The 50,249-nt window shown below is 60.2% G+C and carries 45 protein-coding genes; 32 read left to right on the top strand and 13 right to left on the bottom strand.

The window, feature by feature from the left end; all coding sequences use genetic code 11:
• Positions 1-257: 257 nt before the first annotated feature.
• Positions 258-1,496 carry a phosphoglycerate dehydrogenase gene (gene serA / locus PY650_RS28335; protein WP_285883013.1) on the bottom strand — a complete coding sequence of 413 codons (1,239 nt, stop codon included), beginning with the start codon at positions 1,494-1,496 and terminating at the stop codon, positions 258-260.
• A 335-nt stretch (positions 1,497-1,831) separates the two neighbouring features.
• Positions 1,832-2,818 (bottom strand): LacI family DNA-binding transcriptional regulator, encoded by a 987-nt coding sequence (locus PY650_RS28330; RefSeq protein WP_285883012.1) that lies wholly within the window; start codon positions 2,816-2,818, stop codon positions 1,832-1,834.
• 196 nt (positions 2,819-3,014) lie between these two features.
• Here PY650_RS28330 and PY650_RS28325 point away from each other — a divergent pair, with 196 nt between their 5' ends.
• The 5 genes from PY650_RS28325 (at position 3,015) to PY650_RS28305 (ending at position 9,252) form a co-directional block, all read left to right on the top strand.
• Positions 3,015-4,262 carry an ABC transporter substrate-binding protein gene (locus PY650_RS28325; protein ID WP_285883011.1) on the top strand — a complete coding sequence of 416 codons (1,248 nt, stop codon included), beginning with the start codon at positions 3,015-3,017 and terminating at the stop codon, positions 4,260-4,262.
• A gap of 85 nt (positions 4,263-4,347) precedes the next feature.
• Positions 4,348-5,271: a carbohydrate ABC transporter permease gene (locus PY650_RS28320; protein WP_285883010.1), complete on the top strand. Its 924-nt coding sequence runs from the start codon at positions 4,348-4,350 to the stop codon at positions 5,269-5,271.
• Positions 5,271-6,152, top strand: a complete 882-nt coding sequence (locus tag PY650_RS28315) for a carbohydrate ABC transporter permease (RefSeq protein WP_285883009.1) — start codon at positions 5,271-5,273, stop codon at positions 6,150-6,152. Before PY650_RS28320 ends, PY650_RS28315 begins: the two co-directional genes overlap by 1 nt.
• Before the next feature lie 28 nt (positions 6,153-6,180).
• A complete protein-coding gene (locus PY650_RS28310; protein ID WP_285883008.1) occupies positions 6,181-8,124 on the top strand; it encodes a glycoside hydrolase family 127 protein in 1,944 nt (647 codons plus the stop codon).
• Positions 8,125-8,133: 9 nt separating this feature from the next.
• Complete coding sequence (locus PY650_RS28305) at positions 8,134-9,252, top strand: ABC transporter ATP-binding protein (RefSeq protein ID WP_285883007.1); 1,119 nt, start codon at positions 8,134-8,136, stop codon at positions 9,250-9,252.
• Between the two features lie 280 nt (positions 9,253-9,532).
• Here the strand turns inward: PY650_RS28305 and PY650_RS28300 are convergent, their stop codons facing one another.
• Positions 9,533-10,135 carry a TetR/AcrR family transcriptional regulator gene (locus PY650_RS28300; protein WP_285883006.1) on the bottom strand — a complete coding sequence of 201 codons (603 nt, stop codon included), beginning with the start codon at positions 10,133-10,135 and terminating at the stop codon, positions 9,533-9,535.
• Positions 10,136-10,244: 109 nt separating this feature from the next.
• Here PY650_RS28300 and PY650_RS28295 point away from each other — a divergent pair, with 109 nt between their 5' ends.
• The 4 genes from PY650_RS28295 to PY650_RS28280 all read left to right on the top strand — a co-directional run bounded on the left by PY650_RS28295 (position 10,245) and on the right by PY650_RS28280 (position 15,175).
• On the top strand, positions 10,245-10,934 hold the full coding sequence (locus tag PY650_RS28295) for a PspA/IM30 family protein (protein ID WP_285883005.1): 690 nt from the start codon (positions 10,245-10,247) through the stop codon (positions 10,932-10,934).
• A gap of 37 nt (positions 10,935-10,971) precedes the next feature.
• Positions 10,972-11,253 carry a YiaA/YiaB family inner membrane protein gene (locus tag PY650_RS28290; protein ID WP_285883003.1) on the top strand — a complete coding sequence of 94 codons (282 nt, stop codon included), beginning with the start codon at positions 10,972-10,974 and terminating at the stop codon, positions 11,251-11,253.
• Positions 11,254-11,343: 90 nt separating this feature from the next.
• Positions 11,344-14,739, top strand: a complete 3,396-nt coding sequence (locus PY650_RS28285; RefSeq protein WP_285883001.1) for an acyl-[ACP]--phospholipid O-acyltransferase — start codon at positions 11,344-11,346, stop codon at positions 14,737-14,739.
• Positions 14,740-14,857: 118 nt separating this feature from the next.
• Positions 14,858-15,175, top strand: a complete 318-nt coding sequence (locus PY650_RS28280; protein ID WP_285883000.1) for a hypothetical protein — start codon at positions 14,858-14,860, stop codon at positions 15,173-15,175.
• A 184-nt stretch (positions 15,176-15,359) separates the two neighbouring features.
• Here PY650_RS28280 and PY650_RS28275 read toward each other — a convergent pair whose 3' ends face one another.
• Genes PY650_RS28275 through PY650_RS28265 form a run of 3 tightly spaced genes read right to left on the bottom strand, consistent with a single transcriptional unit; the run spans position 15,360 to position 17,933 of the window.
• Positions 15,360-15,815, bottom strand: a complete 456-nt coding sequence (locus tag PY650_RS28275; RefSeq protein WP_285882999.1) for a histidine phosphatase family protein — start codon at positions 15,813-15,815, stop codon at positions 15,360-15,362.
• Between the two features lie 2 nt (positions 15,816-15,817).
• A complete protein-coding gene (locus PY650_RS28270; RefSeq protein WP_285882998.1) occupies positions 15,818-17,536 on the bottom strand; it encodes a phospholipase D-like domain-containing protein in 1,719 nt (572 codons plus the stop codon).
• A gap of 49 nt (positions 17,537-17,585) precedes the next feature.
• Positions 17,586-17,933: a hypothetical protein gene (locus tag PY650_RS28265; protein ID WP_285882997.1), complete on the bottom strand. Its 348-nt coding sequence runs from the start codon at positions 17,931-17,933 to the stop codon at positions 17,586-17,588.
• A 381-nt stretch (positions 17,934-18,314) separates the two neighbouring features.
• Here PY650_RS28265 and PY650_RS28260 point away from each other — a divergent pair, with 381 nt between their 5' ends.
• A complete protein-coding gene (locus tag PY650_RS28260; protein WP_285882996.1) occupies positions 18,315-19,187 on the top strand; it encodes an undecaprenyl-diphosphate phosphatase in 873 nt (290 codons plus the stop codon).
• Between the two features lie 195 nt (positions 19,188-19,382).
• Here the strand turns inward: PY650_RS28260 and PY650_RS28255 are convergent, their stop codons facing one another.
• From PY650_RS28255 to PY650_RS28235, 5 genes are all read right to left on the bottom strand, one after another.
• Positions 19,383-20,423: an isopenicillin N synthase family dioxygenase gene (locus PY650_RS28255; RefSeq protein ID WP_285882995.1), complete on the bottom strand. Its 1,041-nt coding sequence runs from the start codon at positions 20,421-20,423 to the stop codon at positions 19,383-19,385.
• A 240-nt stretch (positions 20,424-20,663) separates the two neighbouring features.
• Positions 20,664-21,656: a hypothetical protein gene (locus tag PY650_RS28250; protein ID WP_285882994.1), complete on the bottom strand. Its 993-nt coding sequence runs from the start codon at positions 21,654-21,656 to the stop codon at positions 20,664-20,666.
• A 224-nt stretch (positions 21,657-21,880) separates the two neighbouring features.
• On the bottom strand, positions 21,881-22,441 hold the full coding sequence (locus PY650_RS28245; RefSeq protein ID WP_285882993.1) for a GNAT family N-acetyltransferase: 561 nt from the start codon (positions 22,439-22,441) through the stop codon (positions 21,881-21,883).
• Positions 22,442-22,463: 22 nt separating this feature from the next.
• Positions 22,464-24,821 (bottom strand): Orn/Lys/Arg family decarboxylase, encoded by a 2,358-nt coding sequence (locus PY650_RS28240; RefSeq protein WP_285882992.1) that lies wholly within the window; start codon positions 24,819-24,821, stop codon positions 22,464-22,466.
• A 299-nt stretch (positions 24,822-25,120) separates the two neighbouring features.
• Complete coding sequence (locus tag PY650_RS28235) at positions 25,121-26,728, bottom strand: XylR N-terminal domain-containing protein (RefSeq protein ID WP_285882991.1); 1,608 nt, start codon at positions 26,726-26,728, stop codon at positions 25,121-25,123.
• Between the two features lie 320 nt (positions 26,729-27,048).
• Between PY650_RS28235 and PY650_RS28230 the strand changes: the two genes are divergently transcribed.
• From PY650_RS28230 to PY650_RS28185, 10 genes are all read left to right on the top strand, one after another.
• Positions 27,049-27,867: an SDR family NAD(P)-dependent oxidoreductase gene (locus PY650_RS28230; RefSeq protein WP_285882990.1), complete on the top strand. Its 819-nt coding sequence runs from the start codon at positions 27,049-27,051 to the stop codon at positions 27,865-27,867.
• A gap of 68 nt (positions 27,868-27,935) precedes the next feature.
• Positions 27,936-29,237, top strand: a complete 1,302-nt coding sequence (locus PY650_RS28225; protein ID WP_285882989.1) for an ABC transporter substrate-binding protein — start codon at positions 27,936-27,938, stop codon at positions 29,235-29,237.
• 136 nt (positions 29,238-29,373) lie between these two features.
• On the top strand, positions 29,374-30,102 hold the full coding sequence (locus tag PY650_RS28220) for an ABC transporter ATP-binding protein (RefSeq protein WP_285882988.1): 729 nt from the start codon (positions 29,374-29,376) through the stop codon (positions 30,100-30,102).
• Positions 30,099-30,827, top strand: a complete 729-nt coding sequence (locus tag PY650_RS28215; RefSeq protein ID WP_285882987.1) for an ABC transporter ATP-binding protein — start codon at positions 30,099-30,101, stop codon at positions 30,825-30,827. Before PY650_RS28220 ends, PY650_RS28215 begins: the two co-directional genes overlap by 4 nt.
• Positions 30,814-31,671, top strand: a complete 858-nt coding sequence (locus PY650_RS28210; RefSeq protein WP_285882986.1) for a branched-chain amino acid ABC transporter permease — start codon at positions 30,814-30,816, stop codon at positions 31,669-31,671. The genes PY650_RS28215 and PY650_RS28210 overlap by 14 nt, the downstream gene beginning before the upstream one ends.
• 4 nt (positions 31,672-31,675) lie before the next feature.
• The gene (locus PY650_RS28205) at positions 31,676-32,713 is read left to right on the top strand and encodes a branched-chain amino acid ABC transporter permease (protein ID WP_285882985.1); all 1,038 of its coding nucleotides are present in this window, start codon (positions 31,676-31,678) and stop codon (positions 32,711-32,713) included.
• Positions 32,710-33,723 carry a zinc-dependent alcohol dehydrogenase gene (locus PY650_RS28200; RefSeq protein ID WP_285882984.1) on the top strand — a complete coding sequence of 338 codons (1,014 nt, stop codon included), beginning with the start codon at positions 32,710-32,712 and terminating at the stop codon, positions 33,721-33,723. Before PY650_RS28205 ends, PY650_RS28200 begins: the two co-directional genes overlap by 4 nt.
• A 20-nt stretch (positions 33,724-33,743) precedes the next feature.
• Positions 33,744-34,523 (top strand): alpha/beta fold hydrolase, encoded by a 780-nt coding sequence (locus PY650_RS28195; protein ID WP_285882983.1) that lies wholly within the window; start codon positions 33,744-33,746, stop codon positions 34,521-34,523.
• 63 nt (positions 34,524-34,586) lie between these two features.
• Positions 34,587-35,813 carry an acyl-CoA dehydrogenase family protein gene (locus PY650_RS28190; RefSeq protein WP_285882982.1) on the top strand — a complete coding sequence of 409 codons (1,227 nt, stop codon included), beginning with the start codon at positions 34,587-34,589 and terminating at the stop codon, positions 35,811-35,813.
• On the top strand, positions 35,810-36,412 hold the full coding sequence (locus tag PY650_RS28185; RefSeq protein ID WP_285882981.1) for a flavin reductase family protein: 603 nt from the start codon (positions 35,810-35,812) through the stop codon (positions 36,410-36,412). The genes PY650_RS28190 and PY650_RS28185 overlap by 4 nt, the downstream gene beginning before the upstream one ends.
• 33 nt (positions 36,413-36,445) lie before the next feature.
• Here the strand turns inward: PY650_RS28185 and PY650_RS28180 are convergent, their stop codons facing one another.
• Entirely contained in the window at positions 36,446-37,396 is a 951-nt protein-coding gene (locus PY650_RS28180) for a LysR family transcriptional regulator (protein WP_285882980.1), read from the bottom strand.
• A gap of 78 nt (positions 37,397-37,474) precedes the next feature.
• On the opposite strand from PY650_RS28180, the gene PY650_RS28175 reads away from it, so the two are divergent.
• The 9 genes from PY650_RS28175 to PY650_RS28135 all read left to right on the top strand — a co-directional run bounded on the left by PY650_RS28175 (position 37,475) and on the right by PY650_RS28135 (position 46,878).
• Positions 37,475-38,359: a dioxygenase family protein gene (locus PY650_RS28175; protein WP_285882979.1), complete on the top strand. Its 885-nt coding sequence runs from the start codon at positions 37,475-37,477 to the stop codon at positions 38,357-38,359.
• Positions 38,356-39,417, top strand: a complete 1,062-nt coding sequence (locus PY650_RS28170) for a maleylacetate reductase (protein WP_285882978.1) — start codon at positions 38,356-38,358, stop codon at positions 39,415-39,417. The genes PY650_RS28175 and PY650_RS28170 overlap by 4 nt, the downstream gene beginning before the upstream one ends.
• A 34-nt stretch (positions 39,418-39,451) precedes the next feature.
• Positions 39,452-40,729 (top strand): ABC transporter substrate-binding protein, encoded by a 1,278-nt coding sequence (locus PY650_RS28165; RefSeq protein WP_285882977.1) that lies wholly within the window; start codon positions 39,452-39,454, stop codon positions 40,727-40,729.
• Between the two features lie 103 nt (positions 40,730-40,832).
• Positions 40,833-41,552: an ABC transporter ATP-binding protein gene (locus tag PY650_RS28160; RefSeq protein ID WP_285882976.1), complete on the top strand. Its 720-nt coding sequence runs from the start codon at positions 40,833-40,835 to the stop codon at positions 41,550-41,552.
• Entirely contained in the window at positions 41,552-42,262 is a 711-nt protein-coding gene (locus PY650_RS28155) for an ABC transporter ATP-binding protein (RefSeq protein WP_285882975.1), read from the top strand. The genes PY650_RS28160 and PY650_RS28155 overlap by 1 nt, the downstream gene beginning before the upstream one ends.
• Positions 42,259-43,122, top strand: coding sequence for a branched-chain amino acid ABC transporter permease (locus tag PY650_RS28150; protein ID WP_285882974.1), 864 nt, complete (start codon positions 42,259-42,261; stop codon positions 43,120-43,122). Before PY650_RS28155 ends, PY650_RS28150 begins: the two co-directional genes overlap by 4 nt.
• Position 43,123: 1 nt before the next feature.
• Positions 43,124-44,233 (top strand): branched-chain amino acid ABC transporter permease, encoded by a 1,110-nt coding sequence (locus PY650_RS28145; RefSeq protein ID WP_285882973.1) that lies wholly within the window; start codon positions 43,124-43,126, stop codon positions 44,231-44,233.
• Entirely contained in the window at positions 44,226-45,980 is a 1,755-nt protein-coding gene (locus tag PY650_RS28140; RefSeq protein ID WP_285882972.1) for an FAD-dependent oxidoreductase, read from the top strand. Before PY650_RS28145 ends, PY650_RS28140 begins: the two co-directional genes overlap by 8 nt.
• Before the next feature lie 10 nt (positions 45,981-45,990).
• Positions 45,991-46,878, top strand: a complete 888-nt coding sequence (locus tag PY650_RS28135) for an intradiol ring-cleavage dioxygenase (RefSeq protein WP_285882971.1) — start codon at positions 45,991-45,993, stop codon at positions 46,876-46,878.
• Between the two features lie 49 nt (positions 46,879-46,927).
• Here PY650_RS28135 and PY650_RS28130 read toward each other — a convergent pair whose 3' ends face one another.
• Positions 46,928-47,911 carry a LysR family transcriptional regulator gene (locus PY650_RS28130; RefSeq protein WP_285882969.1) on the bottom strand — a complete coding sequence of 328 codons (984 nt, stop codon included), beginning with the start codon at positions 47,909-47,911 and terminating at the stop codon, positions 46,928-46,930.
• A 184-nt stretch (positions 47,912-48,095) separates the two neighbouring features.
• Here PY650_RS28130 and PY650_RS28125 point away from each other — a divergent pair, with 184 nt between their 5' ends.
• Genes PY650_RS28125 through PY650_RS28115 form a run of 3 tightly spaced genes read left to right on the top strand, consistent with a single transcriptional unit; the run spans position 48,096 to position 50,109 of the window.
• Positions 48,096-49,052, top strand: coding sequence for a VOC family protein (locus tag PY650_RS28125; RefSeq protein WP_285882968.1), 957 nt, complete (start codon positions 48,096-48,098; stop codon positions 49,050-49,052).
• 9 nt (positions 49,053-49,061) lie between these two features.
• The gene (locus tag PY650_RS28120) at positions 49,062-49,709 is read left to right on the top strand and encodes an alpha/beta hydrolase (protein ID WP_285882967.1); all 648 of its coding nucleotides are present in this window, start codon (positions 49,062-49,064) and stop codon (positions 49,707-49,709) included.
• Between the two features lie 25 nt (positions 49,710-49,734).
• Positions 49,735-50,109 (top strand): ATP-binding protein, encoded by a 375-nt coding sequence (locus PY650_RS28115; protein ID WP_285882966.1) that lies wholly within the window; start codon positions 49,735-49,737, stop codon positions 50,107-50,109.
• Positions 50,110-50,249 lie beyond the last annotated feature (140 nt).

Here is a 50,249-nt window from a genome sequence, read left to right as displayed (position 1 = left end):
AAGCTCTGCGGTGTCAGCCTGTGGAGAGGAACGCTCTGGCGCCGGACGCAAGCCCCGCGTGAAACGAGCCTCGATGCGACAAGTCGTGGACTTGCGCGGCAAGCAGGAACCAGACAACAAGGCGGCGGCGTAGCTTTAATCAGCTATGCACTGGTTTGTTTAGGTTCTGGAGAGCGGAAAATGTATTGGAATTGGAACTGCGTAAGCCGGCCCGCGGCCGTTAGAAATATTTAGGGAATGCCAATTTCCCGCCGGCGTCAGTAAAGCAATCGAGTTCGAATCGTTCCCGGAATCTGGCGAAGTGCATCCAGTATGCCGTCGGCCGTCTGGCCAACGCCTTCGGCTTCAATCACCACGTAACCCATATCGCCGTAGGTCTGCAGGAACTCACCGACGATGTTAAGCCCTCGGGACGAAAAAATCGCATTCAGACTGTTCAGAATACCAGGGCGATTTTCGTGAACATGGATGAAACGCGTGCCGTTTGGACGTGGCGCTAGTTGAACCTGGGGAAAATTGACTGCGCCGATCGTCGAGCCGACGTCGGAATACTCGACAAGCTTCCTGGAGACTTCCTTCCCGATGCGCTCCTGGGCTTCTTCGGTCGACCCGCCAATATGCGGAGTGAGAATGACATTGTCCAAACCTTGCAGCGGTGTTTCGAAACGCTCTTTGTTTGATGCCGGCTCTTTCGGGAACACGTCCACGGCTGCGCCTGCGAGGTGCCCTTCTTTCAAAACCATCGCGAGCGCTTCAAGATCCACCACGGTCCCGCGGGAGTTATTGATGAAAATAGCTCCCTTTTTCATTTGGCGGAGTTCCGCCTCAGTAATCATGTTTCGCGTCGAACTCGTTTCCGGAACATGCATCGTCACATAATCTGAGATTTCGAGAAGCTCGCCGAGCGTCGCCATCGATTCTGAATTGCCGTGGCGAAGCTTGTCTGAAGGGTCAAAATAGCGCACGTTCATGCCCATGCTTTCCGCAAGGACGCTAAGCTGCGAACCGATGTTGCCGTAGCCTACGATGCCTAGCGTTTTCCCACGCACTTCGCGACTGCCTACGGCAGATTTTTCCCACCCACCACTATGCGCGGATGCTGAACGCGGGAAAATCTGCCTGGTCAGCATGATGATTTCACCGATCACAAGTTCCGCGACTGAGCGCGTATTCGAATAAGGAGCGTTGAATACGGGGATCCCGCGTCGGCGGGCTGCGTCGAGGTCGACCTGATTTGTCCCCACGGAAAAACAACCGACGGCGATCAGCTTTTTGGCGGACCTGAAAATTTCCTCTGTCAGATGCGTGCGTGAACGAATTCCGACAATATGCGCATCGACGATGTGACTTTTGAGATCCTTGTCATCCAGAGCCTTCGGCAATTGGGTAAGATTGACGTAGCCGGATGACGAGAAATAGTCCACCGCGCTCTGACTGATGCCTTCGAGCAGAAGAACGGAAATCCGATCGCGTGCAAGAGAAAGATGTCGGGTCATTGGATTACTTTCGATTGTCGAATTCGATTGGGCCGAGGACGCCTGTCGGGCAAAAAAAGCTCACAGATATTGCCGTGTGGTTTAGCGACCATCCAACGGACAGCGCAAGTGTCCCTCGGCACTTCTTGTGTGGTTGCCGCCCGTTTTGCAAGACGTTTCTGACCTTTCGTGGGTGGTCGAGTGCCATCTTCCGCAAGGCCTTTCGTTGCGGCGCTTTCATAGGCCGCCGGCGGCTACGCTGATCTTTGGATCGTGTCGGAGAAATTTACTAGGCTTGCGGAAAGGACACCTCCATCGCGGTCGGCTAACGTTTTGCCCTTAGCAAGATAGGAAGCCTAGCCGCCGCAGGAATGGCGTATGACCAGTCGGCATGGCAAGCGCGTAATTCCGGTCGGAATGGTCTCGCCTTTCGTCAGGCCGAGGATAGCAAGTCCGGCGCGGTGGCCGATCTCCTTCAGTTCCATATCCACCGTGGTCAGAGGCGGTCTGGTTTGTCGGGAGATCACCTCCCAATTATCGAAGCCGACGACTGCAACATCTCCGGGGACGGCAATATCCTTGTCGCGCAGTGCGTCGATCACGCCGCGCGCGATTTCATCGTTTCCGCAGAATATCGCATCGGGTATTTTTTCGCGGCGTGAGACTATCTGTTCAATGGCCTCATGGCCCCATTCTTCCGACCAATCGCCAAATAGAACTTCGGCATTGGAGCCTACGCACTCACGATAGGCTTTTGCGCGAACGCGCACGGCGAGGTAATCCTGCGGACCCGTGATGTGCAGGATATGCGCACGGCCCAAGGCCTGCAGATGTTTAACGGCAAGGCGCGCGCCCTGGGCGTCGTCTGGAAAGAAGCTGATGCGGTCCGGCGGTCCCTCGGCGAAGGCGTAGACAACAGGTATCGACAGCTTTGCAAGCTCTGGCGGCGGGGTCAGGTCAAGGCGCGTTGCTGTAAAGATGATGCCATCCACTTGACGGTCCAGCAGGGTCTCCAAGTGCAGACGGGCCAGGCGCGGGTCATTGTTGGTCGCACACAAAAAGACCGACAAGCCGTGATCGACAAGCACCTCCGAAACGCCCGCGGCCATCGGGAGGGTCAATCTGCCATAGGTATCATTCGTCAGCATGCCAATGGCATGGCTGCGCTTGGTCAACAGGCCACGGGCAAGCGCATTCGGCCTGAAGCCAATCTCTTCGGCTACACGTTTAACGCGTTCTATCGTTTCCGCATTTGTGCGCCCGGTTCCGTTCAGCGCGTTCGATGCTGTCGAAATACTGACACCTGCTGCTTTCGCAAGATCCCGAATTGTCTTTCGAGGCATATCTCTCTCGGCCCAAATCACACATCTTGAAATCCATTGCTGAAACCTTTTAGCAGAAATAAGCGTGCTGTTAAAAGGTTTTATCAGATTTCATCAAAAAACGTGCATGCAGGCTGTCGACATGCAAAATAATGTCGACTAACGTTTCGATCACGCCATCTGGAGGCCGTTGGCGAGAAGGAAAAGGGGAACTTCCATGTTCAAGTTAAAGTTGACAATTTCTGCCATCGCGTTGATGGCCAGTGCAACATTTGCCAATGCGACCGACATCACCTTGTGGGTGCGTACTTCCTCTGGCGCTGTGCTCCAGGGGCTTGCCGACAAGTACAACGCAACCCATTCCGACAAGGTCAACGTCACGCAGATTACCGCTGAGCAGATGGTGCCGAAGCTTGGCGCTGCCATCGCGGGCGGTGCTGCGCCGGATGGTGCTGTGCTCGATCTCATCTACCTGCCGACCTTTGCCGCTGCAGACGGTCTCGAGGACATCACCGCTTTCGTCAAGGGGCTGCCCTATGCATCGGCTCTTAGCCCTTCGCATATCCGCCTTGCGACTTATGACGGCAAGATCTACGGCGTACCCGCCCTGCCGGATGCTTCGATTATCGCCTATAACACCGATCTGTTTTCGAAGGCTGGCCTTGATCCGAACAAGGCGCCTGCATCGCTCCAAGAGATCGCGGCGGATGCAAAGAAGATAACAGCCCTTGGCCACGATACTTACGGCTTCTATTTCGTCGCAAATTCCGGCAGCTGGCTGATCTACGATTTTCTGCCGCATCTTTGGGCTGCAGGAGCCGATGTCCTCAGCGAAGATGGTCTGACCGCAACGGTCGATACGCCGGCCATGCGGGAGACCATCGCTGCCTATCGCGATATGGCGAAAGCCGGCGCAATCCATCCGACCTCCAGATCGGGTAACGGCAACAATGCCGTGGAAGCCTTCGCCTCCGGCAAGGTCGGCGTTCTTATGACTGGCTCCTATATCGTCAATCTGCTGACGAGCAAGTATCCGGACGTCAAATTCAATGTTGCCCCCATTCCCGGGCCGAAAGGCGGGGAATCTAGCTTTGCTGGCGGCGATACGCTTGCGCTGATGAAAGGCATCAGCGACGAGAAGAAAAAAATCGCGCTCGATTTCGTCAATTTCTACATGCAGCCCGAGCAGCAGGTCTACATCACCCAGGAATCGGGTATGCCCTCGCGTACTGATCTTGCCAAAGACGCCTACGCCAAGTTCGACAAGCGTAACCTCGTCGCCTATGACGTGCTGACCAAGGCACGGACTCCCTATACGTTCTCGTCAGATGAGCTTTTCGTCAGCCGTACCGGTCCGTTCCTGAACCTGATCCAAGGGACCATTTTCGGCGAGGATGTCGATGGCACGATCGCCAAAACCGAGGCGGACTTTACCCGTATCCTCCAGCGGACCAACCCGAAATAAGTCACTTGGCCGAAAAATGGCGAAGCGTCGCAAGGCGCTTCGCCCTCATCCCCTTTTGACCGATCAAGAAAAAAGGAGCGGTGCCGTGAGCTCATCGCTGCGTCGCGGCAGGAAGACGGCAGTCGTGTTTGGCGAGCCCGAGCCGAAAGGCTGGCTTGGCCTTGCTTTCATCTTGCCGAGTTTCCTGTTCATCGTTTTGCTCTTCCTTGTACCGCTTATCATGACGGTATGGATGAGCTTCTATAGTTGGCCGCTTCTCGGCCGGGCAAAGTTCATCGGACTTGCCAATTATGCTGAGCTTCTTGGCGATACACAGCTGTGGCATTCCCTTGGTTTCACCCTTCTCTATAGCGTCCTGGTCACCGCCGCGCTTTTCCTCGTTGCCTTTCCGCTCGCTCTGTTGGTCGATCGGCCATTGCGCATCGCCGGCTTCTTCCGCACGGTCTATTTCATGCCTGTCGTCATCGGTTTTGGTGCTGCTTCGACTTTGTGGATGTGGTTGCTCAATCCCGATAGTGGCGTCTTTGCCCAGGTTCTGCGCGGCATCGGTGTGATCGATAGCGCTCCACGACCGCTTGAAAGCTTCTGGCCGGCGCTTGCCGTTATCATTTTGATGGTGGTCTGGAAGACATCCGGCTTCACGATGATCATTCTGTTGACCGGTCTGCAGAGTATTTCGACCGATGTGATCGAAGCGGCAAAAATCGACGGAGCTAATGTCTGGAGCCGTTTTCGCCGTATCACCTTGCCATTGATGCGCAATTCGGTGGTGCTGGCGCTGGTGCTCAATGTGACCTCGTCGATGCTGGCTTTCGATCAGTTTTTCATCATCACCCAAGGCGGACCGTCCAACAGCACCATCTCCGCAGTATTTTCGATCTATCTCGCATCCTTCTCGTCCTATCGCCTCGGCTATGGTTCGGCGATCTCGTTTGCGCTGCTGATCGTTCTCGTTGCAATCAGCACTGTTCAGTTCGTCTTTCTGCGGCAACGGCCGGAGGAAGGCTGATGCATCGCCTGAATTACAAACCGCACTACAAACCACAGCCGAAGTCGGCGAGCGAACAACTGGGCTACCTTGCCTTTATCCTCGTGGCACTTGTCTTCGCGCTATTCTTCGTGATGCCGATCGTCTGGTCCTTCGCCAACTCATTCAAGCCGGCTGCGGAGGCCCTCGCCAATCCAGCCGCATTGTTCTCAAAGGCTTTTTCGCTGGAGAACTATCGCCGCCTCGAGCATGTGGGTGCCGGATGGTACATCTATGCCGGTAATTCCGTGGTTATTGCAGCGGGCACCGTGCTGCTGACAGTTCTGGTATCGGTTCCCGCAGGATATGGCTTCTCGAAGTTCCGTTTCCCGGGGCAGGGGCTGCTCTTCGTGCTGATCATGGCAACGATGATGATCCCGTTCCAGTCGATCCTGACGCCGCTCTTCCTTATTCTGAAGACGGTTCGGCTGCAGAATAATCTCTTCGGGCTGGTGTTGATCTATGTCACGTTCCAGCTTCCCTTCTCGGTATTCATGATGCGCAATGCCTTCGACGCAGTGCCCAAGGCGCTGATCGAGGCGGCGCGCATCGATGGCGCATCGCAAGCGACCATTCTGCGCCGCATCATGCTGCCGATTGCGCTTCCGGGTGTGGCGACCGTCGCCATGTTCGCCTTCCTGAATTCCTGGAACGAATTCCTGGCTGCACTGATCTTTCTCTCAGATCAGAACAAGTTCACCTTGCCGATCATGCTGGTCAACGTCTCTTCCGGCATCTACGGCATCATCGACTGGGGCGCCCTGCAAGCCGGCATCGCCGTGACCATGGTTCCCTGCATCGTCCTTTTTCTTCTTTTGCAACGTTACTACGTGCGCGGCCTGACTGCCGGCGCCGTGAAATGACTGCGGCCATGCCGCTTAAGGAGTTTCAATGCCTTCGTCCCCCTCCGATCAATCCAAATCGGCACCGGAAATGCAGCGTTATGTCCCGGTCGATCATTCCCGTGTCAGTTTCGATACGGGCTTTTGGAAAAGCTGGACGCAAACGGTGCGTGACGTCACTATTCCGACCCAGCATAAGCGGCTGGAAGAGGAAGGCTTTCTGGAAGTCCTCGACTTCGACAAGCCGGCTGAGCCGCTTGCCCGACCCGTTCAGCCAAGCGGGCTCTCAATGCAGCACTTCTTCGATTCCGATTTTGGAAAATGGATCGAAGCCGCCAGCTACACCCTCAAGGCGCACCCAAATCCAGACATTGAAGCAAAGATCGACGCCATTGTCGCAAAGCTCGAACACGGCCAGATGGCAGACGGCTACCTGAACAGCTGGTTCATTCGCCGCGAGCCGGACAAGCGCTGGACGAACCTTCGCGACCTGCATGAAATGTACTCGATGGGACATCTCTTGGAAGGAGCGGTCGCCTATTTTGAAGCAACGGGCAAGCGCCGCTTTCTTGACGTGATGATCCGCGCGGTCGACCATATCATCGACAGGTTCGGACGTGAGCCCGGCAAGCTGCGGGGCTATGACGCGCATGAAGAGATCGAGCTGGCGCTCGTAAAGCTCTATCGCATCACCAGGGACCCCCGGCATCTCGCGCTTGCCACCTATTTCGTGGACGAAAGAGGGCAGATGCCGTCCTACTACGACGAGGAAGCGATCAAGCGCGGTGAACGCCCGGAAGACTATGTCTATCAGACCTATGCATACAGCCAGGCGCATATGCCTGTGCGCGAACAGGAGCAAGTTGTCGGCCATGCCGTCCGTGCGATGTATCTTTTTTCCGCAATGGCAGACCTTGCATATGAAAATAACGATCCGAGCCTGAAGGCCGCCTGCGACAGGCTTTTCGACAATCTGACGAGCAGGCAGCTCTATGTGACCGGCGGGCTTGGCCCATCGGCTTCCAATGAGGGGTTCACCCGGGAGTTCGATCTGCCGAATGAAACGGCCTATGCCGAGACCTGTGCTGCGGTCGCTCTCGGCTTCTGGAGCCACCGCATGGCTCAAATCGACCTTGATGGCAAGTTCACCGATAAGCTCGAAACGGTTCTCTTCAATGGCGCGCTCTCGGGTATTTCGCGTGACGGAGAGCACTATTTCTACGAGAACGTGCTCGAAAGCCATGGCCAGCATCGTCGTTGGAAGTGGCATTATTGCCCATGCTGCCCGACAAATATTGCCCGCTTCATCACATCGCTCGGACAATATTTTTATTCGACGAAGCCGGGCGAACTAGCGGTGCATCTCTATGGTGCGAATGTCGCGGAGCTTCGGTTCGGCGACCGTTTGCTGCGACTGCGTCAGGGCACAAGCTACCCATGGGATGGCGACATCAGGCTTCAGGTGTCGATTGATCAACCGAGCCGTTTCATTTTGCGGTTGAGAATTCCGGCGTGGTGCCGCGAGGCATCAGTGGCGGTCAACGGCGAGGTCTTTGATTTGGACGGCTGCACTGCCAAGGGTTATGCCGCGCTCGATCGGGTGTGGAGCGATGGCGACGAGGTACGCGTTACCCTGCAGATGGCCGTTGATCGGCTCTATGCCCATCCCGCAGTTTCGGAGGATGGCGGACGCGTTGCCTTGAGCCGCGGGCCGGTCGTATATTGTGTCGAGGAAACCGATATAGGCTGCGAGCCGCAACGTCTGCGTCTTCCGGCCCCCGCGGAGCTTTCGGTGCGTTACGATGCCGGGCTACTCGGTGGCGCAGCCATCCTGGAGGGTACCGCGTTGGAGGCGGATACCACCGATTGGGCGCAAGCTCTCTACAGGACGTCACCCCCCACACTGAGGGCGAGGCCATTCCGGGCAATCCCCTACCATCTTTGGGCCAATCGCGATGCCGGTGCGATGGCGATCTGGCTACAGGAAGCATAGGAGCAGGTCATGGCACGATTGGAGCTTAAGAATCTCGTCAAATCTTACGGTATCTACGAAGCCGTACGTGGCATCGATCTGGAGATCGAGGACAACGAATTCGTTGTCTTTGTCGGTCCGTCCGGGTGCGGAAAGTCGACAACCCTGCGCATGATCGCGGGTCTGGAGCATGTTACCGCCGGCGAGATCGTCATTGGCGATCAGGTCGTAAACCGGCTCGCTCCCGGCAAGCGCGACATCGCCATGGTGTTCCAGAACTATGCGCTCTATCCACATATGACGGTCAGGGAAAATATTTCCTTCTGCCTCGAACAGCAGAAGCTGGCCAAAGGCGAAATTGACGCTCGCATCACGCGCGCGGCGGAAACACTGCATATTGGCGAGCTGCTGGAGCGGCGGCCGGGTCAACTTTCCGGCGGGCAGCGTCAGCGCGTGGCCATGGGTCGTGCCATCGTGCGCAATCCCAAAGTCTTTCTCTTCGACGAGCCGCTCTCCAACCTCGATGCGAAACTACGCGTTCAGATGCGCACGGAGATCAAACGGCTGCATCAGCTATTGCCCACGACAACAGTCTATGTCACGCACGATCAGGTGGAAGCCATGACAATGGCCGACCGCGTGGTCGTCATGAACGGTGGCGTGATCGAGCAGGCGGGACCGCCGCAGGAACTTTATCATCGCCCCGCCAGTCAGTTCGTTGCCGGTTTCATCGGTTCGCCTGCGATGAATTTCCTTTCGGCGCAATTGGCGTCGAGCCACAAGGGACTTGCCGTCATCCTGGAGGACGGCACCTCGCTCGCCGTTCCTGATGCGCGCGTCAACGAGTATGCCCGCCATGCCGGAAAATCGGTCGTTTTCGGCATACGACCGGAATCGATCAGCGATCGTCAACAGCGCCCGGGGTTCGCAGACGTCGAGGCCAAAATCGACCTAGTGGAGCCCCTTGGCCCGGAAACCATGGTCTATTTTTCCATCGGTGACGCAAATCTGTGCGCCTGCATCGATCCGGAAAGTGCACCTAAACCGCAGACGATGATGCAGCTGTCGTTCAATATGAACCAGATGCATCTGTTCGATGTGGAGACGGGAGCGGCTCTTTCGCCTGCCTATGGGTTCCTAGTCGCCTGAGATTGTTACGGGCGTGGATGATTTGACGCTGCATTTATCGGGCGTGCAGTGCTGACAGCAGTGACACCAAGGCGAACTTTTCCGGAAGCCCTGTCTGCGGAAGCCAGTTACCTGTCAGCGCGAGGGGGTAGCGCCGAATGCCGCCCTTCCGTCGCCGCCCAGCCGAATGCGATACGAGCGGAATCTCGCCGGGGTCGGAGGGGGGAGTCAGCATCGTCGTATTCGTATGATCCTGGCGCGGTAGGCATATCATCCCAAAGACCCTCGGCATGCTTTAGCCCTATTTCGCTGCGGCTCCGGCCGCAACCGTCAGGATGAAGTCATCGAGCTCCCCTTCCAGGCTTTCGACCGGCAGGCCGACGAACCGTCCCTCCAGGCTGATGCTGACAACGCCATGGACGGCGCCGAACAGGGTTCGGGCGCGGATGGCGCGTTGCGTCTTAGACATTGTCGGCTGCAGTTCGGCGAGCGGTTCGGCAATGATGCCCATTAGGAACATATGCTCTTTAAGATGCCATTCGGGGCTTGGGCGGTCGTCCGGCGGCCGATGGTCGAAGAGCGCCTTCCATAGATTGCGGTGGGTGAGCGCGAAGCGCAGGTAGCCGCGGGCAAGGTTGCGTAGCCGGTCCGTCGGCGTGTAATCCCTTACTTCCGCGAGCGTCAAGGAGGCCTCAAGGGCCTTCAACGTCGCCGAGTTAACGTGAATGACGAGATCGTCGAGATCGGCAAAAACCGTGTAGAGCCCTCCGAGGGCGCAGCCAACATCTTGCGTAACGTCGCGCGCCCTGAGGTTGGAAAGCCCGTCGGCTGCGATGCGATCGCGTGCCGCCTCGATCAGCCGCTGCTTCAGATCCTCGCGTTTTTCCAGGGTTTTTCTCGCCATTAACCATTCCAATTCGATTTTTGAACGCTGTTCAAAAATCTTGTTGAACAGCGTTCATGATTCTGGCATACATCGTTTGTGAACATCGTTCATAAACGGGAGACGACAAATGTTCAATTCAATTCTGACGCTCCTTCGCGGTCAGGCCCATGATGTGGAACAGGCTTTCATCGATCGCAATGCTGTGCCTCTGCTGGCGCAGCAGATCCGGGATGCAGCGAGCGCTATTCAGTCGGCGCGAAGGGCCGTGGCGATTGCGATTGCGCAGAATGAGCAGGAAAAGAGCCAACACGCCGCGATCATCGCTCGCATCGCGGATCTGGAAATCCGGGCCATTGCCGCTCTAGAGAAGGGCAATGAAGAGCTCGCCCGGGAAGCTGGCGAGGCGATTGCTCTGCTCGAAGCCGAGCGCGACCTTTCCGAAAGGGCGCAGGCGCAATTCGCTCAGGCGATCGGCAAGCTCAAGGCAACCGTTCGCGCATCCGAAGCACGCCTCCAGGAATTGCAGCGTGGAGAGCGCTTGGCGCGTGCCACCGCACAGACGCAGAAGCTTAATGCCGCTTGTGACGACAACTTGGGCCTGGCAAGGCTGGACGAGGCCGAGGAGACGCTTGCCCGCCTTCGGGCCTATCAGGACCGCTGCGAGATCACCGCATTCGCCATGAAGGAAATGGACGCCGCGAGCCGGCCGGAAATCGTCATCGAAAAACTTGCCAATGCTGGCTTCGGCGCACCACTCGGTCCCACGGTCGACGATGTGCTCGCCCGCCTTCGGGAACGCATGAATTCTGTAGCCTGAAACCAAACGCACCAAACTTATAAAAGAGGATAGGATCATGAACGACAGCTTCCAGAAACATTCACAGGCTTGGGTTAGCTTCTCCTACATCTCCCTCGGCGCTGCCGCCTTCATGCTTTTTGTCGGTCTCTACATGATGCCGATCGATCTCTGGGGCAAAGGCTATCTCGCCATGGGCATCCTGATGCTGGTGCAGACGACGGTTAATGTCACGAAAACGATCCGCGACAATACCGAGGCTGACAAACTGATCCGCAAGGTAGAGGATGCCCGAACGGAGAAGCTTCTGGTTAAGTTCAATCGTAACGATCAGGACTAATGTTTGTTAACGACGCCGCAGGGTTGTATTTTCGCTCAACCATTGCGTAATAACTCTGTGGCGTCTTATTGGCTGAACGAGGGGTACGCCATGCAAAAACACCTGATGAGATCGAGGAAGTTCGCGCCGCTGTTTTGGACGCAATTCCTCACCGCCTTCAATGACAATTTCCTCAAGCAGACTCTGGTTTTCGTCATTCTCGCGCAGATGGCGACGGAAGGTGCGGCGCTGGTGACGCTTGCCGGCGGCATCTTCATCGTCCCGTTCCTGCTTTTGTCGGCGCTTGCCGGCGAACTCGCCGACAAGCACGACAAGGCCAAGCTGGCCGAGCTTTTGAAGCGCTGCGAGCTTGGAGTGGCGGCGATTTCCGTCGTAGGCATTGCATTCTCATCCATCTGGATTTTGATGCTCGCCCTTTTTGGCTTTGGCGTCATTTCCTCCCTCTTCGGGCCGATCAAATACGGCATCCTGCCCGATCAACTCCCAAGCCGGGATCTTCCCAAGGCGAATGCCTGGATCGAGGGCGGCACCTTCATTGCCATTCTCACCGGCACCATGGTCGCCGCGGTCGCCTTCCGCCAGGGCGAGAACGTCTGGATCTTCGGTCCGATGATGATGGGCCTCTCCATCCTCTGCTGGTTTGCCGCGCGCATGATCCCCTCGATCGGTGCCAAGGCACCGGATCTGGTCGTCGACACCAATGTCGTGCGCTCCAGCTACAGACTGGTCAACGAGCTTCACGCCGATAGCCGCATCTGGCGTGCCTCGCTGATGAACTGCTGGTTCTGGTTCGTCGGCGCCTTCATCATGTCGATGTTGCCGATCATGGTCACCGATATTCTCGGCGGCTCGGAAATCGCCGTTCCCGCCTATCTGGCGATCTTTGCCATATCAGTCGCCATCGGCTCGGCCATTGCCGGTTGGATGGCTGCCGGCCGCATCGTGCTCCTGCCGGCGCCGATCGGCATGCTGATCGTCGCACTCTTCGGTCTCGATCTTGCCTGGAACCTGTGGGGCCTTCAATCGACTTCCCACGCCGAAAGCATCCTCGCCTTCTTCGCCGGGCCGAAAACCGTCCGCGTCGCCGTCGATCTCGCCGGCATGGCGATTGGCGGTGCCTTCCTCGCCGTTCCGACTTTCGCGGCGATGCAGAGCTGGGCGCATGAGGATCGTCGCGCCCGCATCATCGGCGCATCCAACGTCCTGTCGGCTCTTTTCATCGCGGTCGGCCTGACGCTCGTTGCTGTCCTGCAGGCGATCGGCCTGTCGATTCCCGTGATTATTCTCAGCATATCCGTGCTCAATATCGTGATTGCCTGGGTCATGCTGAAGATGTTGCCGACCAACGCCTTCCGCGATCTTATCTCCATCATCTTCCGTGCCTTCATGCGGCTGGAAGTCGAAGGACTGGAAAACATCCGCAAGGCGGGCCCCGCGCCGATCATCGCGCTTAACCATGTGAGCCTGCTCGATGGCGCCCTGGCGCTTGCCATCACCGAGGAAGAGCCGGTCTTTGCGATTGACTATTCCTTCGCCAAGAAGTGGTGGGTGCGGCCGCTTTTGACGAAGTGCAAGTTCCTACCGCTCGACCCGACGAAGCCAATGGCGACACGCTCGCTGATCAAGGTGATCCAGGACGGTAGCCCGGTCGGCATCTTCCCCGAGGGTCGCCTGACCGTCACCGGCACGCTGATGAAGGTCTATGACGGCGCCGCAATGGTCGCCGACAAGACCGGCGCGATGATCGTGCCCGTTCGCATCGACGGTCTGGAAAAGAGCTACGCTTCTTATCTGACGTCGAGCCATGTTCGCCGCCGTCTCTTCCCCAAGGTCAAGGTAACGATCCTCGAACCGGTCACGCTTGATGTACCGGCAGAGCTGAAGGGCAGGAAGCGCCGCATCGCCGCCGGTGCCGCCCTCTACCAGATCATGTCGTCGCTGATGTTCCGCACCGCCGACACCGACAACACGATCCTTGCCCGCGTCATCGAAACAGCTCGCGAACACGGCGGTCAGAAACTCGCCGTCGAGGATCCGATTGCAGGCAAGTTGTCCTATGCCAAGCTCCTGACCGGTGCTGCGGTGCTGGGCGCGAAGTTCCGGAAGTTGTTTGCCAAGGAGAAGACGCTTGGCGTCATGCTGCCGAACGCCAACGGCACGGCCGTGAGCGTCCTCGGCGTCATGTCGGCGGGCAAGGTTCCGGCCATGCTGAACTTCACGGCGGGCGCTGCCAATATCCTTTCCGCCTGCCAGACGGCAAAGGTCAAGCATGTACTCAGCTCGCGCGCCTTCATCACCCAGGCCAAGCTCGGCCCGGTGGTCGAGGAGCTCGAAAAGCACGTGACCTTCGTCTGGTTGGATGAGCTGCGCACCCAGGTCACCTTCCTCGATAAGATCGTCGGCCTCCTGCGCAAGTATCGGCCGCTGGTGAAGCGCAACGCAGATGACCCGGCTGTCATTCTCTTTACCTCCGGTTCCGAAGGTGCGCCGAAGGGCGTGGTGCTGAGCCACCGCAATATCCTGTCGAACGCAGCCCAGGCGGCCTCACGCATCGATTTCCACCCCGGCGACAAGGTGTTCAACATCCTGCCGATGTTCCATTCCTTCGGCTTCACGGCGGGCACGATCCTGCCGCTGGTCTCGGCTGTGCCGGTTTTCTTCTATCCATCGCCGCTGCACTACCGGGTCGTGCCGGAGCTGATCTACGTCTCGAACGCCACCATCGTCTTCGGCACGGATACGTTCCTGAACGGTTATGCGCGCACCGCCCATCCTTACGACTTCAGATCGATCCGCTACATCTTTTCCGGCGCCGAACCCGTGAAAACATCGACCCGCGAGGTCTATATGGAAAAATTCGGCCTGCGCATCCTGGAAGGCTATGGCGTGACCGAGGCGGCCCCGGTGATCTCGCTGAATACGCCCATGTACAACCGCACGGGAACGGTCGGCAAGATCATGCCGGGCATGGAATGGAAACTCGAGCCGGTTCCTGGCATCGACGAGGGTGGCCGCCTTATCATCAGCGGCGCCAACGTGATGGCCGGTTATATGCGTGCCGACAATCCCGGCGTCCTCGAGCCGCTGCCGGAAGGCTGGCACGATACCGGCGACATCGTCACCATCGATGACGACGGATTCGTGAAGATCTGCGGCCGGGCCAAGCGCTTTGCCAAGATTGGCGGCGAAATGATTTCGCTTGCTGCGGTCGAAACCCTTGCCGCACAGCTCTGGCCCGGTGCTCTCAGCGTCGTCTCGGCCGTGCCGGACACGAAGAAGGGCGAGCGCCTCGTACTCTTGACCGATGCGCCAAACGCCACGCGAAGCGATTTCCTTGCATTCGCCAAATCGAAAGGTGCAACCGAAATGATGGTCCCGGCCGAAGTGACCGTCGGCAAGGTGCCGGTCCTGGGTTCGGGCAAGGTCGATTTTGTCACAGCGCGCGCCATGGCGATGGACGGCCTCTCGCAGTCGCGGGCGGCGTAAAGTTATCATCCTGAACGACGAAGCGATCGGTGGCCCGCACCATCGACCGCCCTTCCGTGTAATGGTGCAACATAGTCTTCTTGGTAAGATTTTTGTCTCTAACCGCGGGAAACGAGCGATGAAAACCTTCAGCTTTGCGTTGGCGCCTGAAAAGCTCTGGCAAGCAATTAACCCATGGACATTTTACCAGCAGGGAGCGCAGATCGGCTTCATCAATATCGATCTTGGATCGACACCGGCCCCCGAAACCGAGCAGACCATCCTCGATGAGGTGGGAAGCTATGGCCGCCAGATCGGTCGCATCGGCGATGCACTCGAGGTGTTATTGAAACATCTTCCGTTGGAGAAGCTCTCGCACGACGAGCTTGACACGTTGGCGGTACTGAAAGGCCAGCTCGCTGAGGTTCGGCAAATCAAGGAGCGGCAGGGCCGATGACGGTCCGCACGCCCAAAATTGTCCGAGCCACTTTATGGTCGTTGGTCAAGCTCCGTCATTTGCTGCAGAGCTTCGGCTAAATGTCTTCCAGACCGGTTATTTGGTCGTCGCGATGGCCCGGTAATAGCATTTGCGGAACCTGCTGAAATGCCCATGGCTCATCCTGTGATGTCCGAGACAGCACTCAAACGACATCGAACCGCGTCTTGTCCCATTTCTGAGGCGCAGTCGCGTAGCCAAGGAGCGTGACGATTTTTGGAATCGCCTCGTGGTGCCAGGATATGAGAACCGCTCCGGCCCCATCAAGGACCGCCTTCACGAGCTCGTCCTCATGGCCCTCCGAAAAGCGGGTGTCGGTTCCGTTCAACAATGCCGCCGTTGGTGCGACCGTATGCTGAGGGCGAAGGCTCTTGCTTGCGTCTATTGCCTTGCTGGCGAAGATCGATGCAGGCGTTTCGATGACGGCGTCAGCTGGCCGCTGATCGATCGGGACGAAAAAGCGAGCAAGTGCGCCGGCACGCTGCCAGCCCGCAACCGACAGATCTTCTGCGTCTTCCCGGCCGGTCTCATCGACGCCAAGAACGCCATGCGCGGGGTCCGGCTTTTCGGCGTGCCGGATGACCATGATTTTCCGGGTCATTTTCAGGGCCACCACAATTTGTTGTCACCGCTGGCCGCACTGCCAGGATCGAAGTACTTGTCTTGCCATTGATCAGAAGGCTCAAGTCCCGAAAATGCGTGCGTGCCGTTCTTCTGGATCTGGTAACGAAAGCGGTAATGATCGTAGATGTCCATGACATGGACCGCATAGGCCTTTGCGAGGTCCTGATGGCCGCGCACGATCAAAAGGTTTTCGTCGTTGTTGTAGGAGGCGCGGAAACCTTGATTGTGACTGCCGGTGACGACGACGCAATCGGCAGACATGGGATCGATGACGATGATCTTATCGTGAATGATTGCATGCGCGGTTGGGCCAAGCTTCAAGAGCTCCTGTTGCCAGAACGCGAATTGATCGGTGATCGCGCTTGCCGGAACGACTTCGACCGGATCTTCCGTGGTGCGATGCACCAGCGTGGTGTTGAAGACGTCGACCGCGCCGGGATCGGTCGCAGCGCCGCGGATGAACAGATCTGGTCGGTCTGATCCGATCTTCGCCGCCCGATCGACGACACTTGGATGGCCGGGCTGGAATTCAAGGAAGAGAATGGCATTTTTGGCATCCTCCATCAGCTGGAACACCTCAGCGAGGTCGAGCGGAGTGGCCTCATCGGCCGTCGGATGCGAGGTGCGCGCGTGTTCGGTATTTGGAGAAAACCATACCGTGGCTTTCCCATCATCGATTGGATGGTCCTTTATCCCCGGGGTCTGGTTTGCCTCTCTAAGGTCCGCACCCTGCTTGGATTGCCCCTGTGGCGGCGAGTCGGCCTTCAGCCGGTTCCAATAGCTGAAATAGGCGGCCGCCAGGTCGGGGTCTGCGACAATCAATGCGTTGTTGGATTGGGCGCAGACGGCGCTGGAGGTCCAATTCGTGCTGCCAAGCAGGACTTCCTCCGGTTCGCCCTGAGCATTCAGGTAGACCACGAATTTGTTATGGCCGATATGCCCGCCCGGCACGAAGCGATCGATGATCTCTATGTCGGCGGCGGCATGCAAGGTTTGCCGCGCCGCGCGGTTCTCCTGGTCGTCCGGACCCGTATTGGAAAGGATCACGTGAAGCCCTTTCCCATTGACGAGCAACGACAGGAGATCGGGATCGTCGAGCTCGTAAAGCGCGGCGTAGCAGCTTCCGTTCTCGGTTTCGGCTTTTTTGAGTAGAAGCTCCAGCCCTTCGAGAATCTGGCCGGCCAACGCTAAGCGCAGGGGGTCGCCGGGCTGATCGATCCTGCCCTTCAAGACGGCATAGTTGGGTGCGCCCGATGGCCCCTTCGGGACTGCGTGTGACACAAACTGGGTCGAGAGGATGCCGCGATTGAAATAGGTCTTGAAGTGACCGCGGTCGGGGGTGAGCGTGACGGAGTTGGTGACGAGCGCATGAGCGTCGTCAGGCGTCAGCGGCTGTCCTGTTCCGGCTTTGCCGCTGACCGGGACAATCTTATAAGTGTAGGTTTCACCACGCTGCGCCGTGACGTCTTTCCACGAGTATTTCTGGATCGGCCAGATCGTCGTGTCTCGCTTCGTCCAGGCATCGTTGTTTTCGCCAACGAAGCCGACCCATGCGGGCAGGGGTGTCCAATCCCCGGCGGCATCGGGATCGCCGAGCTTACGGAAAACTGCAAATCCCAAGCAGCCCGGCAATTTGGCATCATATTGCCAAGCAATCTGCGCGACGTCATTGTTTGCCAGTGCAAGCGCTGTAGCCATTTTCGAATCCTCCCGTTCAATGGCAAGCATTCTCATCAGGCATGCGGGATCAGCTGTAGTGGACGCCCTCGTATAGCACGTAGCCCACGGGGTGATGCGTGAAGTGTAAGACAGGAAGAACAGGGTCCCTGTTGTCTTCCGTAGGATAGGCATCGCCACTTTCGATATATTCGCCTTGCAGTTCGATTGGTCTTCCTTCCTGCAGGTCGGCGATCTCGTGATCGAGGCCCTCGAATTCCAGGACGGTTTCAATGAGCACTGTGAAGTGCTGATGATTGGCTCCGTGGTGGTTTTCAGGCGCTGCGAAGACGCGAGTGCCTTGAACCCTTGTGAGGGGTGCGCCGAGCGAATGCGAGAAACGGTGATACGGAAGGATGCGATTTGCGCGATTGACCATTTCGCCCTCCTAGCAATTTTCTAGCGAGCTTGAGTTCAATCCGGCGTGCGCGCAACTTTTAATTTTATGATTAAAATCTTTTCACAATTTAATGCGGTTCGTGCGTTATCCCCGTCGCCCCGGCCTGATCTTGCTGGCAATAAGCTCCATCCCTGTTATCGCCGCAGGGCTGGTCACGCCTTTTTGTCTGGCTGGAGACATGTCGTACGCTTTGTGCGAGCGCCGCTATCGCTATCTTTTTCTGCCGATGCCCTCGGCGTCGAATAGGTGTTGCCTTAATTTCTTAAGGTACATTTCAGCTTCATCTGCAAGCACAGGGAAGCCGCGCCGCCAATCAAGCGATTGGGGCGACGATACCAATCGAAACGGAGGTGCTGAGACGTGGCTGACGTTTGTACGCAAGGTTTGGATACGGGCTTCATTGCCCTTGGATATGCAAGAACGGCTGTTTTGGGAGTCGTTCAGGGATTGACTGAGTTGCTGCCCATATCATCGACCGCACATATGCGGCTCGTTCCGGCGCTTCTTGGCTGGCAGGACCCGGGGTCGGCGTTCTCGGCGACGATGCAGCTGGCTGCCCTGGCCGCCATCGTATCCTACTTTTGGAGCGACGTCCGATACGTGGCGTTTGAATCGATCACCGCGGTCCGGAAGGGGTTTTGGTCTTCGCCGGCCCTGCGCCTCGCATTCGGCATCGTCCTTGCTACCGTGCCGATCGTGATCGGTGGCCTATTGTTGTCCTCGAAGCTAAACACCTGCGGCTCGCCCCTGCGCAGCCTCTGGGTCATCGGCGTATCCTGCATTGTCATGGCTGGCCTGCTTGCGCTCGCCGAGCTCTACAGCAGACATCGACGAGATATGGAGAAGATGAGCATCCTCGACGCCCTGATCGTCGGCTTGGCGCAAGTCGGGGCACTCATCCCCGGTGTCTCGAGATCGGGATCGACACTGACCGCTGCCCTCTTTGTCGGTTTCAAACGGGACGAGGCGGCCCGATTCTCCTTTCTGCTCGGCATTCCAGCCATCACGCTGGCGGGCTTGAAGGAATTGTTCGAGCTCTACCGCGCGCATCTATCGCTCGAAGGCTGGTCGATTCTAGCTGTCGGGCTGATCGTCGGAAGCATCTCCTCCTTCGTGACGATCTGGGGTCTCATGCGCTTTCTGGAGCGCTTCTCCACCTGGCCATTCGTGATTTATCGCGGCGTCTTGGGCGTCATTATCCTGGCGGGCGTATTCTACGCCGGCTGGAGCTAAGTATTGCGTGTCCGCATGGGACGCACCAGGGACACTCCAACTTCCTAAATCGGCTCATCGCCCTCAAAACCGAGATCGGTTTTGAGGGCGATGAGCTAACTTATTCCCGCCGATTATCTGGTACCAGATGGCCTTCTAGCCGAAACAACCGGCATAACGCCTGGCGCTCGAAATGTGTTCGCGCCACTACCCAGCCTATTTGCCTGCGGTGATCTGCTCAGGTGACAGCAGATCTGCGTGGTGGGCGAGGGCGACATCGGGATGGGAGCGCAAGCGGCTCTTCAATTGATTGACCCCGACCTCCCGAAAAATGGGATTGAGGGGATCGACGGAGATGCCTCGCTCGGCAAGCTTCAAATCGTCTGGAAGTTCGATGACCGGAATTGGCGCGTCGGGTCGCGAACCCAGGAAGAAGGCGACCGAAAAGCGCTCGACGCCCGCAGGCGGCGCAATAACGTCATGGACATCAGCGCGCACGAAACCGTTCGTCGCCAACTCGAGCAGTTCTCCGGTGTTGATCACGAAAGTGCCGGGAACCGGTGGTGCATCGATCCAGAGATCGTCCTGCGTGCGTACGCGCAGGCCGGGAACCGTGTCCTGAAGCAATACGGTCACGAAGCCGCCGTCTTTGTGGGCGCCGACGCCCTGGTCCGTCTCGGTAGCGTCTCGACCGGGATAGCGGATGATTTTCAAAAGTTGTGAAGGCTGTGGTTGATAAATCTCAGCAAAGACGTTTTCAGATTGGCCAAGAGCCACCGCAATCGCCTTGAGAATGTCGATACCGATCCGCGTCACTTCGGCCTGGTAGGCAAGCAGGAGCGGTTTAAGTTCCGGTAGCGCTTCCGGCCACTGGTTTGGACCCTGCAAGCGACGCCAGGCGGGCGTGTCCGGGCCAATCTCGAAGGGAGTGCTTTCGGTGTTGATGTCTAGCTGCTCTCGCCAATCCTGTTCGCCGCGAGTGCGTTCCTGTCCAGCACGGTTATAGCCACGGAAGTGCGGCGACTTCACCATTTCGATCTTGAGCTTTTCTTCCAGCGGCAGGGCGAAGAAACGTTTCGCGGTCGCCATCACATCGCCGATCAGGTTCGGATCGACGCCGTGGTTCTGCAGGTAGAAGAAGCCATGCTCGTGAAGGACGCCGCGCAGCTCGGCGATGAAGGCCCGGCGATCCTCCGACGTGCCGTAGAAGCGCGAAAGTTCGAGAATTGGCAGCGCAGGCGACGGCGCGATGGTCATGATTATCTTGTCACTATCCTTAAGAGCAGGGTAGGGCGAGCAAAGCAAAACACGAAAAGCTTTGCGGCCGGCGCCAAAAGAGACGCTAGAGGGCGCGGCCAACCACGGCAAACAAGATCATCTCAAAGATGCAAGGCTGCTTAGAACGATTTTGCTGCCCACGCGCCAAGCCCGACAAACACAAACTTCATCGATGGAACCGGCGGGACGGCGACCGTCCCGCCCGGACGGTGCCGCTTCTCAATTGGACAAAGCTTGGCAAAGGGGAATGGGACGCGGTGGCGGCGCTGGATGATCTTGCTTGTACTGGGCGATCATTGGCTCGAGCTTCTCCTTCGGCCAGAACTGCGGCGAGCCGATTTTGCTAAGGCATGAGGCATTCCAGTAAGAACCGTTTTTGGCCGGCGACTGGCCTGATGCTACGGCATGGGCGACAGCACCGATGTCACGGGCCTCTGGATAGATATAGAGGGTTGTTGGGTTATCGTTGACCATGGACAGTATTTGCACGGCATCTTCCGGCGACCAACTGGTGCAGCCGTCGCTGCGGCCACCCGCATAGGTGACCAGTTTGCCGAATGGGACATAACCCTCACGATTGGCGTAGGGGCTTTCCGGTTTTTTCTGCATGCATATTCCGGAGACCAGCGCCGCGGCATGTCCACCGATGGCACGCTGCCTGGCGTTCGCAGTATCGCCGATGCCGTCGAACTGAACGAACGAGCGGGTCAGAATTGCGTCGTGATTGGTAGAAGCGCGATAATAGCCTTTGAAGGTTGTCTTGATCTCATTCGTCAGGTACGCGCCACCGGCGGTCAGATTGGAATCCATTGCGTTGCCGAAGTTTTTTGCACACTCCCGCCCGTTGGAAAAGTTGACGACGCCCTGGAGATTACGGCCACCGCCATGCCCTGCCGATATGACCCGGAATGACTGGGCCGCCTCGCAGATCATGTAGAACCGGCCGGCTGTCGGCCCGTTAGGCCGCGTGGCGTCCATCGCGAAATAGCATGCGTTTCTTACGCGTCCTTCTGCGACCTTCTGCAGATAAAGTGCCCGAGCCCGCTCCAGCACGACGGGAGCAATCTGCCCGTTTCCGTCACCAACATATCCTGACAGCCAGCCTGGAATGGACGATGCATTGCTCAAGGCAAAACTCGGGCCTGCGGTGAAGAGTGATGCCACCACGGCAGACAAGCCGAGGCACTTGAAAATGCTAGATTTTGGGCGCATGCGGTGTCCCCCCGAGATGTCGAGACGATCATCTCTATGATGCCGCTCGCGGTATCGGAATCGAAGTTGCCGAAAGTTCTATTGCATTATCATTGTGCTTGAGCAATCGTTAACACTACGCTTCCAATTTTATCGCCGCTTCTCTACACGAACTGCCAAAAGCATCAGCAACCTAGAAAATGACGTTGGTGTGGACCTCCCGTCCCGAGATCCAATCCCGTTTTTCAGCGGGTGGAAAGTGGCGGCGGTGGTGGTGGAGCGGTCGAGCCGGCCGCGAGTGAACGCTGGACCATGACGGTGTCAGCCCAGCGGCCGTAACGATAGGCAACTGCCGGCAACAGGCCGACGCGGACGAAGCCGAAACGTTCATGCAGGGCGAGCGAGGCGGCGTTATCGGCGTCGATATAGCCGATCATCTGCCGAAATCCGGCCGCAGCGCAGGCGTCGATCAACCCGCGCATGAGCAGGCTGCCAACACCCTGACCGATATGTTCATGATGTACATAGATCGAGTGCTTGACGGTGTAGCGATAGGCCGGGCGCTTGCGGAACAACACGACATAGGCATAGCCCACGACTTTTTCGCCTTCGATCGCAACGACATGCGGGAAGCGGCGGTCTTTCAAATTCTTACGACGTTCGCGTAGATCGTCCGGCTGCGGCGTATCGCTTTCATCGACCCCAACCTCGATGCCACGGCGAATATGGCGGCGATAGATCGCCAACATGGCATCGACGTCGGTCTCGCGGGAAGGGCGAATGACGATCATTTTCTCCTGTTTCATGGCTGAACCTGAATTTCTAAGCCTATTCCGCGACGACGTAGGTATAAAGCCGGATGCGGCCGGATGCATCAATCTCGCGATAGACCCCTTGAATCTCCACTTCAAAGCCGGGGAAGGTATTGAAGCAGGTTTCAAACATCTTGAGATAGTCGATCATCGGCCTTGCCTGTTCCGTTAAGCGCTCGCCGGGTACGATGGTGGCGATACCCGGAGGATAGACAACGAAAGGTGTCGTGGCGATGCGGCCGGCTATGGCGTCGATCGGCAGATACTCCACGTCGTTGCGAACCAGGCAACGTGCGGCGTCATGGGGCGACATGGCCATCGGCGGTAGGTGCTCAGCAGAAAACTGTTTTGTCTGAAGCGCGCTGACATCGGCTTGACGGAAGAAGTTGTGCATTTGCGCGCAGAGATCGCGCAGACGCACTCCCGCATAGCGGCCCGGACGGAGTCGATAGAATTCCGGGATCGCCTCCTCCAGTAGAGCATTGTCGTCGTGAAGTTTTTTGAAGGCGACGAGGCCGCTTATCAAGGTGCCGGCTTTGCTCGCCTCCACACCAGGGGTGAGCAAGAAGAGCAGCGAATTGAGGTCGTTTTTTTCCGCGACGATACGGTTCTCGCGCAGATATTGCGCGACCACCGGCGCCGGTATGCCGTGCTCTGCGTATTTTCCACTCGCCCGGTCGAAGCCGGGGGTAAGCAGTGTGAGCTTGTTCGGATCGGTCATGGCAAAGCCCGGCTCCATTGCGCAAAAGCCGTGCCATGCCGCGTCGGGCGTCAGGTGCCAGAAGGCGGGATTGGTGGCGAGCTGGTCAGTAGAGACGCTTTCCCACGGCACTTTGTGCGCCGCCCCGGGGCTCGATGCATCCGGGATCGCCACCCGGTCCGGCACGAAGGGCTCGAAGAACCAGCGACGCTCGGGGCGATGTTCCTTCTCCTCGAATTCGCGCCGCACTGCGCGGATCTTCTTGCGCAGCTCGATGCCGAGGCGGATCGTATCGTCCCACAGCACTTCGCCAGAGCGGCCCTTCATCATCTGCGCGCCGACGTCGAGTGAGGCAAACAGTGGATAGAAGGGCGAAGTCGAGGCGTGTTGCATAAAGCTTTCGTTGAAACGACGGTGCTCCACGCGGCGCTTCTGGCCGGCAATATGCCGGTCCTTCATGTGGATTTGCGAGGCCTGGGAGAAGCTTGCGAGCTGCTTATGGGTGGATTGCGTTGCGATGATGCCCGGCGCATCCGGGCCGAGGTCGGCAAGGCCCATGGCAAAGCGCCCGGCATAGAGAGGGTGAAACTTCATGAAGCCTGCCCATGCTTCGTCGAAGAGAATGTAATCGCACAAATGCCCGATACGCTTGAGGATCATCTCGGCATTGTGGATGGTGCCATCATAGGTGCACTGCTCCACGACAGCGACGCGGAATGGGCGCGGCTTCTTATAAGCCTCCGGGTCTTTCACCAAAGGATGCGTGCGGATGCGCTCTCGCAGCGCCGCCTCGTCTATGGACGCAAAATCCATGGGACCGATCAGGCCATAAAGGTTGCGTATGGTCGGCACGTAAACCGGAATGCCGCCGGAGATCATCAGGGCGCCGTGATGAGCGGCCTTGTGATTGTTGCGGTCAAACAGCACGAGATCGCCGTCGGTGACGAGGGCAGACAGCGCGACCTTGTTGGATGTGGAAGTACCGTTCAGGACGAAATAGGTCTTCTCGGCGCCAAAGATTTTGGCCGCTTCCTTCTGCGCGGACAGCGCCGGTCCTTCGTGGGTCAGCAGGTCGCCGAGATCGAGCACAGAATTGTCGAGATCGTCGCGGAACACCGCTTCGCCGAGATGCTCCATGAAGACACGCCCGATCGGGCTGCGGCTGTAGAAAATGCCGCCATTGTGTCCAGGGCAGGTCCAAAGGTGGTTGCCTTCTTCGGCATAGTCGACCAGCGCACCAAAGAACGGCGTCTTCAACGTCTCGGCATATTGCTTCAACCGGCTGATAAGGCTCTTGGCGATGAAGGCGGGCGTTTCTTCCGACAGGAAGACATAGCCGTCGATGAAATCGAGGACCTCCACCGGCACGTCCTCGAAGCGCTTGCGGCGGATCAGCAGGATGATTGGGAATTCGAGACCGCGCCGACGCATCAGATTGATGAGGGAAGCGGTCTTGCCCTCGAGCCCCTTTTTACCCCAGTCGACCAGCATGCAGCCGATGGCGGCGTCCGTCTGTACGGCGATCTCTGCATCTTCGAGATTGCGCGCGCGCACCACCTCAAAGCCCGAGCGTTCGATCTCCTCGACAATCTGGTTGTAGCGGGCGCCCTCCAGATCATCGCTGTCGAAAGCTGGCGTCGCGAACAGAAAGTTGAAACGCCTGAAATAATCCATTTGGGTACCTCCTCCTGATCTGGTACGAGGTGTCGACGCGTTTCATGACAGGGATGTGACAGAGCATCGGATGACTGATAATGCGCGGCCATAAAGAGCGCTTGCCGTAGGGCGTGCGGTCACGCTCCGACGTTGGTTTATCAATTGAAATGCCAAATGCCGCCGCATCTCTCAAATTAGCTGGCAATTCTCATTTTAGCGACGCGACCAGCAACGGCAACAATGCAGCGAATCGTTTTATGCTTTCTGGGCCGCCGACTGCGTCAAATCAAAGGCGATGTGTCTGGAAAGAACGGCGCTCACTTGCGCTGCGATGCACTGTCCATGCGGTAAGCAAGTTGTGCTCGTGTCAGGCCAAGCATACGGGCGGCAGCTGAGAGGTTGCCCTGCGACCGCTCCATGGCTGTTTCATAGAGGGAATGTTCGAGGGCGCTCAGCGAAAAGCCGTCCGATCCCAGCAATTGGTTCGGATGAACCATGGTGTTTTGCGGCCCGTTTGCGCTATCCCGGAGATCGGCAGAAAGATGCGCCAGTTCGACCTCGATCTGAGCGGCTGAGATCGTCGTGCCGGTGATGAGCGAATTGAGTGTGGCGATAAGGACGCCGCGCATCTGGCGTAGATTGCCTGGCCAGAGTTCAGCCTCGATCAGCTTTTCGGCGGTCGCGTCGAAGCTCGGGGGCCGTAGCCCCATTTGAGCCGCAAGTGTCGGCAGCATAGCACGCGCGAGTGCTACCCGCTCCCCGTCCCTTTCGGCCAAGGACGGCATACGTATGTGCAGCGGCGACAGGACCGTGCGAAGATCGCCTGAAAGCCCTGGCATCCGCGATTGCGGGCATTCGTCCGCAATCGCGAGAATGCGCGGGGCCCCTGACGCTATGCCTTCCTCTATGGCACGAGCCAAATGCGGCTGGATGTCAGTTGGTATGGTCCCGACTGCGTCGATCACGATGATCTCACGCGAAGGCACCCGGCGCATCGACTTTTTCGGACGCGCGATTTGCGCGCAGAAGGCGAGGTCCACCTGCATCCCGACCATTCGCTGCACGTCGCGTGCGGCAAACCCGGAGGCGATGTGTAGATAGTGCGCGGCATTGCGTCGGCCCGTGCCAGGCGCACCGGATATCAGCACCGGCAGAGACATGTCGGCGATCCGGTCTAGTCTTTGGCGCACGGGCTTGAGGATGAGGCCCTCTAGGCTGGATATGGAAGACACCGTCTCGCGCGTCGCTGCGGAGCGCACTGGAGTGTCGGAGCGAAAATCTTCCGCGATGTCGATGCATTCCTTAAACAGGATCACTTCGGGATCATTGGCGCCCCAGCCGTCCGCTGGCTTGCCGATGACACGGCAATGGTTGTGACCCTGTGCTGCGCATTCGACCTCCTTATAGACGATCAACGTGTCGAAGAATTCGCTGGCATAGCCTGAGGCATAGCCGAGTTGGGTCCAGCAGACCGGTTCGGAGGCAAGCCGAGCCTTGCTGAATTCGGCGGCTTCGACGCTGTCATGCCAGAGGAATTCAGCGGAAAAGCGCTTCCTTCGGAAATCATAGGTGTTAAAGATGGTCTCCACCCGCACCACGCCGCTGAAGGTGTGCAGCCGCGTCCCGGCGGTGAACGCATCCCCCATGTCGAGATTGGGCCAGCCCGTGCGTACGAAACGCGCATCTGCGCGGCCCGACATGAAGCCCAGGCGCAAGAGAAACACACGGGCCTCCTTTTCACCGAGAAGCCGCACGAGTTCGCGCCTTAGGTCCGAAAGCGCGGATGCCCGTTGCATGACGATGCGCGCACCATTCAGCCGGATCGTTCCGTCGTTCGGGTTGAAGACGAGGTTGGAGAGAAGCTGCCGCACGGTCGGGTTGCCGCCCCGGTCGAGCATTTTTGACGGTTCGGTTAGTCGGTGCATCTTTCCCTCCTGAGCCCCAAGCAGCGCGCCGGACGCGTGTGACCGGTGATTTCACCATTTCATGAAGCCATTTTATCATTTCAGCATCCGTGATTTCTGGCAAGCATCGGAACGGGTTTGGTCTCCCAAAAAAATCCTTTTGATTTCATAGGTTTGATCACTCACTGAAAAAGTTTTCTTACGGCCTCACGGAGCCATTTGACAGCTAGCCTCCTTTTCTTCTCCTAATGAACCCAACGTGCACCGCCGAGGAGCGAGGCAGTTTGGAGGAGTTCGAGCGGAAGCTCGGGCATGCCACTTTGGCGGCGCCAGGAGGAAAAATGGCAAGCTTACAGGATATGTTCGACGTTCGTGGAAAGTCGGTCATCGTGACTGGCGGGGCAAGCGGCATCGGGCGGGCCTATGCAGAGGTCATGGCAGACAACGGAGCGCGTGTCTGCATTTTTGACATGGACGCCGGTAATCTCGAGCGGGTTGTGGCGGAGATTGCTGGGCGCGGGCATGACGTCTGGGGTCAAGTCATCGATGTCTCGGATCGGCCCGGTATGGCGGCGGCCTTCGACGCCGTGGCCGAGCGGCATGGGCGGATCGATGCGGTCTTTGCCAATGCCGGCATCGATGCGGGTCCCGGCTTTCTGTCAACGACCGGCGAACGGATCGAAACCGGCGCCATCGATATGCTGGACGACCATCATTGGGATCGGGTGATCGAGGTCAATCTGTCCTCGGTCTATACGACGGTCAAGCACGCCGCCCGCCACATGAAGGTGACTGGCGGCGGCCGCATCATCGTCACATCGTCGATCGCCGCCCAAATCAACGAAGCGATTGTTGGCACCCCGTACATGCCCGCCAAGGCTGGCGTCGACCATTTTGTGCGCCAAATGGCGATGGAACTAGGGGAGTTCGGTATTCTCATCAACTGCATCTCGCCCGGTCCATTCATGACGAACATCGCCGGCGGCAGGCTGCAGATACCAGCCGATCGCAGGGCCTTTGAACAGCAATCGCTGATTGGGCGGATTGGGGATCCCGAGGACATCAAAGGGCTCGCACTCTATCTTGCTTCGCCCTGTTCTTCCTACATGACAGGAAGCCAGATCGTCATCGATGGAGGCTCGATGCATCGGATCAAGTAAATGAATTTCGTCGGCCGCGGGAGGAGAAGTCGCGGCCGGCGGATGAGCTTTAGAGGGAGGATACAATAATGAAATCGAACAGCAGTTTATTCATGCCTTCTCGCCGCACGGTGTTGAAGGGAATGGGCGCCGGCCTTGCTGCCTCGGCGCTCGGTGCGCCGATGATTGCCCGTGCGCAATCGGCCGGCACGATCAAAGTCGGCTTCATCACGCCGGCCACGGGGCCACTCGCTCTCTTCGGGGAAACCGACGGCTGGGCGCTCGAAAAGGTTAAGGAGCAGCTCAAGAACGGTCTGGATACGGCAGCTGGCCATTATGACGTGGAATTCCTGCTTCGCGACAGCCAGTCCGATCCAAATAAATCGGCGGAAGTTGCCGGCGACCTCATTCTCAACGAGGGCGTCCACCTTTTGCTTCCGGCCTCGACGACCGATACCGTCAGCCCCGCCGCCGACCAGGCGGAACTTAATGAATGTCCCTGCATTTCGACGGGTGCGCCTTGGCAAGCGATCATTTTTCCGCGCGGAGGCAAGGACAAGCCCTTCAAGTGGACATATCACTTCTTCTGGGGGCTGGATGAGGCGCTGAACACCTATGTCGGCTTGTGGAACACCCTCCAGAGCAACCGTAAGGTTGGCATGCTGTTTCCGCAGAACGCCGACGGCGAGACCTGGGGCAACATGGACTACGGCCTGCCGGCGCCGACCAAGAAGGCCGGTTTCGAAATCGTCGTTCCGGGCTTCTTCCAGCCACGCACCAACGACTTCTCGGCGCAGATCAATGCGTTCAAGCAAGCGAACTGCGACATCATCGGCGGCATTGCCTACCCGGCCGATCTGAAGACTTTCGTCAACCAGTGCGCCCAGCAAGGCTATAAGCCGAAGGCGATCACGGTCGCGGCAGCGCTGCTCTTTGCGTCGGGCGTCGAGGCGATGGGCTCGCTCGGCGAGGGATTGTCCTCCGAAGTCTGGTGGACGCCTGCCTTCCCGTTCAAGTCGACTCTGACGGGAAAGGTGAGCCGCGATCTTGCCGATCAGTGGGAATCGACGAAGAAGAAGCAGTGGACGCAGCCGCTTGGCTACAGCCATGCGATCCTGGAGGTCGCGATCGACGTTCTCAAGCGCTCGAAGAACCCGCTCGACCGCGCGGCCAATCTGGAAGCGGTCGCCACTACCGACATGCAGTCGCTGATCGGCCCGGTCAAATTTGCCGGCGGGCCGCACCCGAACGTCGCGACCTCACCGATCTTCGGCGGGCAGTGGGTCAAGGGCGAGAAATGGCCCTACGACCTGAAGATCGTCGACAACACCGTCAATAAGCTCTTCCAGCCGGAACGTCAGATCGTGCCGCTTCCGTGGCGGACGGCCTGAGCAAGCTCTGACACAAAGTGAAAACCGATAAGTCCTTCCGGTCCGATGCGATCAGGCCGGAACGGATCGGAAGGCAGATAAAAAATGGGGCGCGGGAAACCGCGCCGCCGGCCGCAAGGGGTCGGGGTGGAGGAGCATGGCAAACGGCGTACTACTTGAAGCGCGCGACCTCAAAAAATCGTTCGGAGCCCTCAAAGTTCTACACGAGGTGAGTTTTTCGGTCAGCGCCGGCGAGGTCTTAGGCATTGTCGGGCCAAACGGCGCTGGCAAGACCACACTTTTTAATCTGATCAGCGGCGACATGCGTGTCGACGGCGGCGACCTGGTCTTCGACGGGCAGCAACTCGTGGGCCAACCGCCTCACCGTCGCTGCAAGCTCGGTATTGGCCGAACCTATCAGATCCCGCGCCCCTATGTCGGCATGACGGCTTTCGAGAACCTGCTCGTGGCCGCCTTCTTTGGCAGCGGCGCCAAGGATGCCGATAGTTATCGGCGTTGCGCGCGCATCCTTGCCGATTGCGAACTGTCTGACAAGGCGAACCGGTCTGCGGGATCGTTGACGCTGCTCGATCGCAAGCGACTGGAACTGGCACGTGCGCTTGCCTCTTGCCCGAAACTTCTACTGCTCGACGAGATCGCGGGCGGCCTCACTGACGAAGAGGGCAAGGCGCTCGTCTCGTTGATCCGCCGCATCCGCGACGGCGGCGTCACCATCGTCTGGATCGAGCATGTCTTGCACGCGCTGCTTGCCGTCGCCGATCGCATGATCGTACTGAATTTCGGGGAGAAGATTGCCGAAGGGGTACCGGCCGAAGTCATCAAGAGTTCGCAGGTGCGAAGGGTTTATATGGGGGTCGAGGCATGAGTGCGCCGCTTCTTTCCACGCATGGACTGGTGGCTCGCTACGGCGATTTCCAGGCCCTTTACGGCATCGATTTCGAAATTGGCGTTGGCGAGATCGTCGCCTTGATCGGCGCCAACGGCGCGGGCAAGTCAACGCTTCTGAAATCGATCATGGGTCTTTTGCGCGTTGCCCCCGACATGGTGCAACTCGATGGCCGTCCGGTCGGCGGTGCCAAGCCGCACCGGATGGTTGCCGACGGTGTCGCGATCGTGCCAGAGGGACGCCGCCTGTTTGTCGGCATGTCGGTAATCGACAATCTGCGCGTCGCCATCGATCATGCCGGCCGTCGAGTGGCCAACGGCTGGACGTTGGAGAGCCTCTTCACGCTCTTCCCCATCCTGAAGGAGAAGCAGGCCTTGCCGGTGCAGTTGTTATCGGGCGGCCAGCAGCAGATGGTGGCGATCGGCCGTGCGCTGCTGAGCCAGCCGCGCGTACTGCTCTGCGATGAAATAAGCCTCGGGCTCGCCCCGAAGGTGGTACGAGAAATCTACCAGTCGCTGCCGTCGATCTCGCAAGCGGGCACGGCGATCGTGCTGGTCGAGCAGGATGTCGGGCTCGCCCGGTCCTCCTCCAACCGGCTCTATTGCATGCTCGAAGGTCGCGTCAGCCTCACCGGCCGCTCGGCCGACATATCGCGTGAGACTATCGGTGAAGCTTATTTTGGAGGGTCCCATGCAGTGGCTTGACGGGCTCATCCAGGGCATTCTTCTCGGTGGCCTCTACGCTCAATACGCGCTCGGCATGGCGCTGATGTTCGGTGTCATGCGCGTCGTCAACATCACCCATGGTGACTTGGTGATCTTGCTGGCGCTGATCGGCATCAGCCTGGCGACCACCTTCTCGCTCGGCCCTTGGTCGGTGCTGGCAATCCTCGTTGTCCTTGGAGCCGTCATCGGCGTCATTCTGCAGCGGCTGATCCTCAACCGGGTCGTCGGAGCGGATCCGCTTCCCTCGCTGATCGCCACTTTCGGACTATCGATTGCGCTGCAGAACGCGATGCTACAGATCTGGTCGGCCGACACGCGCTCGCTGGAGGGCGGCGACATCGTGCACGCCTCCTTCCAGATCGGCCCGCTCTTCGTGGGCGTGCTGCCGGTGATCGTACTTCTGACGGCGACGGCTCTGACTGGCAGCCTCGACGTGGCGTTGCGTTCGACGCGTTTCGGTCGCGCTCTTCGGGCTGCCTCCGCCGACGTGGAGGCGGCCGCCTTGACGGGCGTCAACCCGAAGACCGTCTATATGGGGGCGACCGCGATCGCCGTTGCGATCCTCGGTTTTGCCGCCGTCTTCCAGTCGATGCGCTCGACCGTGGCGCCGGCCGACGGGGCCTTCCAGCTCATCTACGCCTTCGAGGCGGTTATCATCGGTGGCATGGGCTCGATCTGGGGGGCTTTCTTCGGCGCGATGGCGCTTGGCGTCAGCCAGTCGGTCGGCTTCCGCATCGACCCCGGTTTCGGCATTCTTGCCGGCCACCTCGTCTTTCTGATCATCCTCGCCCTGCGTCCCCAGGGCTTCCTAGGAAAGGCTTGAAGCCGTGACCAACGCGTTCGCCGCTCCTTCGACCGAAACCATCCCTCAGCCGGCCGTGCGGGTCCAGCGTCTGACGCGCTCAAGCGTCATCGCGCTCGTCGTAAGCATCGCCCTTCTGGCCGCCGTCGCCTCCATGCCACTCTGGGCGAGCCAGGGCCTCATCCGCGATGTCGTCGAACTGTGCTGCTATATCACCGTAGCGCAGATGTGGAACTTACTTGCCGGCTACGGCGGGCTTGTTTCCGTGGGCCAGCAGGCCTTCGTCGGCGTCGCCGCCTATGCGATGTTCATCATGGCGCAGCTCTGGGGCCTCAATCCGTTCCTGGCTGTGCCGCTCTCGGTGATCGCACCCGCCGTGCTCGCCGCACTCACTTACTGCCTTTTACACCGTCTCGACGGTCCCTATTTCGCCATCGGCACCTGGGTGGTGGCGGAAGTGATGCGGCTTGCGACATCCGTCTTCGGATACGTCAACGCCGGCGCTGGCATGAGCCTGCGTGTCATGTCCAGTTATTCACCCACCGAACGCGCGCTTGGTATCTCGGTTCTTGCGGCGCTGATGCTCTTGGTCGCCGTCGGTGGCAGCTATCTGCTCCTGCGCTCGCGCTACGGACTCGCGCTCGTCGCCATCCGCGACAATCCGGTCGCTGCGGCAAGCCAGGGGGTCAATGTCGGCCTGCTCAGGTTCCTGATCTGGGTGGCGGCCGCTGTCGGCACGGGCCTTGCCGGCGCCATCTACTTCATGGCGCAATTGCGCATCACGCCACCCTCGGCCTATAGCCCGACCTGGGCAAACGTCTCGATTTTCATCGTCATGGTGGGCGGGCTGGGATCGCTCGAGGGGGTGCTGATCGGCGCGCTCGTCTATTTCGTCGCCGACCGCTGGTTAGGCCAGTACGGCGCGACCTATCTCGTCGTACTCGGTCTGCTCACCCTCATCATGGCGCTGTTTGCCCGTGGCGGCATCTGGGGCCTGATCCAGAGGGGAACCAACGCCTCTTGGTTCCCAACGCGCCGCACGCTTCTGGAGGACCGAGAATGAGGGCAGTTCTCTTCAAAGCCGTCGGTGGGCCGTTGACCATCGCCGAAACCGAGGCACCGCAGCTTGGCGTCGACGAGGTGTTGCTACGCGTATCCGCTTGCGGCATTTGCGGCTCGGACTTGCACATGACGGAAGACCCGCAAACCTTCGGATTAAAGCAAGGCGGCATCCTCGGCCACGAGATTTCCGGTGAGGTGGTGACCTGCGGCGCCGAGGTCGCGGATTTCAAATCCGGAGATCGAGTTGCCGTGGCGCCGATGCGCGGCTGCGGCCATTGCGACAGCTGCCGCCGCGGCGAGCCCGCCTGGTGCGCAAAGATGCGGTTGATCGGCGGCGGCTATGCGGAATTCGTCACCGTCGCCGGCCGCCAATGCCGGCACCTGCCGGACGATTTGCCGACCGAGGAGGGCGCACTGGCCGAACCGGTCGCCGTCGGCCTGCATGCGGTCATGCGCTCGGGCTTGAAGCCGGGCGAGCGCGTGCTGATCATCGGTGCCGGCCCGATCGGCCTGCTCGTCGCCTTCTGGGCGCGTCGGCTCGGAGCAGCCCACGTCGTCGTCGCCGACCTGAACCGCCATCAGGCTGAACGCTCCGCCAAAGTCGGGGCCACGGGCTTCGCACTCTCCGGCGAGGGGCTCGCACAGGAGTTCCGGCAACTGACCGGCGGTGAACCGGACATCGTCTTCGAATGCGTCGGCAAGCGTGGACTGATCGATGCGGCCTGCCGGCTGGTGCGCGTGCATGGCACGGTGGTTGCGGTCGGGCTCTGCGTCGGCGGTGACGAATGGGATCCATTCGCGGCAATTTCTAAGGAAATACAAGTGATTTTTGCCGTGTTCTTCACCATGGCGGAATTCGACATGGCGCTGCAGGCGCTCGGTTCTGGCCGTCACCGACCGCAGGCGCTGGTAACCGACAGGATCGGCCTTGCCGCCGTACCAGACGTGTTCGAAAGCCTCAGGCGGCGCACCACGCAATGCAAGGTGCTGATAACGCCTGCAGCCGGCTAAATAATTGGAGGAGGAATAGAATGGATTTCGAAATCCTGCATTACGACATCGACGGCGTTGCGACCGCCGTGCGCGTGATCGGCAAGGGGCCTGCCGTGCTGGCGCTGCATGGCGCCGCCACGATCGAGGGCACGGATTGGGCGCGCGGGCTTGCCGACCGCTTCCGCGTCTATTTGCCCCACCACCCAGGCTTTGGGGACAGCGGCGAGGCGACGCACATTGCCGGCATGCAGGATATCGTCGTCCATAATCTGCGTCTTGTCGCCGCCCTCGACCTTGATCGGCCGCATCTCGTCGGCCACTCCATGGGCGGCTGGATGGCCGCCGAAATGGCAGTCGTTGCCGGTGAGCGCTTCGGCAAGCTGGTCTTGAACGCACCGGCCGGACTGAACGATCCTGATCATCCCGGCGCCGATCTTTCGGCGATCGGTCCCGATGCACTGCCGGGCTACCTCGCGCACAATGTCGACGTAGCGTTGCGCTTTTTCCCGGGTGGAGCAGAGTGCCCGCCGCTCGACGCCTTCCTCGCGGCCCGCGAGAGGGAAAGCCGCGCGCTCGGCAACATCCTCAAGGTCCACGGCATGGGCCACCCTAATCTCCGCCGCTGGCTCGCTCGCATCCCCAATGAGACGCTGATCGTCTGGGGCGAGCACGATCGCATGCTGCCGGCCTCGCAGGCGCCGATCTGGCAGGAGCTCATCGCGCATGCCCGCACACTACTGGTACCGCAGGTCGGCCACTTCGCAATGCAGGAGGACCCGCGTGTGGTCCGCGGCATCGGCGACTTTCTCGCCAGCTGAGGCAGTGGCAGCGCGCCTGATCGGCGCCTGAAAAACACAACGGAACTGTCAGGAGGAACAGACATGAACGCACCTTTGAAACACAGCGCCGGCTATTGGGGCACGAAGACGAATCTTGCCGAGCTTCTTGAGCACGTCCGCAAGATCGGCCCCATCCTGGAGGAAAACGCCACGGCCACCGAAGAACTCGGCAAGCTGAACGAGGCCACCTTCGAGGCGCTTAAACCACTGCGCATGTCACATATCTTCGCCGCCGAAGAGATCGGCGGCGCACAGCTGTCGCCGACGCAAGGATTGCAGCTGATCGAGGCGATCACTTATCACAGCGGCGCTGCCGGCTGGGTGTCTATGGTCCATGCCTGCATCGGCGCCATGTCGGCGGCCTTCCTGCCCGACAGCGCCATTGCGCGCCTGTTCGGCGGCGACAGGGACAACCGTTTCTCCGGTCAGGGCACACCGACCGGCATGTTGAAGAAGGTCGATGGCGGCTATCTCTTGAACGGCAAGTGGTCCTATGCGAGCGGCATTCACCACGCCACCTTCACCCACACGGCCGCGCTGCTCGACGACGGCAACGGCCAACCCACCAAGGACGAAAACGGTAACGTCATCGTGCTGTGCGCCCACGCGCCTGTCGGCGAGCATGGGCTTCTCGGCAACTGGAGCGTGTTGGGTCTCCAAGGAACCGGCAGCATCGACTATGACGCCAAGGACGTCTTCATCGCCGATGACATGGTTTTCCCGATCATGACCGCCGAGCCGCAGCGCCAAAAGGAATTCTTCAGCCTCGGCGTCGTTGGGCTGGCGGCCATCGGCCACTCGGGTTGGGCGATCGGCGCATCCCGCCGCATGCTCGACGAGATGGCCAAGTTCGCCGTGACCAAGACCGGCCGCGCTGGCATGCTCGGCGAGAGTGACAAGTTCTGGTTCGACTACGGCCGCGCGGAAGCGCGCGTGCGCGCCGCCCGCGCCTTCCTGTTCGAGGTCTGGCGCGACGTCGAGGCCTCGATCGAAACGGGTAAGCGCGTTTCAACGCGCCAAATCACCCTCGTGCATCTCGCCAAGTCGGAAGTGCACGAAGCAGGCGTCGACGCCTGCCATTTCGTCTATCGCGCCGCCGGTGGCGCTTCACTTCGAAACGGCGTGATGCAGCGCACCTACCGCGAGATGCTAGTGGCGGCCAACCATTTCACGATCAACACCAACATCGTGGGAGCCGCCGGCCGCGAGATCGGCGGACTTTGGAGCGACCGCGTCTGGCAGTTCTACGACTTGGTCGAGAAGAAATGACCGGGCGTCTAGAGCAACAAGGGGCCGTTCCGGCGGCCCTCGGTGCCGGCGACGTCCGCATGGCGGAAGCGTTCATGACAGCCTTCCGTCACCATCCGGCGGGCGTCGCCGTCATCACCGCCGATCCGGGCGACGGGCCGGTGGCTTTGACGGTCAGCTCGCTGATCTCCGTCAGCGCCTCGCCGCCAACGGTCGCTTTCTCTTTGTCGGACAATTCCTCCAGCGCGCATGCGGTGCGCCGGGCGAAAACAGTGGTGGTGCATTTCGTGCGCCGCCGGGACATGGATCTCGCCCGGCTCTGTGCAACCCCCGGCAAGGATCGCTTTGGACCGGACGTCCGCTCGGCGCGGCTTGAAACCGGCGAGCCGCATTATCCCGATGTCGGGCTGTGGTTTCGCGCCGCGATCAGCGGCTTGTTTCCCGTCCCCGGGGCCTGCCTTGTCGCCGCCGAGCTTCTGGAGGCTTCGCCCGATGCGCTCACCGCCCACCGCGACGACGCTCTCATCTACGCCAATCGCGCCTGGCATGGCCTGAAACCAGTTGCAGATACCGGCCGCGCGCCGCTTTTTCTGTGGCCGGACGATTCGGCGACATTTTAAGGTGCCTTAACCCCGTGAGGGGAGGAGCTCACTTTAAAGGCTCCAGATCACCGATTGCTCGTGGCGCTTGATCAGGTGCTTGAGGTTTTCGAAGCTCTTGCGGATGTGGGCCGAAAACGCCTCGGCTGCAGGCGAACGGATCTCCTCCGTGCGCCGCAGGAGACCGAGCGCCCGTTCTGGATGGGGGATGTTGACCGGCAGCGCCGTGATCGCCTTTTCGTTGCGATAGGCAAAGACAACGCTGTGCGGCAGGATGGTCAGCGCATCGCTCGCCTTCATGTAGTTGATCGCGCTGGCAAGCGAGCCGCCGGAATAGCGGATCTTCGCCTCGGTGGCGCCGAGTGAGAGGACGAGGCTGTGCAGGTCTTGGAACAACGGGCTGCCGGGGGGAGGGGCGATCCAGGGATAGTCGAGCAGTTCTGCGGGCGCGAGCTTGCGCCGCAAGCGGAGCGGATGCGTGACGCGGCAGGCGACGACATTACGGCCGGGAAGCAGTTCCTGGAAGCGCATGCCGGAGCCTTCCTCGAGCACGTCGATGGGACAAATGGCAAGGTCGATGCGGTCGGCGTTGATGGCCGCGCGAAGGTCCGGCAAATAGCCGTAACTCTGTTCGACGCGCACGTCGGGAACGGAATTTTGAAATTCGGCGACCATGCCGGAGATCAGCGCGTCCATGAAGAAGGGCGTGCCGCCGACACGCACTACGCCCGTGCGGCCGTGGCGAAAACCGTCGACAAGCAACGAGGCCTTGCGCGCCGCCGTCAGCATGGCCTGGCCGTGATCGGCGAGCGCCCGGCCGAGCGGTGTCGGCTGCAGCGGTCGGCGGCCTTTCACGAAAAGCGGTTCGCCGAGCCGTTTTTCCAGCATGGCGAGCGTGCGCGAGACCGCCGGCTGCGTGAGCCCGAGCAGGGCCGCGCCTTCCGTGACGCCGCCCGCCTGCACCACGGCGGCGAGCTGGATCAAATGGCGTTCATCCATCTTCATAGCAATTAGGCATATTAAATTGGAGAAAAATCATCAAGTGCTACGTGCGGCCTGTTAAGGTATGGGTGAGGAGAAACCATGACGACCATGTCTTTCACAGAAGCTGATTCGGCTGCGCTCGTGGCGGAGAGGTTGGCGAAATGCACCGGTCCGCTACCGGCCTTTCTGGTCGCCCTGATCGGGCACCTGCATCAGGCAATCCGGGAAACGCGCCCCACCGCCGCCGACTGGCGGCGCGCTATCGAATTCCTCACCGAAGTCGGTCATGCGAGCGATCACAGGCGGCAGGAATGGGTGCTGCTGTCGGATCTTCTCGGCGTCACCGCGCTGGTGGAAGAGATCAACACGCGCCGGCCGAAGGGCGCGACACCAAACACCGTGCGCGGACCGTTCTACCGCGCCGACGCCCCACGGGTTCCTCTCGGCGCCACGATCTCGCTTGACGGTATCGGCGAGCCGCTTGCGGTCACCACCCGCGTCATCGATCTCGACGGATATCCGGTTTCCGGCGCGACGGTGGAGACATGGCAAGCCAATGCGCAAGGACTCTACGAGAACCAGGAGCCGGATCTGCAGCCGGAATTCAACCTGCGCGGCGTCTTCACCACCGATGCGGACGGCGCCTTCTATTACAGGACGGTCAGGCCGGGCGGTTATGCGGTGCCCTGCGACGGGCCGGTGGGGCGGATGTTGCACGCGATCGGCTATCCGCTCCGGCGCCCGGCGCATCTGCATTTCGTCATCACAGCCCCCGGCTTCGAGACGATCAGCACCCATGTCTACGACGGCCGCGATCCTTATCTTGGCGAAGACGCGCTGTTCGGCGTCAAGCAGGAACTGATTGGCAGCTTCCGGCCCGCTGATGGCGCGGATGCGGGAGCCGCCGCCAAGGGCGAACGACGCTGGTCCTTGGATTTCACCTTCGTGATGGTACGGGCCCGTAAGGAGCGCAGGTCGGCATGACGTTGAATTTTTCCTATCAACCGCATTCGACGCGCGTCGTCTTCGCCCCGGGGGCGAGCGCCGGCGTCGCGAAGTGGGTCGAGGCCCTCGGATGCCGGCGGGCGCTGGTGCTGACGACGCCGCAGCAGGCGGCTGATGGCGAAGCGCTGGCTCAGCGTCTCGGTGGCCTTGCTGCAGGCACCTTTGCGGGTGCGACGATGCACACGCCCATCGATGTCACCGAAAGGGCGCTCGCCCGCGCCGCTGAACTTGAGGCCGACTGCGTGGTTTCTCTCGGCGGCGGTTCGACGACCGGGCTTGGCAAGGCGATGGCCTATCGCACCGACATTCCCCAGGTCGTCGTGCCCACCACCTATGCCGGCTCCGAAGTGACGCCAATCCTTGGCCAGACCGAAGGCGGTATCAAGACCACGGTGCTAAGTCCGAAGATCGTGCCGGAAGTGGTGATTTACGATCCCGAGCTGACGCTCGGCCTGCCGGTTCACATGAGTGTAACGAGCGGTCTCAACGCCATCGCGCATGCCGCCGAAGGTCTTTATGCCAACGACCGCAATCCGATTACGACGATGATGGCGGTCGAGGGCATGCGGGCGATTTGCGCGGCACTGCCGGTGATCGTCAAGACGCCGAGGGATGCTGATGCACGCGCAAAAGCGCTCTACGGCGCCTGGCTCTGCGGCACCGTGCTCGGTCAAACCACCATGTCACTGCATCACAAGATCTGTCACACCCTAGGCGGCAGCTTCGACACGCCGCATGCCGAGACCCATGCCGTCATGCTGCCGCACACCATCGGCTTCAATGCTGCCGCCGTGCCCGAGTTGCTCGCGCCGATCGGCGACATTTTCGGGGGCACGCCGGGCCGGGCTCTCTACGATTTCGCCAAGTCCGTCGGCTCGCCACTGGCACTCAGGGATTTCGGGCTTACGGAAACCGATCTCGATCGCGCCGCCGAGATCGCGACGCGCAATCCTTACGCCAATCCGCGTCCTTTCGACGTTAAATCGATCCGCGCGCTGCTTCAGAAAGCGTGGTCGGGGGAACGACCGCCGCTTTGAGGAACTGAGTTTACTTTGGGAGGAGGAAACCAGAATGTTTAAAAGACGTGACCTGCTGAAAACCGCGGCCGCGACCGGGGCGCTCGCGGCGACATCCGGGCTTTCCATGCCCGCCGTCGCCAAGGGCGCGGCGATCAAGCTCGGCTATGTCAGCCCGCAGACCGGCCCGCTCGCCGCCTTCGCCGAAGCCGACAAATTCATTGTCGACGGCTTCCTGGCCAAGACCAAGGCCGCGGGCCTCAATTTCGAAGTGGTCGTCAAGGATAGCCAGTCGAACCCGAACCGCGCCGCCGAAGTCGCCAAGGAGCTGATCGTCGACGACGAGGTCAATCTCATGCTGGTTGCCTCGACCCCGGAGACGACCAATCCGGTGGCCACCACTTGCGAGGCGGAAGAGGTGCCCTGCATCTCGACGGCCGCCCCCTGGCAGCCGTGGTTCATCGGCCAGCAGGCTAATCCCGGCAACCCTTCCTCGTGGAAGCCGTTCAATCATGCCTTCCATTTCTTCTGGGGTCTGGAAGACGTCATTGCCGTCTATACCAACATGTGGCAGCAGATCGACACCAACAAGAAGGTCGGCGGCCTCTACCCCAACGACGGCGACGGCAATGCCTGGGGTGACAAGGCCGTCGGCTTCCCGCCGGTTCTCGAAAAGAGCGGCTACACGCTCAACGATCCCGGTCGCTATCAGAACCTGACGGACGATTTCTCCGCTCAGATCAACGCCTTCAAGTCCGGCAACTGCGAGATCGTCACGGGCGTCATGATCCCGCCGGACTTCACAACCTTCTGGAACCAGGCCAAGCAGCAAGGCCTCAAGCCGAAGATCGCCTCGATCGGCAAGGCAATCCTTTTCCCGCAGGCGGTGGAGGCGCTGGGCAAGACCGGCCACAATCTCTCCTGCGAGGTTTGGTGGTCGCCGAGCCATCCGTTCAAGTCGTCGCTGACGGGAGAAAGCGCCGCCGAGCTCGCTATTGGCTTTTCCAAGGCCACTGGCCGGCCCTGGACGCAGCCGATCGGCTTCGCGCATGCGCTGTTCGAGCTCGCCGTCGACGTGATGAAGCGCGCTGGCGCGACCGATGGCGACGCCGTCGTCAAGGCGATCGCCGCCACCAAACTCGACACGATAGTCGGGCCAGTGGCCTGGGACGGTGCCAATGTCCCGCCGTTTGCCGCCAAGAATATCGCCAAGACCCCGCTCGTCGGCGGCCAGTGGCGGCTGAAGGATGGCGGCGGTTACGATCTCGTCATCACCGAAAACCGCACCGCGCCGATGATACCGACTGGCGGCAAGATGGAGCCGGTTTTCTGACACATGGCGCTTGCCATGCGCCGCGCCCATGACAGGCGGGTGGAGGCCCGTCCTCCATCCGATGGAGAATAATTTCCCGCAACCCCGAGCCCAGAGGAAGACGATGGCCATACTTGCCCTTAAAGACGTCTCGAAAAGCTTCGGTGCGCTGAAGGTCGCCGACAGCGTTTCCTTTGCGTTGGAGGAGGGGGAGGCGCTCGGCATCATCGGCCCCAACGGCGCTGGCAAATCCTCGCTCTTCAACATGATTGCCGGCAATCTCCGCGTCGATTCCGGCCGCATTCTCTATGGCGGTGCCGATGTCACGCGTCAGCCGCCGATGGCGCGCTGCCTTGCCGGCATCGGCCGCACCTTCCAGATCCCGCAGCCATTCCAGCACCTCACCGTTTTCGAAAACCTTCTGGTCGCCGCCGCTTACGGATCGCGCAAGACCGAGAAGGAGGTATCGGAGCGCTGTGCCAATATCCTGGTGCGCACCGGTCTGATTTCCCGCGCCAACCAGCTGGGCGGCAGTCTCGCCTTGTTGGAACGCAAGCGGCTGGAGCTCGCTCGCGCGCTCGCGACCGATCCGAAAGTGCTGCTGCTCGACGAGATCGCCGGCGGTCTGACGGAGGGCGAGTGCGGCGAGCTGGTTGAGACGATCCGCTCGATCAGCGCCGCCGGCACCGCGATCGTCTGGGTCGAGCATGTGCTGCACGCGTTGACCTCGGTGGTAAGCCGGTTGCTGGTGCTCAATTTTGGCAAAGTGATCGGTATCGGACAACCGGCCGAGATCATGGAATCGAAGGCGGTGCGGCAGGTCTATCTGGGGATCGACGTCTGATGGCCCTTCTCGAAACACAAGGACTTGCGGCCTTTTACGGCGATTTCCAGGCACTCTTCGGCGTGGACATCGCGCTCGAGAGCGGCGAGACGCTGGCAATCATCGGCGCAAACGGCGCTGGCAAGTCGACGCTGATGCGCTCGATTTCCGGCATGCTCGCCAACGAGGCCCACCAGGTCCGCTTCGAGGGCCGCGCGATCGGCGCGCTGTCGGCACCGGAAGTCATGGCGCTCGGCATTGCCATGGTGCCGGAGGGCCGCAAGCTTTTTCCCTCGCTCAGCGTCGAAGAAAACCTGCTGATCGGCAAATACGGCCGCGCTGCCAGGGGCGCCTGGTCCCTGGAGACGGTCTACGACCTGTTTCCGATCCTGAAAGAGCGCCGCAACAGCCCCGGCACGGCGCTGTCTGGCGGCCAGCAACAGATGGTGGCGATCGGCCGGGCGCTGATGTCCAACCCGAAGGTGCTGCTGTGCGACGAGCTCAGCCTTGGTCTGGCGCCGGTGGTGATCCGCGACATCTACGCCGCCTTCCCGAAGATCCGCGCCGAGGGCGCCTCCATCGTCATCGTCGAGCAGGACATCGGCCAGGCACTGAAGGTGGTCGACCGGCTCTATTGCATGATGGAGGGGCGCGTGACGCTTACTGGCACTCCCGCCACGGTCAGCCGCGCCGAAATCCATTCGGCCTATTTCGGAGCGCACGCGACATGAACTGGCTCGACACGATCGTGCAGGGAATTCTGCTTGGCGGGCTCTATGCGCTATTTGCAGCCGGCCTGAGCCTCGTCTTCGGCATCATGCGGCTGGTCAACCTGGCGCATGGCGATCTCATCGTGCTGGCCGCTTTTCTCCTTTTGGTGCTCGTCAGCGCGCTCGGCCTCAATCCCTTCGTCGCGGCCCTCGTCGCCCTGCCGGTCATGTTTGTGGTCGGCTGGGCGCTGCAGTTCCTTGTGCTCAACCGCACGATCGGCGACGACATCCTGCCGCCGCTGCTCGTCACCTTCGGCCTGTCGGTTGTCATCCAGAACGCGCTTCTGCAGGGCTTTTCCGCCGATAGCCGCCGCGTCTCCGTCGGCGCGCTCGAAAGCGCGTCCCTTGGGTTCGGTCCGGTCAGCGTCGGGACTATGTCGCTCCTCACCTTCCTGTCGGCCGTCGGCGTCATCGTCGCCCTCAACCTCGTCTTCTATCGCACGAGCATTGGGCGCGCCTTCCGTGCGACCTCGGACGACCGCGCAACGGCCGGCCTCATGGGCATTCGTGCCGACCGCATCTTCGCGACCGCAATGGGGCTTGCCATGGTCGTGGTGACGATCGCCGCGCTCTTTCTGGGCACGCGCGCCAATTTCGACCCGACCATGGGGCCGGCGCGGCTGATCTATGCCTTCGAGGCGGTCATCATCGGCGGGCTCGGCTCTTTCTGGGGTACGCTTGCCGGCGGCGTGATCATCGGCGTGGCCCAGACGGTTGGGGCTGCCGTCAATCCCGAATGGCAGATCCTGGCGGGCCATGTGGCCTTTCTTCTCGTGCTGCTGGTGCGGCCGCGCGGGCTTTTCCCAAGGGTGGTGGACTGAGATGGCGCACGAAACCCTTTCTTCTTCGCCCGCGGCCTCGATCGGCTGGACGGTTACTACGCGCAACCGCACCTCGTCCGTTTCGGCGTTGCTCGTTGCCGCCGTCCTTGCCGCCGGCATCGCTGCCCCCTTCTTCGTCGGCCGCGCGGCATTGCAGGACCTGTTTTTCATTCTGACCATGCTGACATTGGCGCAAAGCTGGAACCTCCTCGCCGGCTACGCCGGACTGGTTTCAGTCGGTCAGCAGGCCTTCGTCGGCTTCGGCGCTTATATGATGACCGCCTGCGTCATCCTCAGCGGCATGAATCCCGTCATCGCGATCTTGCTCGGCGGCCTTGCCGCAATGGCGTTGTCGGTGCCGACCGCTTTCTTCGTCTTCCGCCTTCACGGCGCCTATTTCGCGATCGGCACTTGGGTGATCGCCGAGGTGGTGCGGCTCATATTGGCGCAGTGGAAGGCGCTCGGCGGCGGTACGGGCACGTCGCTGCCCTCTGGCGTCACGCGCGAGCTGCCCGGTGTTCACTTGGTTGCAGAATGGTTCGGCGTGCGGCCGGCACAGGCCGCCGACATGGTGTGCTATTGGCTGGCAATCTTCCTTGCCTGCGCCACGATCGGCGCCGCCTATCGGCTGCTGCGCTCCAAGCAGGGGCTCGGCCTTGCCGCCGTGCGCGACAATCGCGAGGCCGCCCGCTCGGTCGGGATAGACCCGAACCGCGTCAAATTCGCCGTCTATCTTGCTGCCGCGTTCGTCACCGGTCTCACCGGTGCGCTCATCTACCTGCAGAAGGCCCGCATCTCGCCGGACGCCGCCTTCTCGGTCACCGACTGGACGGCCTATGTGATATTCATCGTGGTCATCGGCGGAATTGGCACCATCGAGGGGCCGATCGTCGGCGTGATCGTCTTCTTCATCCTGCAGAACCTGTTTGCCGATTACGGCTCCTGGTATCTGCTCGTCCTCGGTTTTCTCGGCATCGCCATCATGCTGTTCGCCCCGCGGGGATTGTGGGGCCTTTTTGCCGAGCGCACAGGGCTTCAGCTTTTCCCCGTCCGCCGCATCCTGTCCGGCGGACCATCGATCAAGAGCACCAAAGGAGGGCCGCATGGCTGATATCAACACCGACGTTCTGATCATAGGCACGGGCCCCGCCGGCTCGGCCTGTGCAGCGCTGCTTGCCACAGACGGGGTCGAGACCATGGTCATCAACCGCTATCGCTGGCTTGCCAACACGCCACGCGCGCACATCACCAACCAGCGCACGATGGAGGTTCTGCGCGACCTTGGGCAAGACGTCGAGGCGGAAGCTTATCTCTTCGCCACAGGCCAGGACCTGATGGGCCAGAACGTTTTCTGCACGTCGCTCGCCGGTGAGGAGATCGGCCGCATGCGTAGTTGGGGCACTCATCCGGTGAGCCGCGCCGAGCATCTGCTTTCCTCGCCATCGCATATGAACGACTTGCCGCAGACCTTCATGGAGCCGCTGCTCTTCAAGACCGCCTGCTCGCGCGGCGCACAGGCGCGCATGTCGACCGAATATCTAAGCCATGTACAGGATGCCGAGGGCGTAATTACCACCTGCCGCGACAGGCTCACCGGCCGCGACTTCACCGTTCGCTCGAAATATTTAATCGGCGCCGACGGCGGCAATTCCAAGGTGGCCGAGGATGCGGGGCTCACTTTCGAGGGTCGCATGGGCGTCGGCGGGTCGATGAATATCCTCTTCAAGGCCGACCTTTCGAAATATGTCGCTCACCGGCCCTCGGTGCTCTATTGGGTGGTCCAGCCCGGCGCCGATGTCGGCGGCATCGGCATGGGCCTGGTGCGCATGGTCCGGCCATGGAACGAATGGCTGATCGTCTGGGGCTACGACATCAATCAGCCGGCGCCCGAGGTAGACAGCGCCTTTGCCACCAAAGTGGTGCGCGATCTCGTCGGCGATCATGAACTGCAGGTCGAGATCCAGTCGGTTTCGACCTGGACAGTTAACAATCTCTATGCGACGACGATGCAGCAGGGCCGGGTCTTCTGCATGGGTGACGCCACGCACCGCCATCCGCCGTCGAACGGGCTCGGCTCCAACACCTCGATCCAGGACGCCTTCAACCTCGCCTGGAAACTTTCCCATGTGCTAAAGGGCAAGGCCGGGCCAAAGCTGCTCGACAGCTATCAGCGCGAGCGCGCCCCGATCGCCAAGCAGATCGTCACCCGCGCCAACAAGTCGATCGAGGAATTCGGGCCGATATTCAAGGCGCTCGGCCTGCTCGATTCAATCGACCCGGTGAAAATGCAGCAGAACATGGACGCACGCTGCGACGACACGGCCGCCGCCGAAGCGCAGCGTGCCGCGATCCGCAAGACGATCGCCGCCAAGATCTATGAATTCGACGCTCATGGCGTCGAGATGAACCAGCGTTATGTCTCCGATGCCATCCTGACGGACGGCCAGCCGGAGCCGGCCTTCGAGAGGGATGCCGAACTGCACTATCATCCGACCACTTGGCCTGGCGCGCGGCTGCCGCATGCCTGGGTCTATAGCGAGGGTGGCGCGAAAGCCTCGACGCTCGATCTCTGCGGTAGGGGCCGTTTCACGGTGCTGACGGGGATTGGCGGCCGGGGCTGGGCTGAAGCGGCCCGCATCCTTGGCCGCGAACTTGGCCTCGACATCGAAGCTCACGTCATCGGCCCGCGCCAGCACTGGCAGGACCTGACCGGCGATTGGGCTAACCAGCGCGAGGTCCGCGATAGCGGCGTCGTTCTCGTGCGGCCCGACCAGCACGTCTGCTGGCGCCGAGAAACCATCGTGGAGGAGCCGCTCGCCGAGCTCCGCCGCGCCCTGACATCCGTTCTAGCCCTGTGAGATGTGAACCATGGAAACGCATGAAAAGGGATTTTTCACCGAAGAGAACTCGGTGGAGGTCGTCACCGGTCGCAATATCAACGCGCGCGATGAGCGCCTGAAGGACGTCATCGCCGTCATCACCCGCAAACTGCACGAGGCGGTCAAGGAGATCGAGCCGACCCAGGAGGAATGGTTCAAGGCGATCATGTTCCTGACCCAGACCGGCCACCTCTGCAACGAGTGGCGGCAGGAATTCATCCTGCTTTCGGACGTGCTCGGCGTCTCCATGCTGGTCGATGCAATCAATAATCGCAAGCCAACGGGAGCCTCCGAATCGACCGTGCTTGGGCCATTCCACGTCGCCGACGCGCCGGAGCTGCCGATGGGGAGCAACATCTGCCTCGACCAGAAAGGCGAGGATATGGTCATACACGGCCGCGTCCTCGACACCAAAGGCCGTCCGATCGCAAACACCGTACTCGACGTCTGGCAGGCCAATGACGAAGGCTTTTACGATGTGCAACAGAAGGGTATCCAGCCGGACTTCAATCTGCGCGGCGTTTTCCGCACGGGCGAGGACGGGCGCTACTGGTTTCGCGCGGTCAAGCCGAAATTCTATCCGATCCCGGACGACGGCACGGTGGGCAAGCTTCTGATGGCGCTCGGCCGCCATCCCTACCGGCCGGCGCACCTGCACTTCATCATCAAGGCCGGCGGCTTCGAGACGCTGACGACGCATATCTTCGATCCGCACGACCCTTATATCAATTCCGACGCCGTCTTCGGCGTCAAGGAAAGTCTGCTCGCCGAATTCAAGCGCGTCGATGACCCGCAACGGTCTCGCGAACTGGAGTTTCCGGGCTGGTTCTGGGAGGTCGATTACGACTTCGTGCTCGCGCGGCCGCGCGAGCACTGATGCTCGCTAGACCGCGGGGCGCGAAAGGTTCGGGGCGGTGCGATTTCCCTCACGCCCCACCCTTGCGCTCTGCCATGAACGGACCATGTGCCCAGTGAATTGCCTGCTCATGCTTTTCGATCGCTCGGCGCAGTTCGGAAAACTCCCGCCTCAGGTGACCGATGAACTTGCGCCCAGCTGGATTGGAATAAGGCTTCTTCTTTGTCATGATCCCGAGCGCCCGTTCCGGCTGCGGAATGTCGAGCGGTATGACGCTGATCCTGTTTTCCCGGCGGAACGAGTGGGCGACCGAAAGCGGCAGGATCGCCAGCGCATCCGTCCCGGTCAGATAGTTCATGACGCTGAGCAACGAGCCGCCGGCATATCGAATGGAGACTTCCTCGATGCCGAGCGTTAACAGAATATTGTGCAGATCCAGCACCAGTGGCGAGCCCGGCAAGGGAGCGACCCAGGGGTAATTGAGAATATCGTCGATCGCGAGATTGCGTTTTCGCACCAGCGGATGGCCCGCGCCGCAGGCGAGAACGTTGCGCGCCGGCAGCAGCGGCTCGAATTGCTGATCGACCCTGAGGTCGCTGGAGCCCGAGGGCGTCACCGCGAGATCGATCTGGCCGGACTCCAGTTCGCTCACCAGATCCTGATAGTTGCCATAGGACTGATGCACCATGATGCCCGGTTCGTCCCGCTGGAAGGAGGCGATCATCAGCGAGACGACGGCATCCATGAAGAATGGCACACCGCCGATCCGCACTTGCCCGAACGAGCCGGATTTGAAGCTGCGAATGATCTCCATCGCCTTGCGCGAGGATGCCAGAATGGCCTTGCCCTGCAAGCCGAGCTGCTCGCCGAGCGGGGTCGGCTGCATCGGCCGGCGGCCGGAAACAAACAGCGGCTCGCCGACGCGCTTTTCGAGAATGGAAATGGTTCGTGATACCGCCGATTGCGTCATGCCGAGCATGGCCGCAGCTTCGGTGACGCCGCCGGTTTCAATCACGGCGGCCAGTTGCACGAGGTGATGTTCCACGATCTTCATAGCAAAATGCTATAGTATTTATGAACAATCTCATCAACAGCCGTTTTGGATCGGCTATAGTTTTCAAACATTAAGCGGTTGGCGCGCAGTTTTGACGGTGTCTGCGAACCGTAAAGTTGGGGAGGAACGCGGGGGAGGAGCCGCGCGCCCCAAAGACAATGGGTTTTTTCACAGGAGGAGAAAGATGGCACTTGTCAGCGGCTATCATCATTTGACCCTTTGCACCGACGGCGTGCAGGAAGATTACGATTTCTACACCACGGTGCTCGGCCTTTATTCGGTCAAACGCACCGTGCTTTTTGACGGCGTCATCCCCGTCTACCACCTCTACTACGGATCGCGCGGCGGCGAAGCCTCGACGATCATCACCACTTTCCCCTTCCGTAAACCCGCCGTCTTCGGCAAGCGTGGCACGAACCAGTCCAAGATCATCATGCAAGCGATTCCGGTCGGCGCCGCCGGCTATTGGGTCGATCGCCTCAATACCCGCGGCATCGCAGCCGAGACGATATCGCGCTTCGGCATCACCCGCGTCGCCTTCAAGCATCCTTGCGGCATTCCGCACGAGCTGGTGGAAAGCCCCGTCGACAGCCGCCCTCCGATCGTCAACGAGGCGCAGGGTGTCACCGCCGAACACGGCATCAAGGGCATCTACGGCGCTGGAATTGCCGTCTTCGACCGAACCTCGATGGACGATTTCCTGACGGTCGGCCTGTCGATGAAGAAGGAAGGCGACAGCGATGAAGGGCTGATGTTCTCTGTTCCGAACGGCAATGGTCCGAGCAGCATGGTCGAGGTCCTGCACGAGGCGAGCGGCCCACAGGGAACCTGGACGCTTGCCGGCGGCACCATCCATCATCTCGCCCTTAACACCGGCGATGAAGAAAATCAGCTTAAGCTGAAGGCGCATCTGGAGGGCCTCGGCTTCACGGACGTCTCCGACCAGAAAGACCGCAACTACTTCAAGTCCTGCTACGTCCGCTCACCGGGCGGGGCGCTGTTCGAGATCGCTTGGTCGGTCGAAGGCGGCTGGGCGCTCGACGAGCCGGCGGACAAGATCGGAACGACGCTCGTCTTCCCGCCATGGTTCGAGAACCGCCGCGAAGAGCTGATCGCCGGCCTGGAACCCGCAAGGTTCTGAGTTACATCGATGGCGACTCATTACGAACCTCTCTTCCTCGGCCCGTCTCCCGAGGAGGCTCAAGTCCACTGTATCTTCATCCACGGACGAACCCAGTCGCCCGAAGACATGCGCGACCAGGTGATCGGCAGGCTCAAGGCTCCGGGCGTGGCCTTCGTGTTGCCGCGGGCCGCCAGCAACAGCTGGTACGGCGCGCGGGCCACCGAACCGCTGACACCGGCGACGCGCATGGAGCTTGAGGCGTCGCTCGCCTATGTTCGCGGCATCGCCGAAGATCTGTCGCGGCGGGGTCAGGCGGCCCCGCTTTTGATCGGCGGCTTCAGCCAGGGCGCCTGCCTTGCGCTCGAATATGCGATGAAGTACGGGCCATGGCAGGGTGCCATGGCCAATTTCACAGGTTGCCGCGTTGGCACCTCCGAATGCGATCGATCCTTTGCCGATCTCGATCGCATTCCGGTTTATCTGACCGGCTCCGATAAGGACCCCTGGATCCCGGTCGACGCTTTCGCCGATGCTGCCGAAACCCTGGCCCGCGCACGGGCCAGTCTGCGCTGTGACGTCTTGCCAGACCGAGGGCATGAGGTTTCGGCAAAGGAGATTGCCGAGCTTGAGAACCTGCTCTCGGCAATGGCCGGCGATGAGGGCAAGGTGCGGTAGTCATCGTCTCCTGATCGGCGGGATCTTGGCGCAGTTCGCTATCAAGATTGCAAATCCGGCCAAACCCGTATTGCGGATGGGCAGGCTTGCCACTATCAAAACCCTTTCCGGTTTTGACTTCACCGTCCAGCCGTCCGTCGGAAGAGACCGCATCTTCATACTTGCCCAGCTCGGCTTCGTCTATCGTCACGAGTCCGTTCAGTTCCTTGGTCCACCCGATCCCACCACACAATGCACACCTCGCTATGTTATTGAAAAAGCTGGATCTGATGGTCTTCTGATTTTGATTTCTGACCTTGTTCTTCCTTGCTTGAATGGCGCTGGACATCGAGTTGCTCGATATCTTCGTGGCGGCGCGGCGGGGCGGATGATCCAGGGAGTGCCGCTCTCCAGAACCTAAACAAACCAGTGCATAGCTGATTAAAGCTAGGCAGCCGTCTCGTTGTCTGGTTCCTGCTTCCCGCGCAAGTCCACGACTTGTCGCATCGAGGCTCGTTTCACGCGGGGCTTGCGTCCCGCGCCAGAGCGTTCCTCTCCACA

It is taken from the genome of Martinezella calliandrae (assembly GCF_030272695.1).
Taxonomy (GTDB): Bacteria; Pseudomonadota; Alphaproteobacteria; order Rhizobiales; family Rhizobiaceae; genus Rhizobium; species Rhizobium calliandrae.
Note: the sequence above shows the minus strand (reverse complement) of the source record. Positions and strands in the feature narration are given on the sequence as shown.

Bases quoted from the DNA above. Each gene is read 5' to 3' on its own strand.
- serA (WP_285883013.1), bottom strand. From the start codon at position 1,496: ATGACCCGACATCTTTCTCTTGCACGCGATCGGATTTCCGTTCTTCTG.
- PY650_RS28330 (WP_285883012.1), bottom strand. From the start codon at position 2,818: ATGCCTCGAAAGACAATTCGGGATCTTGCGAAAGCAGCAGGTGTCAGT.
- PY650_RS28325 (WP_285883011.1), top strand. From the start codon at position 3,015: ATGTTCAAGTTAAAGTTGACAATTTCTGCCATCGCGTTGATGGCCAGT.
- PY650_RS28315 (WP_285883009.1), top strand. From the start codon at position 5,271: ATGCATCGCCTGAATTACAAACCGCACTACAAACCACAGCCGAAGTCG.
- PY650_RS28310 (WP_285883008.1), top strand. From the start codon at position 6,181: ATGCCTTCGTCCCCCTCCGATCAATCCAAATCGGCACCGGAAATGCAG.
- PY650_RS28305 (WP_285883007.1), top strand. From the start codon at position 8,134: ATGGCACGATTGGAGCTTAAGAATCTCGTCAAATCTTACGGTATCTAC.
- PY650_RS28300 (WP_285883006.1), bottom strand. From the start codon at position 10,135: ATGGCGAGAAAAACCCTGGAAAAACGCGAGGATCTGAAGCAGCGGCTG.
- PY650_RS28295 (WP_285883005.1), top strand. From the start codon at position 10,245: ATGTTCAATTCAATTCTGACGCTCCTTCGCGGTCAGGCCCATGATGTG.
- PY650_RS28290 (WP_285883003.1), top strand. From the start codon at position 10,972: ATGAACGACAGCTTCCAGAAACATTCACAGGCTTGGGTTAGCTTCTCC.
- PY650_RS28285 (WP_285883001.1), top strand. From the start codon at position 11,344: ATGCAAAAACACCTGATGAGATCGAGGAAGTTCGCGCCGCTGTTTTGG.
- PY650_RS28280 (WP_285883000.1), top strand. From the start codon at position 14,858: ATGAAAACCTTCAGCTTTGCGTTGGCGCCTGAAAAGCTCTGGCAAGCA.
- PY650_RS28275 (WP_285882999.1), bottom strand. From the start codon at position 15,815: ATGACCCGGAAAATCATGGTCATCCGGCACGCCGAAAAGCCGGACCCC.
- PY650_RS28270 (WP_285882998.1), bottom strand. From the start codon at position 17,536: ATGGCTACAGCGCTTGCACTGGCAAACAATGACGTCGCGCAGATTGCT.
- PY650_RS28265 (WP_285882997.1), bottom strand. From the start codon at position 17,933: ATGGTCAATCGCGCAAATCGCATCCTTCCGTATCACCGTTTCTCGCAT.
- PY650_RS28255 (WP_285882995.1), bottom strand. From the start codon at position 20,423: ATGACCATCGCGCCGTCGCCTGCGCTGCCAATTCTCGAACTTTCGCGC.
- PY650_RS28250 (WP_285882994.1), bottom strand. From the start codon at position 21,656: ATGCGCCCAAAATCTAGCATTTTCAAGTGCCTCGGCTTGTCTGCCGTG.
- PY650_RS28245 (WP_285882993.1), bottom strand. From the start codon at position 22,441: ATGAAACAGGAGAAAATGATCGTCATTCGCCCTTCCCGCGAGACCGAC.
- PY650_RS28240 (WP_285882992.1), bottom strand. From the start codon at position 24,821: ATGGATTATTTCAGGCGTTTCAACTTTCTGTTCGCGACGCCAGCTTTC.
- PY650_RS28235 (WP_285882991.1), bottom strand. From the start codon at position 26,728: ATGCACCGACTAACCGAACCGTCAAAAATGCTCGACCGGGGCGGCAAC.
- PY650_RS28230 (WP_285882990.1), top strand. From the start codon at position 27,049: ATGGCAAGCTTACAGGATATGTTCGACGTTCGTGGAAAGTCGGTCATC.
- PY650_RS28225 (WP_285882989.1), top strand. From the start codon at position 27,936: ATGAAATCGAACAGCAGTTTATTCATGCCTTCTCGCCGCACGGTGTTG.
- PY650_RS28220 (WP_285882988.1), top strand. From the start codon at position 29,374: ATGGCAAACGGCGTACTACTTGAAGCGCGCGACCTCAAAAAATCGTTC.
- PY650_RS28215 (WP_285882987.1), top strand. From the start codon at position 30,099: ATGAGTGCGCCGCTTCTTTCCACGCATGGACTGGTGGCTCGCTACGGC.
- PY650_RS28210 (WP_285882986.1), top strand. From the start codon at position 30,814: ATGCAGTGGCTTGACGGGCTCATCCAGGGCATTCTTCTCGGTGGCCTC.
- PY650_RS28200 (WP_285882984.1), top strand. From the start codon at position 32,710: ATGAGGGCAGTTCTCTTCAAAGCCGTCGGTGGGCCGTTGACCATCGCC.
- PY650_RS28195 (WP_285882983.1), top strand. From the start codon at position 33,744: ATGGATTTCGAAATCCTGCATTACGACATCGACGGCGTTGCGACCGCC.
- PY650_RS28190 (WP_285882982.1), top strand. From the start codon at position 34,587: ATGAACGCACCTTTGAAACACAGCGCCGGCTATTGGGGCACGAAGACG.
- PY650_RS28185 (WP_285882981.1), top strand. From the start codon at position 35,810: ATGACCGGGCGTCTAGAGCAACAAGGGGCCGTTCCGGCGGCCCTCGGT.
- PY650_RS28180 (WP_285882980.1), bottom strand. From the start codon at position 37,396: ATGAAGATGGATGAACGCCATTTGATCCAGCTCGCCGCCGTGGTGCAG.
- PY650_RS28175 (WP_285882979.1), top strand. From the start codon at position 37,475: ATGACGACCATGTCTTTCACAGAAGCTGATTCGGCTGCGCTCGTGGCG.
- PY650_RS28170 (WP_285882978.1), top strand. From the start codon at position 38,356: ATGACGTTGAATTTTTCCTATCAACCGCATTCGACGCGCGTCGTCTTC.
- PY650_RS28165 (WP_285882977.1), top strand. From the start codon at position 39,452: ATGTTTAAAAGACGTGACCTGCTGAAAACCGCGGCCGCGACCGGGGCG.
- PY650_RS28160 (WP_285882976.1), top strand. From the start codon at position 40,833: ATGGCCATACTTGCCCTTAAAGACGTCTCGAAAAGCTTCGGTGCGCTG.
- PY650_RS28155 (WP_285882975.1), top strand. From the start codon at position 41,552: ATGGCCCTTCTCGAAACACAAGGACTTGCGGCCTTTTACGGCGATTTC.
- PY650_RS28150 (WP_285882974.1), top strand. From the start codon at position 42,259: ATGAACTGGCTCGACACGATCGTGCAGGGAATTCTGCTTGGCGGGCTC.
- PY650_RS28145 (WP_285882973.1), top strand. From the start codon at position 43,124: ATGGCGCACGAAACCCTTTCTTCTTCGCCCGCGGCCTCGATCGGCTGG.
- PY650_RS28140 (WP_285882972.1), top strand. From the start codon at position 44,226: ATGGCTGATATCAACACCGACGTTCTGATCATAGGCACGGGCCCCGCC.
- PY650_RS28135 (WP_285882971.1), top strand. From the start codon at position 45,991: ATGGAAACGCATGAAAAGGGATTTTTCACCGAAGAGAACTCGGTGGAG.
- PY650_RS28130 (WP_285882969.1), bottom strand. From the start codon at position 47,911: ATGAAGATCGTGGAACATCACCTCGTGCAACTGGCCGCCGTGATTGAA.
- PY650_RS28125 (WP_285882968.1), top strand. From the start codon at position 48,096: ATGGCACTTGTCAGCGGCTATCATCATTTGACCCTTTGCACCGACGGC.
- PY650_RS28120 (WP_285882967.1), top strand. From the start codon at position 49,062: ATGGCGACTCATTACGAACCTCTCTTCCTCGGCCCGTCTCCCGAGGAG.